This is a genomic window from Bradyrhizobium sp. Kon56 (genome assembly GCF_055807635.1).
The window spans coordinates 115,101-170,977 of sequence record NZ_JBVVOU010000001.1; the positions used below are offsets into that span (position 1 = coordinate 115,101).

Sequence of the window (55,877 nt, forward strand, 5' to 3'; positions counted from 1 at the left end):
TGTCTTGAGATCGAGGTCCCAGGTCCCGACGCCAAATCCTTCGATTCGAACGCGGAAATGTTCGCCCCGGCCGTCATCTTGCGGATGAATCACGCGGGTCGGCGCCAAACGATCACTCCCATTCTGATGCGGGGAACCGCACAGCGTTACCGTTGGCAATGTACCCAAGGAGGGGCCAGAGGCAAGTTCCGATGTCTTATACCATCGGCAGATTTCCGGCCGGCGCGGTGATCCAAGGTTTTGATCTATCTCATCCTGCCCCGGCGGCGGTGGGCTTACGATCGGATCAAAGCTCATTGCCCCGGAGACTCCGATGACATACGCGACCGTGATGGTCAGCCTGGCGCTCGATCAGCCCAACGAGGCGCGGCTTCAGGTCGCGGGCGAGCTTGCCGAACGATTTGAGGCGTCGATCATCGGCGTTGCTGCGGCGCAGTTCGCCCCGCCGCTCTACTACAGCGATGGCGCCGCAGCGCAGGGACTGATCGATGAGGGAGAAGCCTCGGTCAAGCGACGCCTGAGCAGGCTCGAGGCGCAATTCCGCGCCGCGATCAGGAATCGCGGCGGGCATGTGGAATGGCGCAGCGCCATGGATTTCCCGGCGCGCCTTACGTTCGCTCAGGCACGTTGCGCCGACATCGTCGTCGCCGGCGGGCAGAGCCCGGCCTTCTCCGACGCCTTCGCGCTCGCGAGCCCAAAGGATCTGGTGATGCAAGCCGGCCGACCGATCCTGGTCGTGCCTGACGGGGTCAACTGGCTCGATCTGCGCAGCGTCCTGGTGGCGTGGAAGGATACGCCGGAAGCGCGGCGGGCGCTCGCCGATGCGCTGCCATTACTGCGCAAGGCCAGGGATGTCACCGTCCTCGCAATTCCCGAAGGTGACGACGACCGCACTGCCGCGGTCGCTGGCGCGACCGACGTGACGGCGTGGCTTGCCCGCCACGGCGTGACCGCGATCACGCGCGTTTCCGAAGCGGCCCGGAACGAAACCGTCGCCGGGCAACTGGAGAAAATTGCCGGCGACGTCGGCGCCAGCATGATCGTCGCCGGTGCCTACGGTCATTCGCGCTTCCGCGAACTGATCCTCGGCGGCGTCACCCAATATCTGGTCACTCAATCTGCCCGCTGCGTGCTGCTGTCGCACTGACGCTGGAGCGATACAAGACCAATCAAAGAGGACGCGCCGTGTACAGATTCCTTGAACAGACCGTCGAAAGCTACATGACGCAGGACGTCAGGACAGTGAGGCGCGACCTCGACCTGCTCGCGCTGAGCGAGATGTTCGAGCGCGATGATTTCAATTCCTATCCGGTCGAGGACGACGGACAGGTCGTCGGCATCGTCACCAAGTTCGACATCCTGAAGTGCTTCGCCTTCACGCCGAGCCAGATGCTGCCGCGCTACCACGACCTGATGACCCGCAAAATCGGCGACGTCATGACGCCCGACTTTATCTATGTCAGCCCCGACACGCGGCTGACGCGCGTGCTCCAGATCATGGTCGAGCACCGCATCAGGAGCATCATCGTGCTCGACGGCGCGCAGAAGCTGATCGGAATCGTCGCGCGCGAGGACGTCATCGCGGCGCTCAAGGCGACGGCACGCGACTGAGGAGGCGGCTGCAGATTCGCAATTCTCGACTCCGCCATGTCACGCAGGCGGTGGGCTGCCGTTTATGCTCTGCGGTGCCCAAGCGACTGATATCGCTCTGCGATCTACATCGGTCTCACATTAACAGAAATCCACATAGCTTGATTTCAATCAATTCCCCGCGAGGGCGAATGTGGTTTCTGGCCCTGTGTTCTTTCAGAGAGAGTCCGCATGAGCCAGCCCTCCATCTCCAAGTCCATGACGTCAGGTGAAAGCGGCCTGGCTGTCGTGTTCGCGGTCACCGCCTTCCTCTGCGTGATTGCCTCGGCCAAGGCGCTCGATGCGCCCTTCGCCTTCCATGCCGCGCTGAGCGCGGCGGCGAGCCTGGCCGCGGTCTTCTGCATCATCAACCGTTACCTCGACCGACCGGCGGCGCTGCCGCCTGCGGAGATCAACGGCCGGCCCAACTACAACATGGGGCCGATCAAGTTCTCCTCCGTCATGGCGATGTTCTGGGGCATTGCCGGCTTTCTCGTCGGCCTCATCATCGCCTCGCAACTGGCGTGGCCGGCGCTGAACTTCGATCTGCCCTGGACCAGCTTCGGCCGCCTGCGTCCGCTGCACACGTCCGCAGTGATCTTCGCCTTCGGCGGCAACGTCCTGATCGCGACGTCGTTCTACGTCGTCCAGAAGAGCTGCCGCGTGCGCCTTGCAGGCGATCTCGCGCCCTGGTTCGTCGTCGTAGGCTACAATTTCTTCATCCTGATCGCCGGCACCGGCTATCTGCTCGGCGTCACCCAGTCGAAGGAATATGCCGAGCCGGAATGGTACGCCGATCTGTGGCTGACCATCGTCTGGGTCACCTATCTGCTGGTCTTCCTTGCCACGATCATCAAGCGCAAGGAGCCGCACATCTTTGTTGCGAACTGGTTCTATCTCGCCTTCATCGTGACGATCGCGGTCTTGCATCTCGGCAACAACCCGGCGCTGCCGGTCTCGGTGTTCGGCTCGAAATCCTACATCGCCTGGGGCGGCATCCAGGATGCCATGTTCCAGTGGTGGTACGGCCACAACGCGGTCGGCTTCTTCCTGACCGCCGGCTTCCTCGCCATCATGTATTACTTCATTCCGAAGCGGGCCGAGCGGCCGATCTATTCCTACCGTCTCTCGATCATCCACTTCTGGGCGCTGATCTTCCTGTACATCTGGGCCGGCCCACACCATCTGCACTACACGGCGCTGCCGGACTGGACCCAGACGCTCGGCATGACCTTCTCGATCATGCTGTGGATGCCGTCCTGGGGCGGCATGATCAACGGCCTGATGACGCTGTCGGGCGCCTGGGACAAGCTGCGCACCGATCCCGTGCTGCGCATGCTCGTGGTCTCCGTCGCCTTCTACGGCATGTCGACCTTCGAAGGCCCGATGATGTCGATCAAGGTGGTCAACTCGCTCAGCCACTACACCGACTGGACCATCGGCCACGTGCACTCCGGCGCGCTCGGCTGGGTTGGTTTCGTCTCCTTCGGCGCGCTCTACTGCCTCGTGCCCTGGATCTGGAATCGGAAGGGCCTCTACAGCCTCAAGCTCGTCAACTGGCACTTCTGGATCGCGACGCTTGGCATCGTCCTCTACATCTCGGCGATGTGGGTGTCCGGCATCCTCCAGGGCCTGATGTGGCGCGCCTACACCTCGCTCGGCTTCCTCGAATATTCCTTCATCGAGACCGTCGAGGCGATGCATCCCTTCTACATCATCCGCGCCGCCGGCGGCGGGCTGTTCCTGATCGGCGCGCTGATCATGGCCTATAATCTCTGGATGACGGTTCGCGTCGGCGAACAGGAAGTCCAGATGCCCGTCGCTCTTCAGCCGGCGGAATGAGGAGTCTTCCATGTCGTTCTGGACACGCCACCAAATCTTCGAAAAGAACTCGATCATCCTCATCGTCGGCATCCTGCTGGTGATCGCGATCGGCGGTCTCGTCGAGATCACCCCGCTGTTCTACCTCAAGAGCACGATCGAGGCGGTCGACGGGATCAGGCCGTATACGCCGCTGGAGCTCGCCGGGCGCAACGTCTACATCCGCGAGGGCTGCTATCTCTGCCATTCGCAGATGATCCGGCCCTTGCGCGACGAGGTCGAGCGCTACGGACATTTCTCGTTGGCCGCCGAGAGCATGTACGACCATCCGTTCCAGTGGGGCTCGAAGCGCACCGGTCCCGACCTTGCCCGCGTCGGCGCCAAATATTCCGACGACTGGCATGTGACCCATCTGGCCAATCCGCGCGCGATCGTGCCGCAGTCGGTGATGCCAGGCTATCCGTTCCTCAGCCAGACCGAGGTCGATCCGGACACGATCGCCGACCACATGCGCACGCTGCGGACCGTCGGCACGCCCTACACCGACGACCAGATCGCCAATGCGGGCGCCGACATGAAGGCCCAGGCCGATCCTGACAATGCCGGCTCCGACGCTTTCACCAAGCGCTACGCCAAGGCCGTGGTGCGCAACTTCGACGGCAAGGCCGGCACGCCGACCGAGATGGACGCGCTGATCGCCTATCTCCAGATGCTCGGCACGCTGGTCGATTTCAAGATCTACAACGAGAAAGCCAATCTTCGCTGAGAAGGCACCCACGATGAAAGCCATCCTGACACTCGACAATCTCGCGTCCGGTCTCGTGACCACGATCTGGACGCCGGTGTTCGTCGCGATCTTTCTCGCGATCATCGCCTACGCATTATGGCCCCGTAACAAGGCTGCGTTCGACGAAGCAGCACACCTGCCGTTGCGGGAGGAGTGAGAGACCATGACCGATCATCATAGCGACATCGATTCCGTCACCGGCAAGTCCACGACCGGACATGAATGGGACGGCATCAAGGAGCTCAACACGCCGCTGCCGCGCTGGTGGGTGATCAGCTTCTACCTCACCATCGTCTGGTCGATCGGCTACTGGATCGTGTATCCGGCCTGGCCGCTGATCTCCAGCAATACCACGGGCCTGTTCGGCTACTCGACACGCGCCGATGTCGCGGTCGAGCTCGCCAATCTCGAGAAGATCCGCGGAGCCAAGATGGTTGCGCTGGGCGCGGCCTCGCTCGCCGACATCGAGAAGGACCCGGCGCTGCTGGCGCTCGCGCGCGCCAAGGGCAAGACCGTGTTCGGCGACAATTGCGCGCCATGTCACGGCTCAGGCGGCGCGGGTGCCAAGGGCTATCCGAATCTGAACGACGACGACTGGCTGTGGGGCGGTTCGCTCGACCAGATCATGCAGACCATCCAGTTCGGCGCACGTTCCGGCCACGCCAAGACGCATGAAGGCCAGATGCTCGCATTCGGCAAGGACGGCGTGCTGAAGCCGGATGAGATCGTCACGGCCGCCAACTATGTCCGGGCACTGTCGGGCCTTCCGACCCGCAAGGGCTATGACGCGGCCAAGGGCGAGAAGATCTTCGCGGAGAATTGCGTCGCCTGCCATGGCGGCGGCGGCAAGGGCAACCCGGAGATGGGTGCCCCCAACCTGACCGATAAGATCTGGCTCTATGGTTCGGACGAGGCGACGCTGATCGAGACCATCAGCCAGGGCCGCGCGGGCGTGATGCCGGCCTGGGAAGGGCGGCTCGATCCCGCCACCATCAAGGCGATGGCAGTTTACGTCCACTCGCTGGGCGGCGGAAAATAGCCAATCCGGGACACGCGGGGGCGAACAAAAAAGCTCCCGCTTGCGCTGGATCAACTGACGCGGCGGCGTCGGGTCTAGGTTTTATCGCACCTCTCGAAAAGCTGCAGGCGATGAACAGGACCGCGAACCCAAAAGAGCTCCCATTAGACGATGACAACGGGCCGCTCTATGTGGCCCAGAAGAAAGTCTATCCCCAGAGCACCTCCGGCACCTTCCGCCGGATCAAATGGGGCCTGATGGCCTTCTGCCTCGGCGTCTACTACTTCCTGCCGTTCGTGCGCTGGAACCGCGGACTCGGCGCTCCCAGCCAAGCGGTGCTGATCGATCTTCCCAACAGTCGCTTCTATTTCTTCTTCATCGAGCTGTGGCCGCAGGAGGTCTACTACTTCACCGGCCTGCTGATCGTCGCCGCGGTGGCGCTATTCCTGATGAACTCGGTCGGCGGCCGTATCTGGTGCGGCTATCTCTGTCCGCAGACGGTGTGGACCGACCTGTTCTATGCGGTCGAGCGTCTGATCGAGGGTGACCGGCGCGAGCGGATGAAGAAGGACAAATCGTCCGACCCGATGAAGCTGGAGCGGATCTCCGAGATCGTGCTCAAACATTCGATCTGGCTCTTGATCGGGTGGTGGACCGGCGGCGCCTGGGTGCTCTATTTCAACGACGCACCGACGCTGGTCAAGGAACTCGTCACGTTCCAGGCGCCGATGCTCGCCTATGTCTGGATCGGCATTCTCACCGCGACGACCTATCTGCTCGCCGGCTACATGCGCGAGCAGGTCTGCACCTATATGTGCCCGTGGCCGCGCATCCAGGCGGCGCTAACCGATGAATGGGCGCTCAACGTCACCTACCGCTACGACCGCGGCGAGAAGCGTACGTCGGTGAAGAAGGCGGCCGAGCTGCGCGCGCTCGGGCAGCAGGTTGGTGATTGCGTCGATTGCTACCAGTGCGTGGCGGTCTGCCCGACCGGCATCGACATCCGCAACGGACCGCAGATGGAATGCATCCAGTGCGGGCTCTGCATTGATGCCTGCGACAATGTGATGACGAAAATCGGCCGGCCGAAGCGGCTGATCGGCTATGACAACGACGTCAACATCCAGCGCCGCCAGGAAGGCAAGGCGCCGATCTACCGCATCGTCCGGGCCCGCACCGTCTCCTACAGCGCGATCATCGCGGCGGTCGGCGGCATCATGATCTATACGCTGGCGACTCGCAGCCTGCTCGACGTCAACGTGCTGCACGACCGCAACCCGGTCGCGGTCAGGCTCAGCGACGGCTCGATCCGCAATGCCTACACGGTGCGGCTGCTCAACAAGAGCGGTTACGACCGGGTCATCGCGATCGACGCGAGCGGCCCGGTCAATGCGACAATCCATGTCATCGGAATCGATTCTGTGACGCCGGACCGGCCGATGATCGTGGTTCCGCGCGACTCCACCAGCGAGCTGCGGCTGCTCGTGACCGCTTCGGTGGAGGGCAATCCGGAAAAGTCCATCCCGGTTCACTTTCACGTCACCGATATCGGCCTCGGCGAAGTCGCCAGCGCCACCGACAATTTCGTCGCGCCCTAGGATCAGGAGTTCGCCATGGCAACCAAGCCGCTGACCGGAACAAAAGTGTTTCTGATGCTGGTCGCCTTCTTCGGCGTCGTGATCGGCGTCAACGCGACCATGATGAAGCTCGCGATCGCGACGCTGCCAGGGACGGACGTCGACAGCCCCTATGCCGCTGGGCTCGCCTATGACCGCGAGATCTCGGCGGCGCAGGACCAGGCTGCGCGCAAATGGAAGGTCAACGCCCATGTCGAGCGCCGCGCCGATGGCGGCGCCGTGCTTCAGGTCGAGGCGCGCGACGCGAGCGGCCAGCCGATCGCCGGACTGAAATTCGGCGGCCGCCTGGAGCGGCCGACCGACAAGCGCGCCGATCTCGCAATCGAGCTCTCGGAGGCCGGTATCGGCCTCTATCGCGGCGATGCCGCATCGGTCGCGTCGGGCCAGTGGGACTTGGTGATCCAAGGCGAGGCGCGGGGAACGCGCGTGTTCATGTCGCGCAACCGCGTGATCCTGAACTGAAGGATTTTGCCATGCACGTCTCGCGGGACTTTTCGCATTACGTCCGGACTGCGGGCGAGGGCGTCCAGCACATCGATCTCGCGGTCGAGGGCGTGCACTGCGCCGGCTGTATGGCCAAGATCGAGCGCGGGCTGTCCGCGATTCCCGACGTCACGCTGGCGCGCGTGAACCTCACCGACCGGCGCGTTGCGCTGGAATGGAAGGCGGGCACGCTCGATCCTATCAGCTTCATCGATCGCCTCGAAGAGCTCGGCTACAAGGCCTATCCTTACGAAACCGAGAGCGCGGAGGCGACCGAGGTCGCCGAATCGCGCTTCCTGCTGCGTTGCCTCGGCGTCGCCGCGTTCGCCACCATGAACGTGATGATGCTGTCGATCCCGGTGTGGTCCGGCAACGTCTCGGACATGCTGCCGGAGCAGCGCGATTTCTTCCACTGGCTGTCGGCGCTGATCGCGCTGCCGGCGGCGGCCTATGCCGGCCAGCCGTTCTTCCGCTCGGCCTGGCGCGCGCTGTCGGCCAGGACCACCAACATGGACGTGCCGATCTCGATCGGCGTGACGCTGGCGCTCGGCATGTCCGTGGTCGAGACCATCAACCACGCCGAGCACGCCTATTTCGACGCGGCGATCATGCTGCTCACTTTCCTACTGGTCGGTCGCTTCCTCGACCAGAACATGCGGCGGCGGACCCGCGCGGTCGCGGGCAATCTCGCCGCGCTCAAGGCGGAGACCGCGGCCAAGTTCGTCGGGCCCGACGAGATATCCCAAGTGCCGGTGGCCGCGATCTATCCCGGCGACATCGTGCTGCTGCGGCCCGGCGAGCGCTGCGCGGTCGACGGCACTGTGATCGAGGGCCGTTCCGAGATCGACCAGAGCCTGATCACCGGCGAGACGCTCTACGTCACGGCAGGCCAGGGCACGCCGGTCTATGCGGGATCGATGAACATCTCGGGGACCTTGCGGGTGCGGGTCTCGGCCGCCTCCGAGGCGACGCTGCTCGCCGAGATCACGCGGCTGCTCGACAATGCGCTGCAGGCGCGCTCGCGCTACATGCGGCTCGCAGACCGCGCTTCGCGACTCTACGCGCCGGTGGTGCATGGCACCGCGCTCGTCACCATCCTCGGCTGGGTCATCGCGGGCGCCGGCTGGCATGATGCCATCGTGACCGGCGTCGCGGTGCTGATCATCACCTGTCCCTGCGCGCTCGGGCTCGCCATTCCGACGGTACAGACCGTGGCCTCTGGCGCGATGTTCAAGGCTGGTGTCCTGCTGAATTCCGGCGATGCCATCGAGCGTCTCGCGGAAGCCGATCACGTCGTCTTCGACAAGACCGGCACGCTGACGCTGCCCGATCTCGAAGTGATGAATGCGGCCGATATTCCAGCAGACATCTTCGAGCTTGCCGGGCGGCTCGCGCTGTCGAGCCATCATCCGGTCGCCGCCGCGGTCGCGCAGGCCGCCGACGCCAGATCGCCGATCGTTGGCGCGGTCGAGGAGGCCGGCCAGGGCGTGCGCGCTGTGGTCGATGGCATCGAGATTCGCCTCGGCCGTCCGTCTTTCTGCGGCGCCGAGACGCTGGTCTCGGACGTGACACATCTCGACCCCGAAGCCTCCGTCGTGGCTTTCAGCAAGGGCAGCGAAAAATTCATCCTCTCCGTGCGCCAGGGCCTCCGTCCCGATGCGCAGGCTGTGATCGCGGCGCTGAAGGCGCGCAATATCGGCATCGAGATTCTCTCCGGCGACCGTGAACCGGCGGTGATCGCGGCGGCCCACGCGCTGGGCATCTCCGAATGGCGCGCCGGGGTGACCCCGGCCGACAAGATCGCGCGGATCGAGGTCCTGAAGCAGCGGGGCATGAAGGTCCTGATGGTCGGCGACGGCATGAACGATGCGCCCTCGCTGGCGGCGGCCCATGTCTCGATATCGCCGATCTCGGCCGCGCATTTGAGCCAAGCGACCGCCGATCTCGTCTTCCTCGGTCGGCCGCTGGCCCCGGTTGTCGCCGCCATCGATGCTTCGCGCAAGGCGCTGCACCTGATGCGGCAGAATCTCTGGCTGGCGATCGGCTACAATTTCCTCGCGGTGCCGGTCGCGATCAGCGGCGTCGTCACGCCGCTGATCGCGGCTGCCGCCATGAGCGGATCGTCGATCCTGGTGATGCTGAATTCGCTGCGTGCGCGCGGCGCCCCGCGGGAGATCGTGTGATGGAAATCCTGGTCATCCTGGTGCCGCTGGCGCTGATGCTCGGTCTCGCCGGTCTGGCCGCTTTCCTTTGGTCGCTTCGAAGCGGCCAGTACGACGATCTCGACGGCGCCGCCTGGCGCGCCATCGCCGACGACGAGCCGCCGCAGGAGGCGCCGGCCAAGCGCTAGCGCTTCAAGGCGAGCGTCAGCAGGGCCGCGACAGCGAGCGCCAGGCCCACCCCGGCCACGCAGGCATGCCAGCCATACGCGTCGAACAGCCGGCCGAGGACGGCGGTGCCGACGAGCCCACCGCAGAAATAGCAGGCGAGATAGGTGCCGCTGGCGATGCCGCGGTTTACAGCCGCAGCCTGTCCGACGAATCCTGTCGCAGCCGCTTGCGCGGAAAAGGTGCCGGTTCCGACCAGAACCATCCCGGCGAGGACCGCGCCCAGGTGCGGGACCAACATCAGCGGCAAGCCGACCCCGGCGATGGCGAGCGAGCCCCAGATCGTCGGACGCGTTCCGAGGCGCGACGCCACTTTGCCAGCCAGCAACGTGGTGACCACCGACGGCAGGAAGACGAAGTAAACGAAGCCGAGGTCCATCATGCCCAGCGACAGCGGTGGTCGAACCAGAACGAAATTGACGAATGTGAAGGTGCCGATGAATGCGAACAGGATGCAGAAGCCGATGCCGTAGGCGGCACGCAGCCGTGCATCCTGCCACTGCGCGATCGTCGCGGCAAACGCCGATGCCGTCGACGTCGTTGCACGCGTCGGCTGTACGCGCGCAATGGTGAAATAGACCAGGGCGGCACCGGCCAGATTGAGGGCCGCGAAGAAGTAGAAATTCCATGCCAGGCCAAGGCTATCGGCGATCGCGGCCGAGACCAGCCGGCCGACGAGATTGCTGGCGACGTTTCCTGTGATGTAGGCGGCAAAGGCGCCGCCGGAATCCATTGCGCTGCATTGCTCGCCGAGATGAGCCAATGTCAATGCGAAGGCGGACGCCATGCAGAGACCCTGCGCGACCCGCAGGCCGGTGAAGACGGCAAGATTGGGTGCAGTCGCCAGCAGGCTCGTCGGAATCGCGAGCAGGGTCAGGCTGAGCAGGATGCCGGTCCGCCTGTCGATGTGCGGGCTGAGAAGGCCGACGACGAGGCCTGCGACGGCCATGCCGAACGTGCTGGCGTTGACGGCCAGGCTCATCGCGGCCGGCGTGACGCCGTAGCGGCGCGTCAGCGAGGGCAGGATCGCCTGCGTCGCGAAGAGATCGACGACCGTCAGGAACGCAGTGAGGCCGATCACGAGAGAGCGAAGCGCAAGACCTGGTGAATGCGCGTCCATCGCCATCGCGGTTGGTTTGATCGGCGCGGAAAGATCGGTCATGGCAGGCCTCCCTTGTGATGAATGTGGCGCCCGCATGCGGGGCAGCATGGGGATCGCGGGCGCCACATTCCGTCACGCGTGCGCTGGGGTCGCGCACCCGTTACATGTTGTGGTCGTGCGGGTCCTTGCGGACGTCGCCGACATAGAGAATGACCGTTTCCTTGCCGAGGTTCTTCCACCAGTGCGAGGTGCCGGACACCTCCGGGCGGATGTCGCCGGCCTTGTGCACGATCGGATCGACGCAGTTGGAAACGTGTTCGACGATCTCGCCTTGCTGCACGAAGATCAGGGCAGGGCGGTCGTCATGGCTGTGCCAGGGCACGATGCCGCCGGGCTCGATGGTCAGCTTGCGGAAGCGCAGCTCGCGGCCTTCGATATGCGCCGGCTGTTTGCCGAGGTCGATGGCGCCGAGCGTGACGTCGGTGACGCCGACCGGCTTGTAGTCGACCATCTGCTGCGCGTTCGGCTTGATCTTGTCGGCCGGGCATTCGCCGGCGGAGACTGGCTGCGCCGAGAGTGTCAATACGCCGAGGATGGCCAAGCCGGGCCAGACCGCACGCGACAATGTGTGATGCTTGAACATCGGGACGTCTCCTGTGTTGGCCGCAACCGCAATGGTCGCTGGCTATGTTGGGACTTTCGTCGAGAGAGCGCTCGTTCTGAAATGCTCTTTCGCTCTCGCTGCGATAGACCGGCGCTATCGGGCCCGATAGGCGCTCGCTATCGAACCGATTGGGGATTGGCATTTCCGCTTCCCGAGCGACTGGCGTTCGATGGTGGGGCGCCCGGTTGGCGGGCGTTCACGTCACTCCGGAGGAACATCTCATGACGAAATTGTCCAAGACCTTGATTGCCACGGCTGCGTTCGTGGTCATCGCCACATCGGCCTTCGCGGAAGCCACATGGGACTTCAAGGCCGGCATGGCCTATATGTATGGCGGACCCGGCAAGATGTCGGCGATGGCCATGGCCCCGGCGGAGAAGAACCACGAGGCCATGATGAAGAACGCCAAGAAAGTCCCCGACAACACCGTCTTCTTCATGGACAACGGATCGCTGTATTCCACCTCGGGGCGGCTGGACCCGACCGGCAATTTCTACGTGAACTGATCGCGTGCGCATGACGGCCGCCCCTTGCGGGCGGCCGGATCGGGCACCTAATATTCGTCCCCTGAACGCTGGAGCGCAAGATGACCTCTCTCTCGCCGGCCGATGCCGAGCGGCTTAAACACGCCTTCCAGCGCTGCCGTGACATGGATGGCACGCTGAACGAGCAGCTCCGCGCCTATGCCGACGCCAGCCGCGACGTGTTCCCGGCCTATGGCGAGGCAGTCGACAATCTGGTGACCAGATTGAATGGAAACGGCGGCGGCGAGACCGCGCCGCGTCCGGGCGAGTCGATGCCGCCGTTCATGTTGCCGGACGAGAGCGGGCGTCTCGTCGCGCTGTCCTCACTGCTGGAGAGCGGCCCGGTCGCCGTGATGTTTTTCCGCGGCCATTGGTGTCCCTATTGCCGGCTCAATGTCCGCGCGGTGGTCCAGGCGCTGGACCGCGTCGAGTCCATGGGTGCGCGCATAGTCGCGATCATGCCGGAGACGCAGGAATACACCCAGCAGCTCAAGGCGGAAGCTGGTGCCCCATTTCCGATCCTGACCGACCTCGACAACGGCTATGCGTTGTCGCTCAATCTCGCGATCTGGCTCGGTGCCGAGATCCAGCACCTGTTGTCCTATCAGGACATGGCGAAATTCCACGGCAATGATGGCTGGATGCTGCCGATCCCGGCCGTGTTCGTCGTTGGTCGCGACGGTCTCGTGAAAGCCCGCTTCGTCGATCCGGATTTCCGCAAGCGAATCGAGATCGATGATCTGCTTGAAGCGTTGGAAGGCGCGAGCAGGGAGGCCTGAAAGAGTGAGGAGCGAGCGTGGCTGCTACCCCGCAATCTCCCGCCAATCCGCACCGCGCAACATGCGCATAACGGCATTGGCCACCGCCGTGCGCTGCCGGCCGGCCACTCCGTAGAGGCTGACGGTGCGACGGGCGTCCAGCCCGGCGACCGCAGCGCGCGTCAACGTCTCCGGAACGGGCGAGGTGTGCGGCAGCATGGCGACGCCGATGTCGGCCTCGACCAGCTCGATCAAATCGCGCTCGTTCGAGATTTCGTGACCCTGCTCGATCGCGATGCCGTGCTCGCGCAGGCTCGCCGAGATACGGGCGGAATGCTCGCAAAACGTCCGGCTCAGCAGCTGCTCCGCGCGCAAATCGTCCAGTGCGATGCTGCTGCGGCCGGCCAGGCGATGTCCGTCGCTGACCACGAGCTCGAAGCTCTCGGTGAACAGCGGCCAGACATCGAGCCGCTCCCAGGCCTCGTCGATGTCCGCGGCAATCCCTAGCTCGGCCTCGCCCTTCTTCAGGAACTCGGCCACTTCACGACTCGAGCCGCGCAGGAAGCGGAATTCGAGCCGGTTGAACTGCCGCTTGATCTGGTTGAGATGCGGAATGAGGAGCGACAGGTCGATCGCATGCGTCAGCGCGACGCGGAGCGCGCCGATCTCGCCGCTCCGGAACGAGGAGGCCAGCGATCGGGCGCCGGTGGCCGCTTCGAAACACTGCTTCAGCAGCGGATGCATGCGCTGGCCGAGCTCGGTCAATTGCGCCGCGGGCCGTTCGCGGCGAAACAGATCGCCGCCGAGCTCGGCCTCGAGCTGCTTGATCGCGCGCGTCAGCGAAGGCTGCGTCACGTTGCATTCCTCGGCGGCACGCGTGAAGTTCAAGAGTTGCGCCACCGCGAGGAAATAGCGGACCTGGTGCATTTCCATGGATCGGCTCCCGGCAAGATCAGCCGAAAGCTAGCCGATCGGCGCGGAGAATGACATCCCGACCGCAATAGCGCACAGGCATGGTTTCGGAAGCCAACGGGCATTTCCGTCAAACCCGGCGATGCTTCACAGTCGGCTCAGCACAAGTCGTCATGTCAAAGGAGTTTGCCCGTGAATATGTCCGTCAAACCGCAGACGTCCGCCTCCCGGGCGCTCGCGGGCAAGGTTGCGCTGGTCACGGGCTCAACCAGTGGCATCGGCCTCGGTATCGCGCGGGCACTTGCCGCGGCCGGCGCCGACATCGTGCTGAACGGCCTTGGTGTGGCGGCCGAGCTCGACCGGACGCGCGAGCAGATCGCGGCGGAGTTCGGCGTCAAGGCAAGGTTTTCGCCGGCCGACATGACCAGACCGAATTCGATCGCCGAAATGATCGCGGCGACGGTTGCGCAGGCCGGCCGCCTGGATATCCTGATCAACAATGCCGGCATCCAGCACGTTGCGCCGCTGGAGCAGTTTCCGGTCGAGAAATGGGACCAGATCCTCGCGATCAATCTGTCGTCGGCCTTCCACACCACGCGGCTCGCGCTGCCCGCAATGCGACAGAACGGGTTCGGGCGGATCATCAACATCGCCTCCGCGCACGGCCTGGTCGCCTCGCCGTTCAAGGCGGCCTACGTCGCCGCCAAGCACGGCATCGTCGGGCTCACCAAGGTGACCGCGCTGGAGACGGCAGAAGAGGGCATTACCTGCAACGCGATCTGTCCCGGCTATGTCTATACGCCACTGGTCGAGGCGCAGATCGATGGGCAGGCCAAGGCGCATGGAATCTCGCGTGACCAGGTGATCCGTGACGTGCTGCTGGCGCAACAGCCGAACAAGCGCTTCTCGACCGTCGAGGAGCTCGGTGCGCTCAGCGTATTTCTGTCCACCAACGCAGCGGCCACGATCACCGGGATTGCGTTGCCCGTGGACGGAGGCTGGACCGCGCATTGAGGCGAGCGCGTAACATAGGGTCGCTAGGAGCGAACATGGCAAGGGTACGGGCTCTCAGGGAGCAGAATATGAACGATGTGAAGCGCGATACCAGCGTGTCGAAGGATCTGCCCGGCCAGGTGGTGCTGGTGCTTCAGGGCGGCGGTGCACTCGGATCCTATCAGGCCGGGGTGTACCAGGCGCTGCACGAGGCCGGCATCGAGCCGGACTGGATCATCGGCACCTCGATCGGCGCCATCAATGCCTGGCTCATTGCGGGCAACGCGCCTGACCAGCGGCTGCTGCGCCTGAAGCAGTTCTGGAAACGGATGGAGCAGAATCCGGTCTGGAATCTGCGCACCCCGTTTGCCGGCTTCAATGAAAAGCTCGCCTATTGGTCGACCTTGACCCACGGCATTCCCGGCTTCTTCCGTCCCAATCCATTGGCGCATGCGGGCGATTCCTATCCGCTCGGAGCCGATCACGCCGGCTTCTATTCGACGGCGCCGCTGGAGCGGACGCTGCTCGAGCTTGTCGATTTCGGCCGGATCAACCGCTGCGCGCCACGGTTGACGGTCGGCGCCGCTCACGTCCGCAGCAGCCAGATGCGCTATTTCGACAGCCGCGACGGCGAGCTGACGGTGAAGCATGTCATGGCTTCGGGCGCGCTGCCGCCGGCGTTTCCGGCGGTACGCATCGACGGCGAGCTCTATTGGGACGGCGGCATTCTGTCGAACACGCCGACCGAGGCCGTCTTCGACGACAATCCGCGCAAAAATTCGCTGATCCTCGCCGTGCATTTGTGGAATCCCGCCGGCGCCGAGCCGACCACGATGGCGGAGGTGCTGAACCGGCACAAGGATGTGCAATATTCCAGCCGGATCGCGAGCCAGATCACGCGCCAGCAGCAAACCCATCGCCTGCGCCACGTCATTAGCCAGCTCGCCGCGCGACTGCCTGAAAGCGAGCGCAGCAATCCGGCGGTGAGGGAATTGATCGACTACGGCTGCCCGACCAGGATGCATGTCGTGCGCCTGCTTGCGCCGCAGCTCGACCGCGAGAGCCACACCAAGGATATCGACTTCAGTCCGTCCGGCATCATGCGGCGCTGGGATGCCGGCTATTCGCACACAAAGTCAGTGCTTGAGCGAAGGCCGTGGGTTGGCGAGTTCGATCCGCTCGCGAGCGTGGTGCTGCACGAACATATGGACGAGATGCCGATGGCGGCGGAGTAGGGCCGCAAGCGATCGTCCCCTTCATCGAATTGCCACATGCCTTGCGGATTGTCGGTCCTGGTCCGCAATCGAAAGTCCCTGCAGGTGGTGTCCGGGAGCGAACTTGAATCTGCCCTTGATACCGTCCGCGCCAACGCGGCGGGACCGGTCGCCGGCGTGTTCGGCCCTGACACGGTGACCTGGCAAATCGACCGCGAGGCCGTGATCTTTCTCGGCGCCGGCCGGGCGCTGCTCCTTCAACTCGCGCATCCCTGGGTCGCCGCCGCCATCGCCGAGCATTCGAAAACCCTCGCTGATCCGATCGGACGATTTCACCGCACCTTCGACATCGTCTTTGCCATGGTGTTCGGTTCGCTTGACCGCGCGCTGTTGTCGTCGCGGCAATTGCACCGGCGCCACAGCATGATCGTCGGCGAGATGCCCGAGACCGTCGGTCCATTCGCGGCAGGCTCGCGCTACTGTGCCAACGACATCCCGTCGCTGCGCTGGGTTCATGCCACGCTGGTCGAGACCGCGCTGATGGCGCATGATCTGGTCTTGCCGCCGCTCTCGGCGGACGAACGCGAACGCTACTGGGCCGAGAGTCGGTTGTTCGGTGCGTTGTTCGGGTTGACGGCGCACGATCTGCCGGCGGACTGGTCCGGCTTTGCGGCCTACACCGCGGCAATGACGCAGTCGGATACGCTGACCGTCAGCCCGGCCGCGCGTGAGATCGCCGCGCAGATCTTTGGTGGAGCGCGCCCGTGGTTGCGTCCGCCGCGCTGGTATCGCGCGCTCACCGCGAGCCTGCTGCCGGAAAGCTTGCGTGTGGGATTCGGGTTCGAGCTTGACGAGCGTGACACCAGATCCGCCGAGAAGGCGCTGCGATGGATACGGCGGGTCTATCCAAGGTTGCCAGACCGGCTGCGCTATGTCGGTCCCTACCAGGAAGCGCAAGCGCGGCTGCGCGGAGAGCCGCAGCCCGACTGGATGACGCGGTGCCTCAACCGTGCCTGGATCGGACGGTCGCAGATGGATGTGCGCGGGAGGGGGTGAAGTCCTCCGCCGTTGCCACAAACCACCGTCATTGCGAGGAGCTCTTGCGACGAAGCAATCCAGGCTGCTGCCACGGAAAACAGTCTGGATTGCTTCGCTACGCTCGCAATGACGAGGACACGCAGGCCTCACACCGCCGCCAGCTTCCGGTACAGCGCGTTGTAGCTGCCGGCCGGGATGCTCCAGGAGAACGACCGTCCCATCGCACTGCGACGCATGGTGTCGAGCTGGTCCTGCGCCATGAAGGCGGAGAACGCACGGCGGACGCCGCCGAGGAAGGATTCATGCGAAGGTTTTGAGAACAGGAAGCCGGTTTCGCCGTCGGTAATGGTCTCGGCGAGGCCGCCGGTCTGGTGGCCGATCGGCAGCGAGCCGAAGCGCTGGGCGTACATCTGGCTGAGCCCGCAGGGCTCGAAGCGTGACGGCATCAATGTGAAGTCGCTACCGGCGAAGATGCGGCGCGCCTGGGCCTCGTTGAAGCCGATCACGACCCCGATCGCGTCAGGCCGCCGGCGATGCGCGTCGATTAGCGCCTGCTCGAGCGCCGGCTCGCCGGAGCCGGTGACCACGATCTGCCCGCCGGCATCGACGATCTCGTCGGCCGCCGCCAGCACGAGGTCGATGCCCTTCTGGTGCACCAGCCGGGCGACGATGCCGAACATCGGGCCGCGCGACACCGCAAGCCCGAACTGCTTGCGCACGTAATCCGCATTGGCCTTCTTGCCGACCCAGTCGCCGGCGCCGAACTGCTGGGCAAGCTGGGCGCAGGAACGCGGGTCCCAGCTCTCGTCGATGCCGTTGAGGATGCCGGTGAGTTCGGCCGCGTCGGAGCGGACTCGAAGCAGGCCCTCGAGACCGCAGCCGAATTCATCCGTGGTGATCTCCCGCGCATAGGTGCCGCTGACTGTGGTGAGATGCGAGGCGTAGACCAGCCCGGCCTTGAGGAAGGAGAGCTGGTCGTAGAACTCGACGCCGTCGATGTGGAAGGAGCTCTCCGGCGCGCCGATCCGCCGCAGCGAGTCCTTCGGGAAGAGGCCCTGATAGGCGAGGTTGTGAATGGTCAGGATCGACGGCAGCTTGGAGCCGCGCCAGGCGAGGTAGGCCGGCACGAGCGAAGCCTGCCAGTCATTGGCGTGGATCAGGTCTGCTGCCCAATCCTTGTCCAACGTGCCCATCGCCAGCTCAGCGGCGGCCGAGGCAAAGCGCGCGAAACGGATGTCGTTGTCGGGCCAGTCGCGCCCGGACTCGTCACCATAGGGGTTGCCGGGCCGGTCGTAGAGTTGCGAGCACAACAGCACATAGACCGGCAGGCCGTCCTTGGTCGCGGCGCGGCCGAGCGAGCAGGCCGGCATCTCCGCGAACGCCGGACAGCGGCCAACGACCTGGATATGCGTGAGTTGTTCGATGATGTCGCGATAGCCGGGCAACATGACCCGGATGTCGGCGAAAGGACGAAGGGCTCGGGGGAGTGCAGCGGAAACGGCTCCAAGTCCGCCGACGCGGACAAAGTCGTCCATTTCTGTCGTAACGAACAAGACCCTCAAGAACTGCTGCCCTCTGCCGGAGCCCGATTGCTGCTATGCAAGAACGGGTCCAGTTGCCCTGGAATTCCCAAGCCCGCCCGCGAGACGTGTCTGTTCGGTAAAGACTTTCCTACTCAGCGGCCGCCCTCTAGGGTCGGCGCACCAACAACAGAGAACTTCGATAAGTTCCTAAGTGACTCAAGGACGCAAGCAGGCATGCAGCTATCAGATAAGCATGAGGGGACCACGCCAAAGGCCTTCGCCGGCCTTAGGGTCCTGGATTTTTCGACCACCATCGCCGGTCCCCATTGTGCGCGGATGCTCGCCGACATGGGCGCCGAGGTCATCAAGATCGAGACCGACGGCGGCGAGACGATGCGGACCCGGCCGCCGCTGCGCAAGGGCTGCAGCACCGTGTTCGGCCAGCTCAACGTCGGCAAGAAGAGCGTCGTGCTCGACCTCAAGTCCGAGGACGGCAAGGAGGCGGTCCGCCGGCTGGCCGCGACTGCCGACATCCTGGTCGAGAACTTCCGCCCGGGCGTGATGCATCGGCTGCGGCTCGACTATGACAGAATACGCACGGTCAACCCGAAGTTGATCTACTGCTCGATCTCCGGCTACGGCCAGAGCGGCCCGTCGGCCGAGCTGCCGGCCTATGCGCCGGTGATCCATGCAGCCTCGGGCTACGACATGGCGCATCTCGCCTATCAGCCCGGCCGCAGCCGCCCGGATTATTGCGGCATCTACCATGCCGACGTCGTCACCGGCACCTACGGGTTCGGCGCGATCGCGTCGGCGCTCTACCAGCGCACCCTGACTGGGCTCGGCCAGCATATCGACGTTTCCATGCTGGAATCGATGCTGACGCTGACATTGATCGAGTTGCAGAACTCGCAGTTCACCGTGAAGCCGCCGCCGCGCCCGATGTTCGGGCCGACCGAGACGGCGAGCGGTTATGTCATGATCACGGTTGCCAGCGAGAAGACGTTTCAGGGACTGATGGGAGTGATCGGCCGCCCCGAATGGATCTCCGATCCGCGCTTCTCCACCTACGCCGCGCGTCGCGATCATTGGGCCGACTTGATGGACGGTGTCGAGGCCTGGTCGCGGCAGCTCTCGACCGATGTCTGTCTTGTCGCGTTAGGTGCGGCCGGCGTGCCGGCCTCGGCCTACCGCACTGTGTCCGAAGCACTGGCCGATCCGCAGCTCGCGCACCGAGAGGCGCTCTCGTCTGTCGAGGATGAAGGCGGCTCGTTCCAGGTCCTCAATCTGCCGTTCCGGATGACCGGTGCTGATACAACACCGGGCAAGACGATGGCCGTTCTTGGCGAGCACACGGACGGACTGCGCGCGGAGATCGGGCTCACCGACAATGCGCCAATTCCGTCAGGCAAAACAGCCGTGCAAGGCTGAGGGCAAGGCTGACGGCAAGTCTCACGGGAAGTCTGACGGATACCACGCTGTGGCAAGCAATGCGGCGTTGCGCGTGGCCGGCTTGCCATCATCCGTCAGCCTAAATTAGACAGGTCCGAGTTTGTCTCGTCCCGCCGCCCATGCCATGGTGGCGACGACAAGAAAAATATCCGGGAGGACGCCAATGAAAAGTTTCAAGGTCGCCGATTTCAAGGCGCCGCTGCAGGAGTTCGACGAGGCCACGCCGCAACCGTCCGGCACGCAGGTGCTGATCAAGGTGAAGGCGGCCGGCGTCTGCCATAGCGACCTTCACATTTGGGAAGGTGGCTACGATCTCGGCCACGGCCGCAAGCCGCTCTCGCTGAAGGATCGCGGCATCAACCTGCCGCTGACCATGGGGCACGAGACGGTCGGCGAGGTGCTCGCCTTCGGCCCGGACGTGAAGTCGTCGGACCAGGGCGACGTGAAGATCGGCGATGTCGGGCTGGTCTATCCCTGGATCGGTTGCGGCAAATGCGCGACCTGTCTCGCCGGTGACGAGAACATGTGCCTGACGCCGCGCTCGCTCGGCGTCTATTGCGACGGCGGCTATTCCGACCACATGCTGGTGCCGCATCCGCGCTATTTGCTCAACCTCAAAGGCCTCGATCCCGCGTCAGCTGCACCCTACGCCTGCTCGGGCGTCACGACCTACAGCGCGCTGAAGAAGCTCGAGCAGCACTTCGACACGCCGATCGTGATGTTCGGCGCCGGCGGACTTGGCCTGATGGCACTGTCGCTGCTGAAGGCGATGGGCGGCAAGGGCGCGATCATGGTCGACATCGACGCGAAGAAACGCGAAGCGGCGGAGCAAGCCGGCGCGCTCGCGACCGTCGATCCCAAGGCGGCCGACGCGCTGGAGCAGCTTGCCAAGAAAGCCGGTGGTCCCATCCGCGCCGTGCTCGATCTCGTCGGAAACGCCGCCACCACGCAACTCGGCTTCGACTGCCTGACCAAGGGCGGCAAGCTCGTCCTCGTCGGCCTGTTCGGCGGCGGTGCGACCTGGGCGCTGCCGCTGATTCCGATCAAGGCGGTGACGATCCAGGGCAGCTATGTCGGCAATTTGCGCGAGACGCAGGAGCTGCTCGACCTGGTGCGAGCGAAGAACATAGCGCCGATCCCCGTGACGCGGCAGCCGCTCGCCAAGGCCAACGACGCGCTGGTGCAGCTGCAGCAGGGCGCGGTGGTTGGCCGCACGGTGCTGACGCCGTAACCAACGCTCCATCCTCCGTCATTGCGAGGAGCGAAGCGACGAAGCAATCCAGAGTGTTTCCGCAGATGCAGTTCTGGATTGCTTCGCTTCGCTCGCAATGACGATTAGCTCGCTCCTCCTGAGGCTTCCCATGTCCGCAAATAATGCCTTCCACATTGCCGTGCTTGCCGGTGACGGCATCGGTCCCGAAGTCATGGCGCCGGCCATCGAAGTCCTGCGCAAGATCGAGACGAAATCCGGCCTGAGCTTTCGCTTCACCGAGGGGCCGGCGGGCGCCAATCATTATCTCGCCGCCGGCAAGTCGATGCCGGACACCACCATCAAGCTGTGCGAGGAGGCGGACGCGATCCTGCTCGGCGCCTGCGGCCTGCCGTCGGTGCGCTATCCTGACAACACCGAGATCGCGCCGCAGATCGAGCTGCGCTTCATCTTCGATCTCTATGCCGGTGTGCGCCCGGCGCGGCTCATTCCGGGCGTGCCGAGCCCGATCGTCGGCGCCGACCAGCGCGGCATCGATCTCGTCGTGATCAGGGAGTCCACCGAAGGCCTGTTCGCCTCGATGGGCAAGGGCGTCGTCACCCACGAGGAGGCGCGCGAAACCATGGTGATCACGCGCAAGACGTCCGAGCGCCTGTTCGAGTTCTCGTTTCGCCTCGCCGAGCGGCGCAAGGCGCGCGGCAAGCCCGGCGCGCTGGCCTGCGTCGACAAGGCGAACGTGTTCAAGGCCTTTGCGTTCTTCCGCGGCATCTTCGACGAGATCGCCAAGCGTCATCCGGAGGTGAAGACCGACCGGCTCTATGTCGATGCCTGCTCGGCGATGCTGGTGAAGCGTCCCTGGGATTTCGACGTGATGGTGATGGAGAACATGTTCGGAGACATCGTCTCCGACATCACCGCGAGCCTGATCGGCGGCCTCGGCATGGCGCCCTCGGCCGACATCGGCGACAAATACGCAGTGTTCCAGCCGTGCCACGGCACCGCGCCCGACATCATGGGGCAGGGCAAAGCCAATCCCACCGGGATGATCTTGTCGGCTGCAATGATGCTGGACTGGCTCGCCGACAAGCACGGCGTCGAAGGAGCGGCCGAGGCCGGCGAGACCATCGAGCGTGCGGTGGACAAGGTCTATGCCGACGGTCTCAAGCCGATGGAATTTGGTGGCCGCAACGGAACCGCCGACATCACGAAGGCGGTGCTTGCGGCGCTGTAGTCAAGGAAGAGGGGCCTCGCGGCCCCTCGCAATTCACCAGCGACGCCAGTGGCGGTGGCCGCCCCAGCCCCACGGACGGCCGCCGTAGAAGCGTCGCGGGCCGCCGTAAAAACCGTAGGCGCCGTAATAATTCGGACGCCAGAAGCAGCGACCCCAGGGGTTGCAGACCCAGCGCACCTGATCGACGTCGGCTGCCGGGCCGCTCGCGATACGGTCGGCCTGCGGAATGCCGTTCGGCATCGCTGCGAGTGCCTGTCCTGATGCGAGAGCGGCGCCGCCCAGGGCAGCCAGACCAACAACAGCAAATTTCAGTTTCATCGCAATCTCCCTCGTTTGATGGCGAGAGAACTTCCAGCAAATCAGCTGGTTGCTATGGTGTTGCGGGGCCGTGGGAATTTAATCTTCCTGAATGCATGTTCACGTTGCCTGCCGTCGTTGCTGCGCTTCGTGGCAATGACGGAATCACCGTCCCTGGAACTGTGGCTTGCGCTTCTCCATGAACGCCTGTCGGCCTTCGCGAAAATCCGCGCTGTCCATACAAGCCGTGCCGACGGCCCTAATTGCCTCCATGTCGCGCGCGCTTTCGTCCTTCAGCACCTGCGCGATGGTGAGCTTGGCGGCCTTGATCGCGAGTGGTGCATTTTGCGAGATCGTCTCGGCGATGCCCATGGTCTCGCCCCAGAGCTGATCCTCCGGAACCACGCGCTCGACCAACCCGATGCGCAGCGCTTCCGACGCATCGATGCGCATGCCCGTATACATCAGGAGCCGTGCCCAGGACGGGCCAACCAGTGACACCAGGTGCCGCAAGCCGTCATAGCCATAGGCGATGCCGAGCTTCGCCGCGGGAATGCCGAACTGGCTGCCATGGGAGGCGATGCGGATGTCGGCGAGCATCGCCAATTGCATGCCGCCGCCGAGACAAAAACCCTGGATGCAGGCAATCGTTGGCTTGGGATAGTCGGCGAGCAGCGCGCGCTGGGCCGCGCTGCGTTTTGCGTATTCCTCGGAAGCGGCGGCGTTATGGCGCGTCTTCTCGAACTGGCTGATGTCGGCGCCCGACACGAATGCCTTGCCACCGCCGCCGCGCAGGATCACGACGCGCACGGCAGCGTCATCGCGTAAGGCGGTCAGCACCTCGCCAAATCCCTCCCACATCTCCAGCGACATCGCGTTGCGCTTGTCGGGATTGTTGAACGTGATCACGCCGACGCCACTGGCTGTGTGCTTGAGGATCTTGCCGTCGGCGTAGGGAATTTCGGTCGTGCTGGACATGTCGGACATCGCGGGCGCTTTCGTTGGCGAAGCGCAATGTTCGGCCGGGGCGAGGCCAGGGTCAACCGCGGCAATGGACCTGGCTTTGCAGCCGCCTGTGCCGCGATTGCATGGCGCGATCTATCGCGTCATGTGCGCGGTCAGCGGATGGCTGCTGGCATTGCTGAAGAAGGCCGCCTCCTCGGCAGTCGCCTCCAGCAGCTGCTCGTCCTGGTTATAGACGTCGTTGCGGAACTGGACGGTCTGGTCCTTGGTCATCCACGCCGTGAGGTAGATCCAGGCCACCGGCACCTTCTTCGCCATGGCGACGTCGAGATGCTGGCCGCTGGCGATCTCCGCGTCGATCGCGGCGCGGCTCCATTTCGGCTGGTCCTTCAGTAGCCAGGCGGCGAGATCGCGCACATTGTCGACGCGCGAGCAGCCGTGGGAATCGAAGCGGTAATCATCGCTGAACAGATTGCGCTGGTTGGTGTCGTGCATGTAGACCGAATAGGAATTCGGCATGTCGATCTTGACCGCGCCGAGCGCGTTGAACGTGCCGTTGTGCTGGCGCACGGTGAAATTCGGCGTATGCGTGCCCGACCAGTCAACCGAATTCGGGTCGATCGGATTGTCGTGGGCGTCGAGCACCTCCATGTGCATGCGCGACAGATAGGTGGGATCCTTGCGCATATGCGCGGAGATCTCGGTCTTGGCGATCGAGGAGGGCACCGTCCAGGTGGGATTGAGGACGACGCTGCTGATCTGGGCGGTGAGCGTTGGCGAGGGCTTTTCGGTCTTGCCGACGATCACGCGATAGCGCCTTACCACGACGTCGTTCTCGACCGCTTCGGCAAAGGCGGCGGGGATGTTGACCACGACATAGCGCTGGCCGAAGCCGAAATTCATGTTCTCGAGCCGCTGCAGCGAAGCCTCGAGCTGCCGGATGCGCTTCTGCACCGGCACGTTCATCGCCGCGATCGTGCGCGGCGTCATCGTTCCGGTCGGCGCGAGGCCGTGGCGGGCCTGGAAGCGTTTCACGGCGTCGGCGAGATCCTGGTCGAAGGCGCCGCTCGCCTTGTCGGCGGAAAAATCGCCGGAGACGATCAGCCGCTTGCGCAGGAGATCGTCATTGGCGCCCTGGGCGCCGGGCGCGAATTTGGCGTCCGCCGGGATCGTCGGCCAGCCGCCGCGCACGGCCAGATCGGAATAGCTCAGCGCCGCATCCTTGATGCGCTGGGCGGAGCCTTCGTCATAGGTCGGCTCATGCGTCAGCGCGAGCGCTGCGGCCGAACGGCTCTCCGCCGTAGATGCGGCCGCCGGCGCGGCGGTTTTCGGTGCGGCTGCGTGGGCCGGATTGGCGATGGCCGGCACCGTGCCAGCCGCAGTCGCCGGCTTAGGCCCGGCCTGTCCAATGGTCTCGGTCTGAGCAAGCGCAGAGGCGCTCGCAAGCATGCCGACGGCAATGATTATCGCATGGCGCTTCGACATGTGTCCCATCGTCCCTATGAGAGCGAGGCCCGGACGGGCGCTCGCATCGGCAATTCCCGGTTCGTCGGGCTGATTCGAGAAATCGGCGGGAGGCTAGCGCCTCCCGGTTGCGGCTCCCTTAAGCACGGCGCATCGCGAGCCCCATGCGCAAGGCACGCGGTCTCTGGATTGGGTCGCGACAGGGCCGGAATGGGTTCGCGCAAACCGCGGGCGACGGCGGGAAAAATGGTCAACAAAAAGGGCGATCATGCCGCCCCGAGAAGTCCGCGCAAGCGCGGGCCGGATATATCTCGTCCGGGTCTCGTTCAATCCAGCCGCGCCCCGTGACGCGGCGGATTGAACATCGGGCAGACAGGCACGAATGCCGATCGGCTCAGGCTTCGTTCGCCGCGATCGATTCCATCAGCGAGACGAGCTGACGCTGCACCGTCTGGTCCTTGATCTTGCTGTAGGCGCGCAGCAGGCGGAGGCTGAAGGCCGAGTCCAGGAAGAGCAGGCTCTCGACTTCGCGCGCCTTGTTGTCGCCGTCATAGAAGAAGGTCACGGGCACATCGAGGGCGGTGGCGATCTGCTGAAGCCGGGCCGCGCCGACGCGATTGACGCCCTTCTCGTACTTCTGGACCTGCTGGAAACTGACGCCGAGCTTCTCGCCGAGCTCGGCCTGCGAGACCTTCATCTCGACGCGCCGTAGACGGATTCGCTTGCCCAGCTCAATGTCCGGCTTGCCGGCACTGCGCTGCTTCATTCTCTTCGCCGCTGTCTTCATCTTTTTTCTCATCGGTCTTCGGTTGAAAACCCCCCGAAGAGCTGGGTCAGGGGTTCGCCCATATACTCGTCCTTGAATTCATGCGGGTGCACGAACTCTTCCTTAAACCACGGGAAACGCGCCGGATTGAAGGCTTCGATCAGCCAGTCAATCATGTGTCGTACGCGCGGAATCCGGCCGCTACCGGGATGGTAGGACAACCAGATATCCAGCGGTCTGTTCAGCTCGACCTCCAGTGGAATCAACTTCCCGCCAAGCGCAATGGCGTAGCTCGGGAACACGCCGATTCCGGCGCCATTCGCGACCGCCCAGTAGTTGGCGCTTGAGACGTTGGTCTTCATGACCAGAAGGTCACGTTCCGGAACGCCGGGGAAGAAGCTCTCGAAAGTTTGCTTGGCAGCAAGCTGGTCCGCGAACTGCAGCACCAGGCGGTGCTTGATCAACTCCGCCGCCGAGCGCGGCGCGCCATGTTTTGAAATGTATTTCTCGGAGGCCCAGAACATCAGATGCATGCGGCCGAGCCGCACCAGCTTGACGTCGAGCGCCGAAGGCCGCGACAGGTGAATGGCGACGTCGGCCTCATGGCGGGAGACGTCGGCCGAACGCATCGCGCAATGCAGATCGACCAGGATCTTCGGATAGGTCTGCTGGAATTCGACCAGTCGCGGGGCGAGCCAGAATGTGCCAAGTCCCTCGGTGACGGCGACGCGGACCTCGCCGGACAGGGCGTTCGCCGTCGAATCGCTGGTGCGCAGCACGTCGAAGGCAGCCGCCTCCATTTGCTCGACGGCGGAGACCACCAGCGCGCCTTCGTCGGTCAGACGGGTGCCGTGGACGTCGCGGGTGAACAACGTGGTGCCGGTCTGGCGTTCGAAATCATCGATCCGGCGGCGAACGGCGTTGATCGACAGCGACAGGCGCTCGGCCGCCGAGCGGAAACTTCCGCATCGGACAACTTCCAGGAAAATGCGCGCCGCATCCCAGTCCGAGAGGCCGCTGACGTTTGTCTTTGGGCGTTCCTCCAGAGGAACGCCCCTTTCCGCCAAGGAGTGCATACAAGTCCCTTCGGGTCGCTAAACTGGCAGAATCTCGGGCAAACCACAACCACGGCGGGTTGGGGAACGACGAGTTTTGAACGTCATCCTTACTACGCCGCAGGTGGTATTCGGGTGCTGCCAAGCCTAGGAACAAGGGCTAGGAATCGGGCAAACCATCGCCCGTATGAGGGGGTGTGGCGTGAGTTCCGTTGTGAGCCGTGACTTGCCTGCGGGATTGTCGGCATTGTCCGCAATGAACGTCCTTGCGCGAGAGCAGGTGCCTTCCACGATGGATCAATTGCAGCACGCCAGGCGTTTTACGAGCGAGCGTTTTACGATCGAGCGCTTTACGACTGAGCGTTTCGACGGCCGGCGGCGCGACGCGATACGCGCCGGAACCGCGGTTTCAAGGCAGAAACACACTGAAATCATGTTCGGGGGCGTAGCGGCCTCGTGTTATCCTCGACGCTCCATGGGGGCCAAAGGGGTCGTCACAACCACGTCTCACAGGCCGAATTAGCGGAAAGAACGCCGTGTCGCATTCAGACGAACAGTTGCAGTCGGTGCTGGAAACGCTCGAAGAGTGCCGCAGGGTGCTCAACGAGAGCAATAGCCGTGAGTCGGCCGAGCTGCTGTCCATTGTCATCCTGGACGTGCGGATGAAGCTCAAAGGAATTGACAGTGCCGATCTCAAGGCACTGTGCGACGAAATGCTGCGGACGGCCACGAGCGAACCGCAGCCCCCTTCCAAGCAGACGCAGGACCAGCCCCGGCGTCCGCTGCTCCGCGTGGTGAAGTAGCCGCGCCGCCGAGTTTCGCTTTTTGGCGAGATTTGTGCGTGTCCCGGTGCCGCATCTGTGATCACAGACGGCATCGGGAGGAGCCCTGGTTTTGTGCGCCTCTGTTGCGCATTCGCTGGCATCGGCTACACCAGAGCCGGTTCGGCTCCGGGCCGCGCGCATTCCCCGCGCGCCGCATCGGCGCCAGAGATGGTTCCGACTGCATCATGCAAAATGTTTCGATCCCGGCGGCGCTGATTGCCGGCCTCGTCAGCTTCCTCTCCCCGTGCGTCCTGCCGCTGGTCCCGCCCTACCTGATCTATCTGACGGGCGCGACGATCGAGCATGTCGAAAGCGAAGAGCCCGCATCGGCCTCCAAACGCGCCATCATGATGTCGGCACTCCTGTTCGTGCTCGGCTTCTCCACGGTGTTCGTGGCGCTCGGCGCCAGCGCCTCGCTGATCGGGGCGCTGATCCGGGCCTGGTCGGCCGAACTCTCGATCCTCGCCGGCATCGTCATCATCGTCATGGGCCTGCACTTCCTCGGCCTGACGCGCATCGGCCTGTTGATGCGCGAGGGACGCTTGACCGCGCCCAAGCCCGTCGGCCTCTGGGGCGCTTATGTGATGGGGCTGGCCTTTGCCTTTGGCTGGACACCTTGTATCGGCCCGATCCTCGCCGCGATCCTCTCGGTCGCCGCCGCCGAAGCGACAGTGACGAGAGGCGCCGGCCTGCTCGCGGTCTATTCGGCCGGGCTCGGCATTCCCTTCCTGATCGCTGCCCTGATGATCGAGCAGTTTTCCACCCTGTTCGCGCGCATGAAGGGCCATCTCGTCAATGTCGAGCGTGCCATGGGCGTCCTGATGGTGATCACCGGTATTGGATTCCTCACCGGCGCGGTCTCGAACGTGAGCATCTGGCTGCTGGAGACGTTTCCGACGTTGCAGACGATCGGTTAGGCCTCCGCATCAAAGCGCGCTAGCGCGGCGCGGTCGATCTCGATACCGAGGCCCGGCCCCTCGGGCACCCGCACGACGCCGCTCGCATGCTCGATCGGGTCCTGCAAAATCGCCTGCCGGATCGGATGTTCAGTGCGGTCGAATTCCAGCATCGGCTCGAGCGGTGACAGCGAAGTCGGCGTTTGCGAGGGCAGCACCGCGAGGAGCTGGAGCGAGGCGGCGATCGCAATCCCGGTGCCCCAGACGTGCGGATTGTAGCGGATGCCGAACGCCTCACTCATGTCGGCGATCTTCTTGCATTCACTCAAACCACCCGCCGCGCAGGTGTCGGGCTGGGCGATGTCGAGCGCGTGCGAGACGAACAGCTCGCGGAAGCCGAAGCGCGTGAATTCGCACTCGCCGCCGGCGACCGGAATCGTGAGCGCGGATTTCACCGCGCGATAGCCCGCGACATCCTCCGGCGGCACCGGCTCCTCAAACCATCCGATGTCATGGCGCTCGATCAGGCGGCCGAGCCGGATCGCCGCGACCGCGTCATAGGCGTGGTTCGCATCGACCATCAGCGCGACATCGGGGCCGATCGCCTCGCGCACCGCGCGGGTGATTGCGGCATCTTCGGCGATGCCGAAACCGACCTTCAACTTCACGGCACGGAATCCCTCGGCGGCATAACCCGCCGCTTCCTCCGACAGATAGGTCAGCGGATCGCCTGACTTGCGCCGGTAGAGACCGGTTGCGTAGGCGGCAACCTGCTTGCGCGCGGCGCCGCCGAGAAGCTGATGCACGGGTACGCCAAAATGCTTGCCCTTGATGTCCCATAGCGCGATGTCGATGCCGCTCATTCCCTGGATCACGACGCCCTTCTGGCCGTGATCGCGCAAGCGCGCGTAGACCATCTGCCATAGCACGTCGGTGCCCAACGGATCCTCGCCGATCAGCCATGGTTCGATGCTGCGAACTACCGCCGCCGTCATGCGTGCCGGACCGTAGCATTCGCCCCATCCGATAAGACCATTGTCGGTCTCGATCTCGACCAGCATTGCGGTGCGCGTGTCGTACCAGGCGCGCGAATAGGCAAAGGGCTGCGACAGCTTTGCTTCGAGAATGTGCGTGCGAACCCTAGTGATCTTCATTGCCGGCCTCCGTTCATCGCGCCTCGTCCAGCGCGCAAATCACCGTGCAGACCACGCCGCGGGGCAGGAAGTCGACCGTTGCCTCGCCGCCGAGCTGGTCGCGCGCGCTGCGCTCGATCAGGCGCGAGCCGAAGCCGCGTTGCACCGGCGCCGTCACCGGCGGTCCGCCGATCTCGGTCCAGATCAGGCGCAGCCGCGGCTTCGGCGCATCGGCGACGACCTGCCACTCCAGCGTCACCCGGCCGGTCTCGTTGGATAGCGCGCCGTATTTCGCCGCGTTGGTGGCGATCTCGTGCACGATCATCGACAGCACCACGGCGAGCCGCGGCGACAGCGGCACCGCGGGTCCGGCCATGCGGATGCGCTCCGGATTATTCAGCAGGAACGGCTGGAGCGCGCGGGCGATCACGTCCCGCAGCTCGGAGCCCGCCCATTTCTCCTGGCTGAGCAAATTATGCGCCTCGGCCAGCGCGCCGAGCCGGCCCTCGAATTTTACCCGCTCGTCCCGGCTGGCGCTGCGGAAGGTCTGCACCGCGATCGCCTGCATCAACGCGAGCGTGTTCTTGACGCGATGGTTGAGCTCGTCGATCAGGAGATCGTGCAGCATCTCGCCGCGCGCGATCGTGGTCGCCATCCGGACCGCGAAGGTCAGGCCGGTCAGCAGCAGGACGCCGCCGATAAAACTGGTGATCGCGATGTTGCGCCAGAGCGGAGCGATTAGCGAGGTCTCGGCGACGCCGGCCACGATGGTCCAGCCGGTCAGCCGCGACCTCGTATAGACGGTGGACAACGCGACGCCGTCGAGCGAAACCGTCGAGAGTGCGGCTTCCGGCGTGCGCAACATACTCTCGTACAGTGCGCCGGTAGCCCGTTTGCCAAAGATCTCCGTAGGGTTCGGCGTGCGCGCGAACACGATAGCCTTGGTGTCGAGCAGGGAGACCGTCCAATCCCGGTCGGGCCGTTGCTTTTCCACCAGGTCCTGAAAGGTGCTGACCGGCGGGCTGAAGCAGAGGTCGTAGATCACTTCGCCGTCGCGGAGCACCGGAACCTCGACCGTAAGCACCTGCCGGCCGTTGATCGCGCCGGTGAACAGGTCGGAATATTGCGGCGACCTGGTCGCAAACACCTTCTCGATGATCTCAAGATGACCGCGTGGCGGCAGGCTTGCGGTGTCCTCGGTCGCGGAGGAAAACAACAGCCGGCCCTTGCGATCGGAGATCAGCACGAGGCCGCCTTTGCCGTACTGGTCGACGAAGCCGAGCGCGATGCGGCGGAAGCTCTGGAAGTCGTCGTTGCGCAGCGAATTCGTCAGTGCAAGCACCTGCAGGCCGCCGGTCATCCGCTGCACCTCGGAGTCCAGCACGAGGCGCATGCTGCGCACATTCTCCAGCACGCGGCGGGTCGCGTCGTTGCGGTCCTGTTTGTAATTGTAGACGGCAATGCCGACCGCGAAGACGATCAGCGGCAACATCGTTCCCGTCACCAGAAGAGCGAGCCGGACCGGCAAAGTGAGCTTTGACAAACGCGGGCGTCCCGGTTCCAGCGCAGGGGAGCGCCGGATTTATGATTTTGGGAGACCATAGGGGCGGGATTTGCGCTACGCCAATAATTTTTGCGTTCGGACGCGCCGCCCAGGAAGAAGATTTTGCAGCGCGGTCCGCGGCTGCGCCTCAGCTCATGCTGATTGCGGTCAGTAGGAGACACATGGCGTACACGGCCGCCAGGCTGAGCCCGGCGATCCGGGCCTCTCGATGCGATTTCATAATGTCAGCTCCCAGAGAGGGAGGCCGCCTCAAGGCGGCCCCCTTACACCTGGATCAATCAATTTCCTGAACGACCGTGCGCGTACCGGGATCGACGAGCATCACGCGATCGCCGGAGTAGACGTAGCGATACTTCGTCAGCGACGGACCCCAGTCTGCGGGAACGGCCTCAAGCTCGACGTCGCTCGGCACCGCCGCACCGACAACGATCTTTTCCTTCGTGGTCACCGGGCGAATGCGATGCTCGGTGACGTAGGATTTGATCTTGGTTCGGTACTGCGGCTCGATCTGGACGGCCGCCGCGTGGCCCGTCCCGGTCGTCGTCACGACGGTCGATTGCGCGAAAGCACCGGTCGACATCAGGACCGCCGCGGCGGAAAGCAGGAACAACTTCTTCATCTCGTTCTCCTCGTTTGAACATGCGCCGCAACAACCCCTCATTGCGGACAGCGTTCCCGGCTCAGGGAACTAATTGCCGCTTTTTCCCGTTTGTAGATGACCGGGCTGACGGCTCGGGCTCTGGAGGAGGACTACAAATGAAGTTGAAGATAGTAACTGCAGCATTGATGCTTTCCGCAATATCCCTGCCGGCGTTCGCGGCCGACGAGTTCTATGTCGTGCAGGACGTCAAGACGAAGAAGTGCACAATCGTCGACAAGAAGCCGACGGACACGTCCATGACCGTCGTCAGCCCATCGGGCGCGATCTACAAATCGCGCACCGAAGCTGAAGCCGGCATGAAGACCGTCAAGGTCTGCACGTCCAACTGAGGAGGATGACAAATGCCAGTTCTGATTCTCTGGGCCGTGCCGGCCGTGCTGGTGATCGGCGGCGGCATCTATCTGATCGGCCACATGCACTAAGCGGCAGTGGAAGGCGGGTCTGTGCGTGCAGCGCACGGGCCCGCACGCCGTCTGTCTGCTAAGAGAGGCTGCTCCCCTCGGCCTGCCACGCACCGGCAGGAGCGCAAGTTGCAGTGCAGCAGTTCGCGAAAGGGGTGGCCCTGCGACGAAGAGGGCCTCCCGCGCGCGTGAAATGACTTCCGTCCCGCCGAGGTTTTCCATACGCTTCCCACTCGCAAGCCGCATACCGGCTGCGCTCACGGCCCGGCGACAGGGCCGGAGCATCAAAAGGAGGGGAGACGATGAAGCGAAGATCATTTCTCGCTGGGCTCGGCGCGACCACTGCGGCGGCTGCGATGGGCATGCCGTCAATCGTCAGGGCACAGTCGCCGATCACATTGAACGGCGCGGTCCAGTTCAACGACGACCACGCCTTCAACCGGGCCCTGCTCCGGTTCGAAGAGCTGGTCAAGAAGTACTACGGCAAGCCCGTCAACTTCACACTGCACAGGAATTCCTCGCTTGGCCTCGAAAAGCAATATTTCGAGTACATGTCGCAGGGCAAAGCCGTCGATTACGGCATCGTCTCGCCGGCTCACATGTCGACCTTCGCCAAGGCGGCCCCGTTCATCGACGCGCCCTTCGTGTTCAAGGGCATCGACCACATGAACAAGGTCGTCGAAGCCAATATCCTGGCGCCGATCGCCGACGAAGTCGCGTCCAAGGCCGAGGTCGTTCTGATCGGCTATTCCGGCGGTGGCATCCGCAATATCTTCGCCAACAAGCCGCTCAAGACTCTCGCCGACCTTAGGGGACTCAAGGTGCGCGTACAGGGCGCGCCGATCTGGTCGAAGACCTTTGCGGCCGTGGGCATGAGCCCGACGGTGATCGCCTACAACGAAATCTACAACGCGATCCAGAACGGCGTGATTGCGGCCGGCGAGAACGAGGCGGCCGGCGTCGAGGCGATGAAGTTCTACGAAGTGGCTCCGCATCTCAACCTGACCCAACACGCCGTGTCGATCCGGCCGATCTGCTTCTCGGTGAAGACGCTAAAGACCTTGCCGAAGGAGTTGCAGGACGCGATCATGAAGGCCGGCAAGGAGGCCGGCGACTACGGCCGACAACTGGAGTCGAGTGAAGAAGTCGTCAAGCTCGACACGCTGGAGAAGGCCGGGAAGCTCAAGCGCGTTCCCTTCGAAGAACGGGACGCCATGAAGAAGCTCGCCGATCCCGTGATGGCCACCTACGCCAAGGAAATTGGCGCGGAAGGCATTTTCGAGAAGATCAACGTCGTCTGAAAACTGTCGCCGCCCACGCGACAGGACGTCGGGGCAAGCCAGACGGCTTGCCCCATTGCGTGATTGTGATCCCCCGGAGTCGTGATGACTGAAATATCGATGCCACCGAACCCGTCGCCATGGCGCCGAGCAACGGCGGCCTATGCAAAACTGCTGGAAATCCTGCTCGCCGCCTCCGTCGGTATGCTGGTCATTCCGGTCACGTTGCAGATCATCTCGCGCTACACGCCTTTGATTCCGTCCTACATCTGGACCGAGGAGATGGCGCGGTTCATGTTCATCTGGACGATCATGATTGGCGCCATGGTCGGCATCAGAGAGTCGCAGCATTTTGAAGTCGACGTCTGGCCTGACCTGTCACGCCGAAGCGAAGCCATGGTCCGGATTCTCGCGCGGCTCGGCGTGCTGGCGCTGGCACTGGTGTTCGTAACCGCCGGAATCGAGTTCACCCGCTTTGCCTGGAACAGAACTTCGGAGCTGGCCGATCTGCCGCTTTGGCTGATCCACGTCGCCTGGCCGATTTCCGGCGTGACCTGGATCGTGTTCGCCGGTGAACAGATCGTCGACGAGATGCGGATTTTGTTTGGGGCAAATCAATGAGCGGCAATGTTCTTTCTGCCGGGCAGGCCGCAATGGTCCTGTTCGGTACTTTCGTTGGCCTGCTCATCATCCGCGTCCCGGTCGCCTTCGCGCTTGGCCTTGCCTGCGTGCCGATCCTGCTGATCGAGCCGCATCTGTCGCTGATGACGCTCGCGCAGGAAACCTTCAACGCCTACAATTCATTCATCCTGCTAGCGGTCCCGTTCTTCCTGCTCACCGCCAATCTGATGAGCATCGGCGGCATCACCGACCGGCTGGTCGCGCTGTCCCGCTCGATGGTCGGGCACTGGCCGGGGTCGCTGGCGCAGATCAACGTGGTGCTGTCGGTGTTCTTTGCCGGCATCTCCGGATCCTCCACCGCGGACGCGGCGAGCCAGTCCAAGATATTCATCGATGCCCAGACCAAGGAGGGCTACGACCTCTCGTTCTCGATCGCCATCACCGCGGTCTCGGCCGTGCTCGCCGTCATCATCCCACCCTCGATCCTGATGATCGTGTGGGGCGGACTGATCTCGACCTCGATCGCCGCGATGTACCTCGCAGGCATCGTGCCGGGATTGCTAATCGCGGGCGCGCAGATGGCAACAGTGCATATCTATGCCGTGCGCCGGGGCTATCCGACCTATCCGAAGGACACCTGGAGGGAGATGTGCTGCGCCATCTGGCGCTCGATACCGGCGCTTATGACGCCGTTCATCATTGTCGGCGGCATCCTGCTGGGGTGGTTCACCGCGACCGAATCCGCCTGCGTCGCAGTGCTCTATTCCGTGGCGCTGTCGACGTTCTTCTACCGTGAAACCGGCGCGCGCGAACTCTACAAGGCGCTGCTCGATACCGGGCGCCTTGCCGGCGTGGCGCTGTTCTGCGTCGGTACCGCGAGCGCGTTCGGCTGGCTGCTGGCCTATTACAGGATTCCGCAGGAACTGCTGGCTAACGTCTCGACCTGGGGCATGGGCGCGATCGGGGCCGGCTTCTTCATCGCGTTCTGCTTTCTGGTGGTGGGCTGCTTCCTCGACGCCATTCCGGCGATCATCATCGTCGGCACCGTTCTCGAACCGCTGGCGAAATCGGTCGACCTTCATCCGGTGCAGTTTGCGATCATCTCGATCGTCTCGCTCGCCTTCGGATTGGTGACGCCGCCTTATGGCCTCTGCTTGATGATCGCCTGCTCGATCGCCGGGGTACGGCTGCGCTATGCGCTTAAGGACACGGTGATCATGCTGATCCCCATGCTGCTCGTGCTGGCGGCGCTCATTATTTGGCCCAGCGTTTCCCTGTTCCTGCCGCGCCTGATCGTGCCGGAGATGTTGAAATGAGCGGGGCTTGATCCCGCGGCTCTGATGCCGCGGAATCGGTGCATTTTTCTCAGAGATTGCTCTCGGTGATCGCAGCGTAGACCATGCTGCGCAGCTCGCGCCGGAGCGGGTAGGCGCTCGACGGCAGCACCTGCGTCATGAAGATGGTGATCAATTCTTCGGCCGGGTCGATCCAGAACGAAGTCGTGGCCGCGCCGCCCCAATTGTATTCACCGGGGCTGCCGGCGACCAGCGTCTCGGCCGGGCGCATCGTCACGGCGAAGCCGAGGCCGAAGCCGATGCCGTTGTAGGCGGCTTCCGCGAACAGCGAGCGCGACACTTCCGGCAGCGAGCGTCCACCCGGAATGTGGTTGGTCGTCATAAGCGCCAGCGTCTTCGGCCCGATCAACCTGACGCCGCCGAGTTCGCCGCCATTGAGCAGCGCACGGCAGAAGGTGAGATAGTCGGCCGTCGTCGAGCACAGCCCGCCGCCGCCCGAAATCAGGGACGGCGGTGAGAGGAACGAACTCTTGGTTGGATCATCCTGCAACGTCAGGCCCTCGCGGCGCTGGCCGGCATGGAAGGTCATGCCGCCACCCGGGTCGGCCGAGTAACAGGCAGCGAACCGGTGGGCCTTGGAAGCCGGCACGTGGAAATCAGTGTCGGTCATGCCGAGTGGATCGAGAATGCGCTGTTTCAGGAACTGCTCGAAGGGTATGCCGGAGATCTTGCCAATGAGGTAGCCGAGCACGTCGGTCGAAACCGAGTAATTCCAGGCCTCGCCCGGCGAGAACTCCAGCGGGATTTTTGCAAGGCTCTCGATCATGGTCTGGAGCGTGCCGGATTTCTCGACCTCGCCGATCTTTTCGGCGCGGTAGGCGGCATCGACGTTCGAGCGCTGCTGGAAGCCGTAGGTGAGGCCGGAGGTGTGGCGCAGGAGGTCGACGATCAGCATCGGCCGCGACGGCGGCCGGGTCAGGAAGGAAGGCGCAGTGCCGGCGACGAACACGCCGAGATCCTTCCATTCCGGAATGTACTTGGCGACCGGCTCATCGATCGCGACGAGGCCTTGCTCGACCAGCATCATGAAGGCGACGCTGGTGAGCGGCTTGGTCATGGAATAGATGCGATAGATCGTGTCGTCCTTGACGGGCAGCTTGCGCTCGACGTCGGCAAAACCCTGCACCGTACTGTGGGCGATCTTGCCACGGCGATAGACCAGGAGATGCGTGCCCGGGAAGCGACCGGCATCGATGTACCGGCTCTTCAGATGCGCATCGACGCGGTCGAGCGCGGCCTTGGACATGCCCACGGATTCGGGCGAGGCGGGGGTGGGGGCGAGCATCAGTTCCTCCGGGCAGTTTTGTCCGACGTTGATAGCCGATATGGCGGTCTCATTCCAACCCGGTCGCGCTTAACGCCGGCCGGCTGTTTGGTGTAGGCTTCACGTTGGAACGCCTCCAAGCAGCCCAAAAGATCCCCGACGGGCCAATGAGAAAACGCAGGCAAACGCACCATGACCCAGTTCAACGAGACCGAACTCACCGAAGCCGTCGTCCGGAGCTTTGACCGGACACCCGACCCCCGCGCGAAATTCCTGCTCCAGGAATTGGTGAAGTCGCTGCACGATTACGTGACCAAGACCGGCCTCACCTTCGAGGAGTGGGAATACGCCATCGATTTCCTGACCCGCACCGGCCAGAAATGCACGGACACCCGGCAGGAATTCATCCTCCTGTCCGACGTCCTCGGCGTCTCCATGCTGGTCGATGCGGTCAACCACCGCGAGCGCGAGGGCGCCACCCAGACTACCGTGCTCGGGCCGTTCTATGTCGGCGAGCACAAGGTGACGGCGCACGGCACCGACATCTCTCCGAACAATCAAACCGGCGAACGGATGTTCGTGCAGAGCCGTGTCACCGATCTCAAGGGCAAGCCGCTCGCGAATGTCCCCGTCGACGTCTGGCATGCCGACGATGACGGCTTCTACGACTCGCAGAAGCCGAACTATGACGAGGTCGGCGCCTCGGCGCGGGCGCGCTTCATCACCGACAGCGACGGCCGCTTCTTCTTCCGCACCATCTTGCCGTGCAGCTACCCGATCCCGACCGACGGGCCGGTCGGCGAGATGATCGTGCAGACCAACCGCCACCCGATGCGCCCGGCGCATGTGCACTTCCTGGTCAATGCCAAGGGCTACGAGCCGCTGATCACCCACGTCTTCATGGACGGCGACAAATATCTGGATTCCGACGTGGTGTTCGGCGTGAAGGACGACCTCGTCGCCAAGGTCGAGCCGCGCAACGATGCGGCGATGCCCGACGGCAGCAAGGCGAACGGGCAGTGGCACCTGATGAGCTACGAATTCCACCTCAAGCCGGGCGGCGGCATGGCGCCGAGGCCGCTGGGGACGAAGGCGGAGGAGCACGCCTGACCGTCAGGCGCGAGCAGCGCGCGCCACCCGCTCATCTCCCGATAAACGCCGCCAGCTCGTCAGGCGTCCCCATCGGAAAGGCTTCTTTCATGAAGTCGAGGAAGGCGGAGACGCGCGCGCTCAACAGCCGGCGCGATGGATAGAGCGTCCACAACGCGATCTCTGGTCCGTCCATGTCGCCCCAATGCACCAGCGTGCCGGCAGTCAGGTCGTGACTGACCAGTGACACCGGAAGGCGCGCGGCGCCGACGCCGGCCCGGACCGCGTCGCGGACCATGACGAGCGATGACAGGCGAAGGACCGGATCAATCGCGATCCGCGACCTTCCACTGGGCATCGTGACTTCCCAGCTTGTCAGCTGGTCGCCCGCTCCGCGCATGACAGCCGGCACAGCGATGCCCTCCCTCGGTCGTTTCAGGTCCGGGCTTGCCACGACCACCAGCCGATCGCGCAGAAAGATTCGTCCGACAAGGCTGTCATCCGGATCGGGATTGACCCGAATGACGAGGTCATACCCTTCCTCCACCATGTCGACGGAGCGATCTTCCGTCGTGACCTCAAGACGGATCTCCGGATATCTGAGCGCGAACCCGGCCGCGAGGTTTCCCATTGCAGTCTGCGAGAACAGCAAGGGCGCGCTGATCCGCAAGCGCCCCCGCGGCCTGTCCCCACCTGAGGCGATCGCTGTCGCCGTCTCATCGAGCTCGGTGAGCAAGGCCCCCGTCCGCTCGTAAAGGGCGCGTCCTTCCTGTGTGAGTTTCAGGGTGCGCGCCCCGCGCTCGAACAGGCGCAGGTCGAGGGCAGCTTCCAGCTCGGCGACCCGCCGGGACAGGGTGGCTTTCGGGCGTCCGGTGGCGCGTGCGGCCCGTCCGAAGCCGCCGTGCCGGGCGACGAGATTGAAGTCGGTCAGTGCGAGCAGGTACATCGTTCCACCAGTGAGACAGTCCGTCCAAATATAGCGGCTATCGGTTCGTTTGTGGATCGCTAATTTCCGGGTGTCTTCTGACCAACCCGGAGTGATCTCCATGACCATCCTCGTTACCGGTGCAACCGGCACCGTCGGCCGCCACGTCGTCGAACAGCTCGCCAAACGCGGCGCCGATGTCCGTGCTCTCGCCCGCGATCCAGCCAAGGCAAACCTCCCGGCAGGCGTCACCGTCGTGCAGGGCGACCTGCTCGACGTCGACTCGATCCGCAGCGCATTCAAGGGCGTCTCGACCCTGTTCCTGCTCAACGCAGTGGTGCCGGATGAATTCACGCAAGCGCTGATCGCGCTCAACGTCGCCCGCGAGGCTGGTGTCGAGCGGGTCGTATACCTCTCGGTGATCCACAGCGATCGTTACGTGAACGTCCCGCACTTTGCCGGCAAGTTCGGCGTCGAGCGGATGATCGAGCAGATGGGCTTCAACGCCACCATCCTGCGCCCGGCGTACTTCATGAACAACGACGTCACGATCAAGGACGTGGTGACCGGATACGGCATCTATCCGATGCCGATCGGGAGCAAGGGGCTCGCGATGATCGATGCGCGCGACATCGGCGAGATCGCGGCCCTCGAGCTCATCCGTCGTGAGCGCGCCGCATCACCGCTTCCGCTCACGCGCATCAATCTCGTCGGTCCTGATACGCTGACCGGCGCGAAAGCCGCCGCGGTCTGGTCGGAGGTGCTGGGCCGCACGGTCGCCTATCCCGGTGACGATACCGCCGGCTTCGAGAAGAATCTCCGGCAGTTCATGCCGAGCTGGATGGCCTACGACATGCGGCTGATGAGCGAGCGTTTCCTCACCGAGGGAATGGTCCCCGAAGCCGGCGACGTCGAGCGTCTGACCGCGTTGTTGGGCCGCCCCCTGCGCTCCTATCGCGACTTCGTCTCCGAAATCGCGGCCTCTGCCTGACGGCATGGGCACGTCCCCATCACGACAACGAGGACTCCTATCATGACCTCTTCAATCGCCACTGTTCCGGCGGATCCGCAAGGTGCGACGAAGATATTGGTGCTTGGAGCGACCGGTGCCACCGGTCGCCTGATCGTCAACCAGGCGGTGGCGCGAGGCTACGACGTCACCGTGCTGGTGCGTTCCGCCGAGAAGGCACGTGACATCACGGGGGCGAAGCTCATCGTCGGAGACGCCCGCGATGAAACAGCCCTGCGCGCAGCCCTCAAAGGCCGTGAGGCCGTGGTCAGTGCGCTGGGTACACCGGTAAGCCCGTTCCGCGAGGTGACGCTTCTCTCGACCGCGACGCGCGCACTCGTGAGCGCGATGAAGGCCGAGCAGGTCTCGCGGCTGGTTTGCATCACCGGAATGGGCGCCGGCGACAGTGCCGGGCACGGCGGCTTTGTCGCCGACAATGTGATCTTTCCGCTTCTCCTGAAGAAGGTGTACACCGACAAGGACCGGCAGGAAGCAATCGTCAAAGACAGCGGGCTGGACTGGGTCCTGGTTCGCCCCTCGATCCTGAACAACAAGCCCGGCCGCGGCTCGGTCCGGGCCCTGACGGATCTTTCGGGCTTCCATGGCGGTAGCATCGCGCGCGAAGACGTTGCGACATTCGTGCTGGATCAAGTGCGCGCCGATACCTGGCTGCATCGGTCTCCGCTGATCACGTGGTGATGCTTTGCGTGGCGACACCCGGATCAGCGCGCGTGCAACATCGCAAGCAGGACCACGACGACGCAGGCGAGCGCCGCCGTGGTCAATTTCCAGAACATCAGCGGGCTGCGCTCCAAGAGCGGCGTGATCCGCGTGTCGAGGTAGGCCGGATTGGGTGTGCGAAGCTCGAAGACGAATTCGGACAGATCCTCGTGCCGCTTGTAGGGATCCGGATGCAGCGCACGTCTGAGCGCGCCGTCGACCCAGGCGGGCACGTTGCTGTCGTCATCGGCCGGGCGGTATTTGAGCCTCCGCACGTCCGCCTTGCGCCGGATCCTGGCGATTTGGGTGCCATAGGGAAGCTTTCCCGTCAGCATCTGGTAACAGATCACGGCGAGCGAAAACATGTCGGAGCGCGGCGAGCCGCCTTGCCCAAGAAAATATTCCGGCGCCGTGTACTGGACCGTTCCCAGAATTTCGTCGGTCTCGTCCTGTGGCGCGGCCTCCGCGACGCCTGCCACCTTGACCGATCCGAAGTCGATGATCTTCGCGGTGCCGGTCTTGTCGATCAGGATGTTGTCGGGCCTGAGGTCCTGATGCAGCATCTCCATGCGGTGGAAGGCGCGCAGGCCCGCGGCGATTTGCTCGACCAGTCCGCGCACGGTTTCGAGATCGGGGCGCGGATTGTCCGTCATCCATTGCCGCAAGGTCTGACCTTCGACGAATTCGGTCGCGACGTAGAGGTAACCGCGCCGTTTCGACTGTGACAGCGGCTTCAGCACGTGCGGGCTGTCGATCCGGCGCGCGATCCACTCCTCCATCAGGAAGCGCTTCAGGTAGGCGGCATTGTCGCGCAAATCGATCGACGGCAGCTTGAGCGCGACCGGCTCCTCGGTCACCGCGTCGACGGCAAGGTAGATATGGCTGCGGCTGCTGGCGTGGATTTCGCGGACGATCTTGTAGCCGTCGAAGACGGCCCGCGGCTCCGGCAGCGGGGGAAGCGGCAGCTGGGAGGTCTGGTTGAAGATGCCGGCCGGCTCGCGCTGCGGCACCGCATCGATGCGGAGGATCTGGACTGTGATGTTGTCGTCGCTGCCGCGCCGGTAGGCTTCCTCGACGATCGCCTTCGCCGCTCCGTCGAGCTCGGCTGCATGGTCGCTGAGCGCACTCGTGACAAAACGCGCGTCGACGAATTCATAGGCGCCGTCGGTCGCCAGCAGGAACGTGTCGCCAGTCTCGATCTCGAAACTCTGGTAGTCGATCTCGAGCTGCGGATTGATCCCGAGCGCACGGCCGAGATAGGTCTGCTCCGAGGACACGATGATCCGGTGATCGTCGGTCAGCTGTTCGAGCGCCTTGCCGGCCACGCGGTAGACGCGACAGTCGCCGACGTGGAAGATGTGCGCGGTGGTCGCCTTGATGACCATGGCGCTCAGCGTGCAGACATAACCCTTGTCACGGTCATAGGCATATTGGCTCTTGCGCGTCTGCGCGTGGAGCCAGGAATTGGTCGCGTCCAGCACGCGGCGGGCGGAGGTCTTCACCGTCCAGGATTCCGACGTGCAATAATAGTCCATCAGGAAGCTCTTGACCGCCGACTCGCTGGCGATCTGGCTCACCGTGCTGCTGGAGATGCCGTCGGCGAGGACGGCTGCAATGCCCTTCAGGCTGAGCATCGGCTCGTCCGGAACGAGGACGCCGTGAAAATCCTGGTTGATGGGCTTGCGACCCTTGTCGGAATGCTGGCCGACCGAGATCTGAAGTCCGCGGGTCATCGTCATCACCGGCAAAGGGGAGCCTCACCCTGATCGGGCGAGGCTCTCCTGTCGAGACGTATCAGGCCGCGACGCGGGGCGACGTGGCCTTGCCGGCCTGGCGCTTCGGCTTGGTCATGACGTGCGTGGCGTAGAGGGTCATGCCGGTGAAGGCGAGGCCGCCGACGAGGTTGCCGAGCACCGTCGGGATCTCGTTCCAGATCAGGTAGTCCATGATCGAGAATTTTGCGTGCAGCATCAGGCCCGACGGGAACAGGAACATGTTCACGACGGAATGCTCGAACACCATGTAGAAGAACACCAGGATCGGCATCCACATCGCGATGACCTTGCCGGGGACCGAGGTCGAGATCATGGCGCCGACCACGCCGGTCGAGACCATCCAGTTGCAAAGCATGCCGCGCAGGAACAGCGTCGCCATGCCGGCCGCGCCATGCGCAGCGTAGCCCAGCGTTCGGCCTTCGCCGATATTGCCGATCGCGGTGCCGATCTTATCGGGGTCCTGCGTGAAGCCGAAGGTCGTGACGAAAGCCATCATGAAGGCCACGGTGAAGGCGCCGGCGAAGTTGCCGACGAAGACGAGGCCCCAGTTGCGCAAGACGCCACCGATGGTGACGCCGGGGCGCTTGTCGATCAGCGCGAGCGGGGAGAGCACGAACACGCCGGTCAGGAGGTCGAAGCCCAGCAGATACAGCATGACGAAGCCGACCGGGAACAGCAGCGCGCCGATCAGCGGCTGCCCCGTGTTCACGTTGATCGTGACGGCGAACCATGCCGCGAGCGCCAGGATGGCGCCGGCCATGTAGGCGCGGATGATGGTATCCCGGGTGGACATGAAGACTTTGGACTCGCCCGCATCCACCATCTTGGTGACGAATTCCGAAGGCGCGAGATACGACATCGATGGTTCCTTTTGCTTCCTAAGAAAGAGATCTCGCCCTCCTGCGAGAGCGATTGAACGTCACTGCCCGTGCGGGCTGACCTGCCGCGCACGAGGCGATGGAGAGTTGGAAGCCTTTGGGATTGCGTCACGACGACCGAGCCGAGGAGGGCCGCGAAGCAGTTGAGCTTCCGGGATGCAGCCGCCAGCGCCTGCATCAATGCGGCAAAGCCGCAGTCTTCATTGACGTAAATGGAGAAGCAAGTTGCGTGCCGCGTGCTGGGCTCATAAAAAGCAAGCAACATCAATCTGGTAGAGCTTTGGCTGCCCCGGCTTTTGCGCTTGATGCGGCCTTTTGCTTGAGCTGCTGCACAACTGTTGTGCGCCGCACAATTATTGGGCAAGCCGCAAATTTCGCGAGCGGAACGGGCCTGCGACAGACTGGCGCGCTGCCTGTAGCATACTGATCTTTCGAGATTTTCTACGTTGCGGCGCTTGGCACGAAGCTTGAATAGTTCCAGGCCGACGCCATTGAAGCCGTCCCGCGAGACTTCTCATCCGAATTGCCGACGCCACCAGACGGGGGTCCCCCCGTCGCGCGTTCGCATGCGCTGCTTCAGGCGTCGCCGGACGGACGGGCTGCTCGTGTGCACTGACGCCATCATTCTGCAACGACGCAAAGGACGATACCGCCTATGACCAAGCGCACCCGCCGGCCGTCGGACACTGGCCTCAGCCGCCGTCAATTGTTGAAGGCCGCCGGCTCGACCGCCGCACTCCTGGCCGCCGTAAAACTGAATTTCCCCGCTGGCGCCTTCGCGCAGGACGCCGGCCCCGAGGTCAAGGGTGCCAAGCTCGGCTTCATCGCGCTGAGCGATGCCGGCCCCTTGTTCGTGGCCAAGGACAAGGGCCTGTTCGCCAAATACGGCATGCCCGACACCGACGTGCAGAAGCAAGCCTCCTGGGGCACCACGCGGGACAATCTCGTGCTCGGCTCCGAAGGCAACGGCATCGACGGGGCGCATATCCTGACCCCGATGCCGTATCTGATCTCGGCCGGCAAGGTGACGCAGAACAATCAGCCAACGCCGATGTACATCCTGGCGCGGCTCAATCTCGACAGCCAGTGCATCTCCGTCGCCAACGAATATGCCGACCTGAAGCTCGGCGTCGACGCCACGCCCTTCAAGGCGGCGCTGGAGAAGAAGAGGGCCTCGGGCAAGGCCGTGAAGGCCGCAATGACCTTCCCCGGCGGCACGCATGACCTCTGGATCCGTTACTGGCTCGCCGCCGGCGGGATCGATCCCGACAAGGACATCGAGACCATCGTGGTGCCGCCGCCGCAGATGGTGGCCAACATGAAGGTCGGCACCATGGATTGCTTCTGCGTCGGCGAGCCCTGGAATCTGCAATTGATCCATCAGAACATCGGCTACACCGCCATCAACACCGGCGAACTCTGGAACAAGCATCCGGAAAAATCCTTCGGCATGCGCGCCGCCTTCGTCGATAAATATCCAAAGGCCTCGAAGGCGCTGCTGATGGCGGTGATGGAAGCGCAGCAATGGTCGGACAAGGCCGAGAACAAGGCCGAGCTTGCCGCCATCATGGGCAAGCGGCAGTGGATGAACTGCCCCGTCGAAGACGTGCTCGACCGCACCGCTGGCAAGTTCGACTACGGCATCCCGGGCAAGGTGGTCGAGAACTCCCCGCACATCATGAAGTATTGGCGCGACTTCGCCTCCTATCCGTTCCAGAGCCACGACCTCTGGTTCCTCACGGAGGACATCCGCTGGGGCAAGTACGAGGCGAATTTCGACACCAAGGCGCTGATCGCCAAGGTCAACCGCGAGGACATGTGGCGCGATGCGGCCAAGACGCTCGGCGTCGCAAGTGCGGAGATCCCGGCCTCTACGTCGCGCGGCAAGGAGACCTTCTTCGACGGCAAGGTGTTCGATCCGGAAAATCCCGCTGCCTATCTGAAGTCGCTCGCGATCAAGCGCGTCGAAGTCTGATGGAGCCAGCGGCCGCCTCCGGGCGGCCGCATCGTCTTTTGCAGCCGGAGAGATATTGCGATGAACATGCCCGCCACGAAGATCGAGGTTGAGACCGCGAAGCCCGCGAGCGCTGCCGCACCGGTCGTCGCGATGACACCGAAGCGGCCGCCGCGCTCGGAGACTTACGCGCGGATGGCGCGGGAGACCGCCGTGCGCGTCATCCCGCCGCTCGTCGTGGTCGCGTTGCTCATGCTGATATGGGAGCTGGTCTGCCGTCGCGCCGGCTCGGCGCTGCCGCCGCCGTCAAAAGTCTTCAAGGACACCAAGGAGCTGATCCTCGATCCGTTCTTCGACCATGGCGGCATCGACAAGGGTCTGTTCTGGCATCTCTCCGCCAGTCTCCAGCGCGTCGCGCTCGGCTATTCGCTCTCCGCCATCGCCGGCATCGCGCTCGGCGTCCTGGTCGGCCAGTCGGTCTGGGCCATGCGCGGGCTCGATCCGCTGTTCCAGGTCTTGCGCACGATCCCACCGCTGGCCTGGCTGCCGCTTTCGCTCGCGGCCTTCCGTGACGGCCAGCCGTCGGCGATCTTCGTCATCTTCATTACCTCGGTCTGGCCGATCATCATCAACACCGCGGTCGGCATCCGCAACATTCCGCAGGACTATCGCAACGTCGCCGCAGTGGTGCAGCTCAACCCGCTCGAGTTCTTTGCCAAGATCATGATCCCTGCCGCCGCGCCCTACATCTTCACGGGACTTCGCATCGGAATCGGCCTGTCATGGCTCGCGATCGTCGCCGCGGAAATGCTGATCGGCGGCGTCGGCATCGGCTTCTTCATCTGGGACGCCTGGAACTCCTCGCATATCAGCGAAATCATCCTGGCGCTGTTCTATGTCGGCATCATCGGCTTCGTGCTCGACCGCCTGATCGCGGGCGCCGGCAAGATCGTCACCCGCGGCACCGCGCTGAACTAAATGGGGAAGCACATGACCGCTTATCTGAAGCTCGACCATATCGACAAGATTTTCACCCGCGGCGCAGCCTCCACGGAGGTGCTGAAGGATATCAATCTCACCATCGACAAGGGCGAATACGTCTCGATCATCGGCCATTCCGGTTGCGGCAAGTCGACCCTGCTCAACATCATCGCAGGCCTGACCAACGCCACCATGGGCGGCGTGCTGCTCGAGAACCGCGAGGTGAACTCGCCGGGACCGGATCGCGCGGTGGTGTTCCAGAACCACAGCCTGTTGCCATGGCTGACCGTGTACGAGAACGTCCGGCTCGGCGTCGACAAGGTCTTCGCCAAGACCAAGAAACGCGCCGAACGCGACGCCTGGGTCATGCACAATCTCAACCTCGTGCAGATGGCCCATGCCAAGGACAAGCGGCCCTCGGAAATCTCCGGCGGCATGAAGCAACGCGTCGGCATTGCCCGCGCGCTTGCCATGGAGCCGAAAGTATTGCTGCTCGACGAGCCTTTCGGCGCGCTCGACGCACTGACCCGCGCGCATTTGCAGGATTCGGTGATGGCGCTGCATCAGAAGCTCGGCAACACCATTCTGATGATCACCCACAACGTCGACGAGGCGGTGCTGCTGTCCGATCGCATCGTCATGATGACGAATGGGCCGAGCGCGCGCATCGGCGAGGTGCTGGAGGTGCCGCTGGCGCGGCCGCGCAAGCGGCTCGAACTCGCGACCAACGTCACTTACCTGAAGTGCCGGCAGCGCGTGCTCGAATTCCTCTATGAGCGTCATCGCTTCGTCGAAGCCGCGTAGGCGCGTCACCAACAGGTGCTCACGCAACGCCTAATTTTGAATCATCAAGCTCAATCCTTGTGCGGCGCACAGGGATTGAGCGAATCGCAAAATTTGCGTGCGAAATAGTGCTGCAAGAATTTGGGGCACGACGAACAAGCTCCTGAATTTCCTGCGTTTCCGGAATGCGCGCAGTTGGCACGGAAATTGAAACACCGACCGCGACGCCAACGACGACGTCCCTCAACATCATCAATCAGCATCGTGAACTCGCCACCGGGGCTTGGCCTCGGCGCGCGCCTCCGTGGCCGGAGGCTGAGCCTGCAACGACGCAGCGGTGAGGCAAGAAGGGATACTCAATGACGAAGAATCCAACCTGGATTTCAGACTGGCGCCCCGAAGATGAGGCGTTCTGGAATGCGACTGGCAAGACTATCGCGCGACGCAACCTGATCTGGTCGATCGTGGCCGAACATATCGGCTTCTCGGTCTGGCTGATCTGGAGCATCGTCACCACCAAGCTGCCGCAGGCGGGCTTCCACTACACCACCGACCAGCTGTTCCAGCTCGTCGCGGTGCCCGGGCTGATCGGCGCGTTGATGCGCTTTCCCTACACCTTCGCGGTGACGACCTTCGGCGGGCGCAACTGGACCATCTTCAGCGCGGCGATCCTGCTCATTCCGACGCTTTCGCTGGCCTATTTCGTCGGCCAGCCCGACACGCCGTTCTGGCTGATGCTGCTGATTGCCTCGACCGCCGGTCTCGGCGGCGGCAATTTTGCCTCCAGCATGACGAACATCTCGTTCTTCTTCCCCGACCGGATGAAGGGGTGGGCGCTCGGACTGAATGCGGCCGGCGGCAATATCGGCGTCTCCAGCGTGCAGCTCCTGACCCCGATCCTGATGACGCTCGCCGTCATCAACCTGTTCCAGGCATCGCCCGTCGACGGCGTCTTCCTCCAGAACGCCGGCCTGATGTGGGTGCTGCCGATCGCGATCGCGGTGTTCGGCGCAGTGTTCTTCATGAACAACCTGACCACGGCCAAGTCGTCGATCAAGAACCAGCTCGCCGTGGTCAGGCGCAAGCACACCTGGATCATGGCGTATCTCTATATCGGCACGTTCGGCTCCTTCATCGGCTACTCGGCTGCATTTCCGCTGTTGATCAAGACCCAGTTCCCGCAAGTCACCATTGCGATCGCGTTCCTGGGGCCGCTGGTCGGCTCGCTGTCGCGGCCGCTCGGCGGCTGGCTTGCCGACAGGATCGGCGGCTCGGTGATCACGTTCTGGAATTTCATCGTGATGGCAGGCGCGACGATCGGCGTGCTCTACTTCGTCGGGCACAAGGATTTCATCGGCTTTCTGTCGATGTTCCTGGTCCTGTTCGTGACGACGGGCATCGGCAACGGCTCGACCTACCGCATGATCCCCTCGATCTTCCGCGAGCAGAATTTGTTCAGGGTGCGCGGCAAGGGCGATGCGGAGCGCGCGGTCGCCTTGAAGACGGCGAGCATCGAGAGCGGTGCTGCGGTCGGCTTCATCGGCGCGGTCGGCGCCGTTGGCGGCTATCTGATCCCGACCGGGTTCGGCAAGTCGATCGCGCTGACCGGCGGGCCGCAGCTCGCGCTCGCGATCTATCTCGGCTTCTACGCCTCCTGCCTCGCGCTGACCTGGTGGTTCTATCTGCGTCGCAGCCCGCAGGGCGAAGGCGCGTCAAGCCTCGCCGGCGCGCGTGTCTAATACTTGGTACGAATCTCGCTTCTCCCCATACGCGGGGAGAAGCATTGCCCGACAGTTTGACAATGAACCTGGTTCGCAATGGCGCGCACCAAGGCAAACCCAACAGGCAGGAGAACATCATGACGCCGGAACAGATCACCCTCGTGCAGCAGAGCTTTGCCAAGGTCGCGCCGATTTCCGCGCAGGCCGCGGTGCTGTTCTACGATCGCCTGTTCGAGGTGGCGCCATCCGTGCGCGCGATGTTCCCCGAGGACATGACCGAGCAGCGCAAGAAGCTGATGGGCATGCTCGCCGCCGTCGTCGGCGGTCTGTCGAATCTGGACTCGATTCTTCCGGCGGCCTCCGCGCTTGCGAAGCGTCACGTCGGCTACGGCGCCAAGGCCGAGCACTACCCCGTGGTCGGCGCGACCTTGCTGTGGACCCTGGAGAAGGGCCTTGGCGAGGCCTGGACGCCCGAACTCGCTACCGCCTGGACCGACGCCTACGGCGTGTTGTCCGGCTACATGATGTCCGAGGCCTACGGCGCACAGTCGCAGGCCGCTGAATAGGAGATGCGTTGTGAGTGAACCGCTGGTCATTGTCGGAAACGGTATGGCGGCCGCGCGTCTGGTCGACGAGCTCGCCAAGACCGCACTCGGCCGCTACGCGGTCGCCGTCATCGGCGAAGAGCCGCGGCTCGCTTACAACCGTGTTCTGCTCTCCTCCGTGCTGGCCGGCGAGACCGGCTCGCACGAGATCGAGCTCCGACCCGCCGACTGGTGGCGCCATCGCGGTGTCACGGTGCGCTACGGCTATCGGGTCACCGAGATCGACACCGGCCGACGCGAGCTCAAGATCGAAGGCGAAGAGAGCATGGAATATTCCAAGCTCGTGCTCGCCGTCGGCTCGACGCCGCTACGGCTCAACGTGCCCGGCGCCGATCTCGCCGGCGTGCACACCTTTCGCGATACCCGCGACGTCGACCTGCTGCTGACGCTCGCGGCCGCCAGGAAGCGCGTCGTCGTGGTCGGCGGTGGTCTGCTCGGACTCGAAGCGGCCTACGGCCTCGCCAAGGCCGGAGCGCCGGTGACGCTGCTGCACCTGATGGACCGGCTGATGGAGCGCCAGCTCGATGCCTCCGCCGCGGACCTGCTCAAGACACTGGTCGAGCGCAAGGGCATTCGTATCCTGCTCAATGCATCCACAGCGCGCATCCACGGCGAAGGTCATGTCCAAGCGGTCGAGCTTGCCGACGGCAGCCGCATCGAGGCCGATGCGGTGATCTTCGCCGCCGGCATCAGGCCCAACATTGCGCTCGCAAAGGACGCCGGCATCGCAGTCAACCGCGGCATCGTCGTCAACGACGAGATGCAGACGGCGTCACCCGATATCTACGCGCTTGGCGAATGCGCCGAGCATCGCGGCACCTGCTACGGCCTCGTCGAGCCTGCCTACGAGCAGGCGCGCGTGCTGGCGCGGCATCTCGCGGGCCGTCCCGCGGCCTATCAGGGCAGCGTGGTCTCGACCAATCTGAAGGTGTCGGGCGTCAGCGTATTCTCCGCGGGCGACTTCATGGGCGGGGAGGGCAGCGAGAGCCTCGTGCTGTCAGACCGCAGGCGCGGCACCTACAAGAAGCTCGTCATCTCCGACGGCCGGCTCACCGGCGCGGTGCTGATCGGCGATACCGTCGATGCGCTCTGGTATCTCGAGCTGATCCGCAATCGTGACAAGGTGGCGGCGATCCGCACCGACATGATGTTCGGCCGCGCGCTCGCGCGTCCCTCCAAAGCGGCTTGATTGAGGCGGCTCGATATGACGGCGATCGATCCCACGCTCCGCGCTACCAAAACGACCTGTCCGTATTGCGGCGTCGGCTGCGGCGTGCTGGCGACGCCAGACGGCAAGGGCGGCGCGGCGATCGCGGGCGATCCCGATCATCCTGCCAATTTCGGCCGGCTGTGCTCCAAGGGCTCGGCGCTCGGCGAGACGGTCGGGCTCGAAAGCCGGCTGCTCTATCCGATGATCCGCTGCAAGGGCGTGCTCGAACGCGTCGCCTGGAGCGATGCGCTCGATCACGTCGCCCACCGCATGCAGCACATCGTCGCGCGCGACGGCGCCGACGCGGTCGCATTCTATCTCTCGGGCCAGCTGCTGACCGAGGACTATTACGTCGCCAACAAGCTGATGAAGGGCTTTGTCGGCACTGCGAACGTCGACACCAATTCGCGGCTCTGCATGTCGTCATCGGTCGCCGGTCACCGGCGCGCCTTCGGCGCCGACACCGTGCCCGGCTGCTACGAGGATCTCGACCAGGCCGATCTTCTGGTGTTCGTCGGCTCGAATGCCGCCTGGTGCCATCCCGTGCTGTTCCAGCGCATGCTGAAGAACCGGCAGGAGCGCGGCGCGCGCATGATCGTGATCGATCCGCGCCGCACCGACACCGCGACCGACGTCGATCTGTTCCTCGGCCTCAAGCCCGGCACCGACACGGCGTTGTTCTCCGGCCTGTTCGTTCACCTCGCCGACAATGGGGCCCTGGATCAGGACTACATCGGGCAAAACACGTCGGGCTTTGACGACGCGCTGGCGCGCGCACGCAGCATCGCCGGCAGCATCACGGCGACCGCACTGGCGACCGGCCTCTCCGAGCAGGACGTTGCCACCTTCTTCAAGATGTTCCGTGACACGCCCCGCGTCGTCACGCTGTACTCGCAGGGTGTCAATCAGTCGGCGCAGGGCACCGACAAGGTCAACGCGATCCTGAACTGCCATCTCGCCACGGGGCGCATCGGCAAGCCCGGTGCCTCGCCGTTCTCGCTCACCGGCCAGCCCAACGCGATGGGCGGCCGCGAGGTCGGCGGCCTCGCCAACCAGCTCGCCGCACACATGAACTTCACGCCGCCGGACATCGATCGCGTGCGGCGGTTCTGGAAGGCGCCGCGCATCGCCACCCATGAAGGGTTGAAGGCGGTGCAGCTGTTCGAAGCCATCAACCGCGGCGAGGTCAAGGCGCTGTGGGTGATGGGCACCAACCCCGCGGTGTCGCTGCCCGACGCGGACTTCGTGCGCGAGGCGCTGAAGAAGCTCGAGCTGTTCGTGGTCTCCGAGAACGTGCTCTCCAACGACACGGTCGATGCTGGCCCGCACGTGCTGCTGCCCGCGCTCGCCTGGGGCGAGAAGTCGGGCACCGTGACCAATTCCGAGCGCCGGATCTCGCGCCAGCGTTCGTTCCTGCCGGCGCCCGGCGAGGCGCGGCCGGACTGGTGGATCCTGAGCGAAACCGCAAAACGCCTCGGCTTCGGCGACAGTTTTAATTACAAATCCGCAGCCGACATCTTTCGCGAGCACGCCGCGCTCTCGGCGTTCGAGAACGATGGCAGCCGCGACTTCGACATCGGCGCGCTGACCTCGCTGTCCGACGAGGGCTTCGACGCGTTGAAGCCCGTGCAGTGGCCCGCGCGCGAAGGCCAGGCGCCCGGCGAGCGCTTCTTCGCGGCCGGCGGGTTCTTCACCAATGACGGCAAGGGCCGCTTCGTCGCGCCGGAGGTGCCGGCGCTGCGCGGCGAGACCGGGCCGTCGCGGCCGCTGCGGCTCAACACCGGGCGCATCCGCGACCAGTGGCACACCATGACGCGCACGGGCCTCAGCCCGCGGCTCGGCGCGCATCTGCCCGAGCCGTTCGTCGAGATTCATCCCGATGACGCCGGCAGATACAACGTCGTCCATGACGGCTATGCCCGCATCACCACCGACTACGGCCAGTGCACCCTCAAGGTCGTCGTCAGCGACCACCAGCAGCGCGGCACGCTGTTCGCGCCGATCCACTGGAGTGCGATGAACGCCTCGCACGGTCGCGTCGGGGCGCTGGTCGCACCGTTCACCGATCCGTTCTCGGGGCAGCCGGAGTCGAAGGCGACACCGGCGGCGATTTCGCCTTATGAATACGTCTTCCGCGGCTTTGCGTTGTCGCGCAAGCAGCTGGAGCTGCCACCGAACCTGATGTGGACCCGCGTCACTGTTACCGGCGGCTTCGGCTACCTCTTCGCCGACAATGCGGACCTGTCGCGCTGGCCGGCCTGGCTCGGTGGCGTTGCCGGCGAGGACGTCGCCGACTATCGCGACCTCGGCGGCGGCGTTTATCGCGCGGCCTCGTTTGCCGGCGACCGCATCGAAACCTGCCTGTTCGTCGGCCCCGCGCATGATGCCGGGGACTGGGAGGTGGTGAAGAGCCTGTTCGTGGCCGACCACGTCACCGATGAGCAGCGGCGCATGCTGCTGTCCGGCAAGTCGAGCGAGGGCGCGGCTTCGACCGGTCCTGTCGTCTGTGCCTGCTTCGGCGTCGGCCGCGGCACCATCTGCGACACCATCGCCGCAGGCGCGCGCACAGCCGCCGAGATCGGCGCAAAGCTCAAGGCCGGCACCAATTGCGGCTCCTGCATCCCCGAGCTGAAGCGCCTGATCGCGACGACCGAAATTGCGCCGGCGAAGCATGCCAAGCACGCGGGCGCGGCGGGGTAGGGGCGACTTTCTCGGTCGTCGCGCATACTCCGCCGTCATCGCCCGGCTTGACCGGGCGATCCAGTACGCCGAGACGCCTGTGATCAAGCGCTAAGGCCACTGCGTACTGGATTCCCTGCTTTCGCGGGGAATGACAGCGAGGGCGGGGCGCTATGCTTCGGCCCAATCGACGCACGCCTCATTGTGCCCTATGGTGCCGCGCTCTCGCCCTCAACACGCAAAAACAACAATGATGTACCTGGAAACGCCGCCGCGCCTGATCGAGACCAGGCTCTTTTCCGCCATGCCCGACAAATTCCGCCGCAAGGGCGAGCGCACCGATTGGGCCGATGCCAACCGGCCCGGTGTGCCGACGGATTCCTTCATCGAAGGGCCGTCGTTCGACAAGGATGCCAATCTCTACATCGTCGACATTCCCTTCGGCCGCATCTTCCGCATTGCGCCTGACGGCGAGTGGTCGCTGGCGATTGAATATGAGGGCTGGCCGAACGGGCTGAAGATCGCGGCCGACGGCCGCATCCTGGTCGCCGACTACAGGCACGGCATCATGGAGTTCGACGCCAGGGCAGGGCGCATTGCGCCGGTGCTGACCTCGCGCAACTCGGAGTCTTTCCGGGGCTGCAACGATCTGCATCTCGCGTCCAACGGCGACATCTATTTCACCGACCAGGGACAGACCGGCCTGCATGACCCCAGCGGCCGCGTCTATCGCCTGACGCAAAGCGGCCGGCTCGATTGCCTGATCGACACTGGTATCAGCCCGAATGGCCTGGTGCTCGATCCAACCGAGACCGTGCTGTTCGTCGCGATGACGCGCGACAACGCGGTGTGGCGGCTGCCGTTCATGAAGGACGGCAGCGTGTCGAAGGTTGGCCGCTTCTGCTCGCTGTTCGGCACCAGCGGCCCTGATGGCATGACAATGGATGCCAAGGGCCGCCTGTTCGTCGGTCACGCCTCACTCGGCCATGTCTTCGTGTTCGCGCCCAACGGCGAATTGATTGCGCGGGTCAAGTCGTGTGCAGGTCCGAATTGCACCAATGTCGCCATTGGTGGCGCGAAGAAGGATCGGCTCTACATCACGGAGTCCGCAACCGGTAGCGTATTGGTCGCTGACATCGGCGTATTGAACTCTTGAGCGCGACGGCGGTTGCCTCAGCGAACGAGTGGTATCGGAGCAAATATGAACACGAAACCCTTCGGCAAAACGGGTGCCAGCGTCTCCGTCATCGGGCAGGGCACATGGTATCTCGACCATGGCGATCGCAAGCGCGCGATCGCGGCGCTTCAGCGCGGGCTCGACCTCGGCATGACCCACATCGATACCGCCGAGATGTATGGCGATGCCGAACTCGTCATTGGGGATGCGATCGCGGGCCGACGCGACGAGGTTTTCTTGGTGTCAAAGGTGCTGCCGAGCAACGCCTCGCGCCGCGGAACCATCACCGCCTGTGAGCGCTCGCTGAAGCGGCTGAAAACCGATCGGCTCGACTGCTATCTGCTGCATTGGCGCGGCTCGTATCCGCTGGAGGACACCGTCGCCGCATTCGAGGAACTGGTGAAGGCCGGCAAGATCAAATCCTGGGGCGTCTCCAATTTCGATGCCGATGATCTCGACGAGATCCTCGACGCCGCCGGCGAACACCGCATCGCCTGCAATCAGGTGCTCTATCATCTGAAGGAACGCGCGATCGAGCACGCGGTGATCCCGTGGTGCGAACGGCATGGTGTCGCCGTGGTCGCCTATTCGCCATTCGGCCACGATGATTTCCCTGCGAGCAACAGCAAGGGCGGCGCGGTGCTGGCGCGCATCGCGGAGGCGCGTCGCGCGACGCCGCGCCAGGTCGCACTGAGCTTCCTCACCCGTGCAACTACGGTGTTCGCGATCCCGAAGGCGTCGTCCGCGGAACATGCCGGCGACAATGCTGCGGCCGGCGATCTGGTGCTGACGAAAGACGAGATCGCGGCGCTCGATGCGGCGTTTCCGCGCGGTCCGAAGCCGCGCGGCCTGCCCATGCTGTAGTGCACAAACGCCCGTTATTAATGGAGTCTTGACGTGCGCGGACGTGAGCGCATATCGGCATCCTGTTTTCGGAAGTTGTGAAAGCGGCGCAATTATCGTTTTTTACGATCATTCCCGATTCGCATTCCTAGGTTCCAGCCGTGACCCCGCCGCCCGCCGCAGCCGCAAGGCTCGACAGTATTCCCATGCCCATGCCGGAAAAGAAGCCGCAGGCGCGACGGGCGCCGGCGCGCGTCGATCACCCGTTCAAAGGCATCGCGCTGGTGCTGCTGTCGACGATCTTTCTCGGCTGCTCCGATGTTACCGCGAAATATCTGTCGTCGAGCCTGCCGTCGATCGAGATCACCTGGATCCGCTTCGTGACGTTTGCGCTGATGTTCACGCCGGTGATGCTGCCGGGCTCGCCGCTCCATGCGATGCGCACCGAGCGCCTCGGCCTGCAGTTGATGCGCGGCGCGGCATTGCTCGGTTCTTCGCTGTTCTTCATCACCGGCCTGAGCTTCCTGCCGATCGCAGAAGCGTCCGCGACCGGCTTCGTCTCGCCGCTGTTCGTCACCGCGCTCTCGATCGTCTTCCTGAG

General features: G+C 64.1%; 54 protein-coding genes (2 of these 54 cut by a window edge). 37 read left to right on the top strand and 17 right to left on the bottom strand.

Annotated elements, in window-relative coordinates:
* Positions 1-108, bottom strand: partial view of a sensor protein FixL gene (fixL, locus tag AC0L3B_RS00505; RefSeq protein WP_085362240.1) — the 5' end (the start) only. It extends 1,410 nt beyond the left edge of the window; the window shows 108 of its 1,518 coding nt (coding positions 1-108); the start codon lies at positions 106-108; the stop codon falls past the left edge of the window.
* A 205-nt stretch (positions 109-313) separates the two neighbouring features.
* On the opposite strand from fixL, the gene AC0L3B_RS00510 reads away from it, so the two are divergent.
* The 10 genes from AC0L3B_RS00510 to ccoS all read left to right on the top strand — a co-directional run bounded on the left by AC0L3B_RS00510 (position 314) and on the right by ccoS (position 9,725).
* The gene (locus AC0L3B_RS00510) at positions 314-1,147 is read left to right on the top strand and encodes a universal stress protein (RefSeq protein WP_204510564.1); all 834 of its coding nucleotides are present in this window, start codon (positions 314-316) and stop codon (positions 1,145-1,147) included.
* Between the two features lie 38 nt (positions 1,148-1,185).
* On the top strand, positions 1,186-1,611 hold the full coding sequence (locus AC0L3B_RS00515; RefSeq protein ID WP_085362242.1) for a CBS domain-containing protein: 426 nt from the start codon (positions 1,186-1,188) through the stop codon (positions 1,609-1,611).
* A 210-nt stretch (positions 1,612-1,821) separates the two neighbouring features.
* Positions 1,822-3,471: a cytochrome-c oxidase, cbb3-type subunit I gene (gene ccoN / locus AC0L3B_RS00520; protein ID WP_007607681.1), complete on the top strand. Its 1,650-nt coding sequence runs from the start codon at positions 1,822-1,824 to the stop codon at positions 3,469-3,471.
* Positions 3,472-3,481: 10 nt separating this feature from the next.
* Positions 3,482-4,216 carry a cytochrome-c oxidase, cbb3-type subunit II gene (gene ccoO / locus AC0L3B_RS00525; protein WP_247300297.1) on the top strand — a complete coding sequence of 245 codons (735 nt, stop codon included), beginning with the start codon at positions 3,482-3,484 and terminating at the stop codon, positions 4,214-4,216.
* 13 nt (positions 4,217-4,229) lie between these two features.
* Complete coding sequence (locus AC0L3B_RS00530) at positions 4,230-4,394, top strand: CcoQ/FixQ family Cbb3-type cytochrome c oxidase assembly chaperone (protein ID WP_018457132.1); 165 nt, start codon at positions 4,230-4,232, stop codon at positions 4,392-4,394.
* 6 nt (positions 4,395-4,400) lie between these two features.
* Entirely contained in the window at positions 4,401-5,276 is an 876-nt protein-coding gene (gene ccoP / locus AC0L3B_RS00535) for a cytochrome-c oxidase, cbb3-type subunit III (protein WP_247300295.1), read from the top strand.
* A gap of 110 nt (positions 5,277-5,386) precedes the next feature.
* Positions 5,387-6,853 carry a cytochrome c oxidase accessory protein CcoG gene (gene ccoG, locus AC0L3B_RS00540; RefSeq protein ID WP_204510567.1) on the top strand — a complete coding sequence of 489 codons (1,467 nt, stop codon included), beginning with the start codon at positions 5,387-5,389 and terminating at the stop codon, positions 6,851-6,853.
* A 15-nt stretch (positions 6,854-6,868) separates the two neighbouring features.
* Complete coding sequence (locus AC0L3B_RS00545; protein WP_085352098.1) at positions 6,869-7,354, top strand: FixH family protein; 486 nt, start codon at positions 6,869-6,871, stop codon at positions 7,352-7,354.
* Between the two features lie 11 nt (positions 7,355-7,365).
* A complete protein-coding gene (locus tag AC0L3B_RS00550) occupies positions 7,366-9,558 on the top strand; it encodes a cation-translocating P-type ATPase (protein WP_473379894.1) in 2,193 nt (730 codons plus the stop codon).
* Entirely contained in the window at positions 9,558-9,725 is a 168-nt protein-coding gene (gene ccoS, locus AC0L3B_RS00555) for a cbb3-type cytochrome oxidase assembly protein CcoS (RefSeq protein WP_007594007.1), read from the top strand. The genes AC0L3B_RS00550 and ccoS overlap by 1 nt, the downstream gene beginning before the upstream one ends.
* On the opposite strand, the gene AC0L3B_RS00560 is transcribed toward ccoS, so the two are convergent.
* Positions 9,722-10,924, bottom strand: a complete 1,203-nt coding sequence (locus AC0L3B_RS00560) for an MFS transporter (protein ID WP_204510569.1) — start codon at positions 10,922-10,924, stop codon at positions 9,722-9,724. The genes ccoS and AC0L3B_RS00560 overlap by 4 nt on opposite strands.
* A gap of 100 nt (positions 10,925-11,024) precedes the next feature.
* Positions 11,025-11,507, bottom strand: coding sequence for a cupin domain-containing protein (locus AC0L3B_RS00565; protein WP_204510570.1), 483 nt, complete (start codon positions 11,505-11,507; stop codon positions 11,025-11,027).
* Between the two features lie 242 nt (positions 11,508-11,749).
* Here AC0L3B_RS00565 and AC0L3B_RS00570 point away from each other — a divergent pair, with 242 nt between their 5' ends.
* Entirely contained in the window at positions 11,750-12,034 is a 285-nt protein-coding gene (locus tag AC0L3B_RS00570) for a hypothetical protein (protein ID WP_204510571.1), read from the top strand.
* A gap of 80 nt (positions 12,035-12,114) precedes the next feature.
* Positions 12,115-12,831 carry a peroxiredoxin-like family protein gene (locus tag AC0L3B_RS00575; protein ID WP_085362251.1) on the top strand — a complete coding sequence of 239 codons (717 nt, stop codon included), beginning with the start codon at positions 12,115-12,117 and terminating at the stop codon, positions 12,829-12,831.
* A gap of 24 nt (positions 12,832-12,855) precedes the next feature.
* Here the strand turns inward: AC0L3B_RS00575 and AC0L3B_RS00580 are convergent, their stop codons facing one another.
* Positions 12,856-13,743: a LysR family transcriptional regulator gene (locus AC0L3B_RS00580; RefSeq protein ID WP_018457123.1), complete on the bottom strand. Its 888-nt coding sequence runs from the start codon at positions 13,741-13,743 to the stop codon at positions 12,856-12,858.
* A gap of 177 nt (positions 13,744-13,920) precedes the next feature.
* Between AC0L3B_RS00580 and AC0L3B_RS00585 the strand changes: the two genes are divergently transcribed.
* The 3 genes from AC0L3B_RS00585 to AC0L3B_RS00595 all read left to right on the top strand — a co-directional run bounded on the left by AC0L3B_RS00585 (position 13,921) and on the right by AC0L3B_RS00595 (position 16,985).
* Positions 13,921-14,736, top strand: coding sequence for a 3-hydroxybutyrate dehydrogenase (locus tag AC0L3B_RS00585; RefSeq protein WP_094183368.1), 816 nt, complete (start codon positions 13,921-13,923; stop codon positions 14,734-14,736).
* 68 nt (positions 14,737-14,804) lie between these two features.
* On the top strand, positions 14,805-15,950 hold the full coding sequence (locus tag AC0L3B_RS00590; protein ID WP_018457121.1) for a patatin-like phospholipase family protein: 1,146 nt from the start codon (positions 14,805-14,807) through the stop codon (positions 15,948-15,950).
* A gap of 36 nt (positions 15,951-15,986) precedes the next feature.
* A complete protein-coding gene (locus tag AC0L3B_RS00595) occupies positions 15,987-16,985 on the top strand; it encodes an oxygenase MpaB family protein (RefSeq protein ID WP_210350865.1) in 999 nt (332 codons plus the stop codon).
* A 128-nt stretch (positions 16,986-17,113) separates the two neighbouring features.
* Here the strand turns inward: AC0L3B_RS00595 and glgA are convergent, their stop codons facing one another.
* Positions 17,114-18,529, bottom strand: a complete 1,416-nt coding sequence (gene glgA / locus AC0L3B_RS00600; RefSeq protein ID WP_039799962.1) for a glycogen synthase GlgA — start codon at positions 18,527-18,529, stop codon at positions 17,114-17,116.
* Between the two features lie 195 nt (positions 18,530-18,724).
* On the opposite strand from glgA, the gene AC0L3B_RS00605 reads away from it, so the two are divergent.
* From AC0L3B_RS00605 to AC0L3B_RS00615, 3 genes are all read left to right on the top strand, one after another.
* Entirely contained in the window at positions 18,725-19,921 is a 1,197-nt protein-coding gene (locus AC0L3B_RS00605; protein ID WP_204510572.1) for a CaiB/BaiF CoA transferase family protein, read from the top strand.
* Between the two features lie 184 nt (positions 19,922-20,105).
* A complete protein-coding gene (locus tag AC0L3B_RS00610; RefSeq protein ID WP_085352109.1) occupies positions 20,106-21,173 on the top strand; it encodes an alcohol dehydrogenase in 1,068 nt (355 codons plus the stop codon).
* Between the two features lie 130 nt (positions 21,174-21,303).
* Positions 21,304-22,383 (top strand): isocitrate/isopropylmalate dehydrogenase family protein, encoded by a 1,080-nt coding sequence (locus AC0L3B_RS00615; RefSeq protein WP_085352110.1) that lies wholly within the window; start codon positions 21,304-21,306, stop codon positions 22,381-22,383.
* Between the two features lie 33 nt (positions 22,384-22,416).
* On the opposite strand, the gene AC0L3B_RS00620 is transcribed toward AC0L3B_RS00615, so the two are convergent.
* From AC0L3B_RS00620 to AC0L3B_RS00640, 5 genes are all read right to left on the bottom strand, one after another.
* A complete protein-coding gene (locus AC0L3B_RS00620) occupies positions 22,417-22,701 on the bottom strand; it encodes a hypothetical protein (RefSeq protein WP_085352111.1) in 285 nt (94 codons plus the stop codon).
* 144 nt (positions 22,702-22,845) lie between these two features.
* The gene (locus tag AC0L3B_RS00625; protein WP_473379895.1) at positions 22,846-23,667 is read right to left on the bottom strand and encodes an enoyl-CoA hydratase; all 822 of its coding nucleotides are present in this window, start codon (positions 23,665-23,667) and stop codon (positions 22,846-22,848) included.
* A gap of 111 nt (positions 23,668-23,778) precedes the next feature.
* A complete protein-coding gene (locus AC0L3B_RS00630) occupies positions 23,779-25,128 on the bottom strand; it encodes a L,D-transpeptidase family protein (RefSeq protein WP_473379896.1) in 1,350 nt (449 codons plus the stop codon).
* A 373-nt stretch (positions 25,129-25,501) separates the two neighbouring features.
* A complete protein-coding gene (locus tag AC0L3B_RS00635; protein ID WP_026233304.1) occupies positions 25,502-25,873 on the bottom strand; it encodes a helix-turn-helix domain-containing protein in 372 nt (123 codons plus the stop codon).
* 29 nt (positions 25,874-25,902) lie between these two features.
* Complete coding sequence (locus tag AC0L3B_RS00640) at positions 25,903-26,949, bottom strand: LysR family transcriptional regulator (RefSeq protein WP_018457111.1); 1,047 nt, start codon at positions 26,947-26,949, stop codon at positions 25,903-25,905.
* A 515-nt stretch (positions 26,950-27,464) separates the two neighbouring features.
* Between AC0L3B_RS00640 and AC0L3B_RS00645 the strand changes: the two genes are divergently transcribed.
* Positions 27,465-27,731 carry a hypothetical protein gene (locus AC0L3B_RS00645; protein WP_018457109.1) on the top strand — a complete coding sequence of 89 codons (267 nt, stop codon included), beginning with the start codon at positions 27,465-27,467 and terminating at the stop codon, positions 27,729-27,731.
* 206 nt (positions 27,732-27,937) lie between these two features.
* Positions 27,938-28,669 (top strand): cytochrome c biogenesis CcdA family protein, encoded by a 732-nt coding sequence (locus AC0L3B_RS00650; RefSeq protein WP_204510575.1) that lies wholly within the window; start codon positions 27,938-27,940, stop codon positions 28,667-28,669.
* Here AC0L3B_RS00650 and AC0L3B_RS00655 read toward each other — a convergent pair.
* The 3 genes from AC0L3B_RS00655 to AC0L3B_RS00665 form a co-directional block, all read right to left on the bottom strand.
* Positions 28,666-29,802, bottom strand: a complete 1,137-nt coding sequence (locus AC0L3B_RS00655; protein ID WP_247300288.1) for a mandelate racemase/muconate lactonizing enzyme family protein — start codon at positions 29,800-29,802, stop codon at positions 28,666-28,668. The genes AC0L3B_RS00650 and AC0L3B_RS00655 overlap by 4 nt on opposite strands.
* Positions 29,803-29,815: 13 nt before the next feature.
* Positions 29,816-31,273, bottom strand: coding sequence for a sensor histidine kinase (locus tag AC0L3B_RS00660; protein WP_247300326.1), 1,458 nt, complete (start codon positions 31,271-31,273; stop codon positions 29,816-29,818).
* Between the two features lie 346 nt (positions 31,274-31,619).
* Positions 31,620-31,964: a DUF1236 domain-containing protein gene (locus AC0L3B_RS00665; RefSeq protein WP_018457104.1), complete on the bottom strand. Its 345-nt coding sequence runs from the start codon at positions 31,962-31,964 to the stop codon at positions 31,620-31,622.
* Between the two features lie 137 nt (positions 31,965-32,101).
* Between AC0L3B_RS00665 and AC0L3B_RS00670 the strand changes: the two genes are divergently transcribed.
* The 4 genes from AC0L3B_RS00670 to AC0L3B_RS00685 all read left to right on the top strand — a co-directional run bounded on the left by AC0L3B_RS00670 (position 32,102) and on the right by AC0L3B_RS00685 (position 35,624).
* Complete coding sequence (locus tag AC0L3B_RS00670) at positions 32,102-32,335, top strand: hypothetical protein (protein ID WP_026233301.1); 234 nt, start codon at positions 32,102-32,104, stop codon at positions 32,333-32,335.
* Positions 32,336-32,709: 374 nt separating this feature from the next.
* Positions 32,710-33,708: a TRAP transporter substrate-binding protein gene (locus AC0L3B_RS00675; RefSeq protein WP_018457102.1), complete on the top strand. Its 999-nt coding sequence runs from the start codon at positions 32,710-32,712 to the stop codon at positions 33,706-33,708.
* A gap of 84 nt (positions 33,709-33,792) precedes the next feature.
* Complete coding sequence (locus AC0L3B_RS00680; RefSeq protein ID WP_026233300.1) at positions 33,793-34,308, top strand: TRAP transporter small permease; 516 nt, start codon at positions 33,793-33,795, stop codon at positions 34,306-34,308.
* Positions 34,305-35,624, top strand: a complete 1,320-nt coding sequence (locus AC0L3B_RS00685) for a TRAP transporter large permease (protein ID WP_018457100.1) — start codon at positions 34,305-34,307, stop codon at positions 35,622-35,624. Before AC0L3B_RS00680 ends, AC0L3B_RS00685 begins: the two co-directional genes overlap by 4 nt.
* A 49-nt stretch (positions 35,625-35,673) precedes the next feature.
* Here AC0L3B_RS00685 and AC0L3B_RS00690 read toward each other — a convergent pair whose 3' ends face one another.
* Positions 35,674-36,948, bottom strand: coding sequence for a serine hydrolase domain-containing protein (locus AC0L3B_RS00690; protein WP_085352118.1), 1,275 nt, complete (start codon positions 36,946-36,948; stop codon positions 35,674-35,676).
* A 171-nt stretch (positions 36,949-37,119) separates the two neighbouring features.
* Here AC0L3B_RS00690 and AC0L3B_RS00695 point away from each other — a divergent pair, with 171 nt between their 5' ends.
* Positions 37,120-38,037 (top strand): intradiol ring-cleavage dioxygenase, encoded by a 918-nt coding sequence (locus AC0L3B_RS00695; protein WP_473379897.1) that lies wholly within the window; start codon positions 37,120-37,122, stop codon positions 38,035-38,037.
* A 31-nt stretch (positions 38,038-38,068) separates the two neighbouring features.
* Here the strand turns inward: AC0L3B_RS00695 and AC0L3B_RS00700 are convergent, their stop codons facing one another.
* The gene (locus AC0L3B_RS00700) at positions 38,069-38,962 is read right to left on the bottom strand and encodes a LysR family transcriptional regulator (protein ID WP_473379974.1); all 894 of its coding nucleotides are present in this window, start codon (positions 38,960-38,962) and stop codon (positions 38,069-38,071) included.
* Between the two features lie 100 nt (positions 38,963-39,062).
* Here AC0L3B_RS00700 and AC0L3B_RS00705 point away from each other — a divergent pair, with 100 nt between their 5' ends.
* Together AC0L3B_RS00705 and AC0L3B_RS00710 are read left to right on the top strand one after the other, a co-directional pair.
* On the top strand, positions 39,063-39,932 hold the full coding sequence (locus AC0L3B_RS00705; RefSeq protein ID WP_473379898.1) for an SDR family oxidoreductase: 870 nt from the start codon (positions 39,063-39,065) through the stop codon (positions 39,930-39,932).
* Positions 39,933-39,974: 42 nt separating this feature from the next.
* Positions 39,975-40,649: an NAD(P)-dependent oxidoreductase gene (locus AC0L3B_RS00710; protein ID WP_247300278.1), complete on the top strand. Its 675-nt coding sequence runs from the start codon at positions 39,975-39,977 to the stop codon at positions 40,647-40,649.
* 23 nt (positions 40,650-40,672) lie between these two features.
* On the opposite strand, the gene AC0L3B_RS00715 is transcribed toward AC0L3B_RS00710, so the two are convergent.
* Together AC0L3B_RS00715 and AC0L3B_RS00720 are read right to left on the bottom strand one after the other, a co-directional pair.
* Complete coding sequence (locus AC0L3B_RS00715; RefSeq protein ID WP_247363493.1) at positions 40,673-42,409, bottom strand: bifunctional protein-serine/threonine kinase/phosphatase; 1,737 nt, start codon at positions 42,407-42,409, stop codon at positions 40,673-40,675.
* 55 nt (positions 42,410-42,464) lie between these two features.
* On the bottom strand, positions 42,465-43,304 hold the full coding sequence (locus tag AC0L3B_RS00720; protein WP_018457093.1) for a formate/nitrite transporter family protein: 840 nt from the start codon (positions 43,302-43,304) through the stop codon (positions 42,465-42,467).
* A gap of 674 nt (positions 43,305-43,978) precedes the next feature.
* Here AC0L3B_RS00720 and AC0L3B_RS00725 point away from each other — a divergent pair.
* The 10 genes from AC0L3B_RS00725 to AC0L3B_RS00770 all read left to right on the top strand — a co-directional run.
* Positions 43,979-45,298: a CmpA/NrtA family ABC transporter substrate-binding protein gene (locus AC0L3B_RS00725; RefSeq protein ID WP_085362268.1), complete on the top strand. Its 1,320-nt coding sequence runs from the start codon at positions 43,979-43,981 to the stop codon at positions 45,296-45,298.
* Positions 45,299-45,358: 60 nt separating this feature from the next.
* Entirely contained in the window at positions 45,359-46,255 is an 897-nt protein-coding gene (gene ntrB, locus AC0L3B_RS00730) for a nitrate ABC transporter permease (protein WP_085352122.1), read from the top strand.
* Between the two features lie 12 nt (positions 46,256-46,267).
* Complete coding sequence (locus tag AC0L3B_RS00735; protein ID WP_473379899.1) at positions 46,268-47,062, top strand: ABC transporter ATP-binding protein; 795 nt, start codon at positions 46,268-46,270, stop codon at positions 47,060-47,062.
* Between the two features lie 338 nt (positions 47,063-47,400).
* A complete protein-coding gene (locus AC0L3B_RS00740; protein ID WP_018457089.1) occupies positions 47,401-48,780 on the top strand; it encodes an MFS transporter in 1,380 nt (459 codons plus the stop codon).
* Between the two features lie 119 nt (positions 48,781-48,899).
* The gene (locus AC0L3B_RS00745; RefSeq protein ID WP_026233298.1) at positions 48,900-49,328 is read left to right on the top strand and encodes a globin family protein; all 429 of its coding nucleotides are present in this window, start codon (positions 48,900-48,902) and stop codon (positions 49,326-49,328) included.
* A 10-nt stretch (positions 49,329-49,338) separates the two neighbouring features.
* A complete protein-coding gene (locus AC0L3B_RS00750) occupies positions 49,339-50,556 on the top strand; it encodes an NAD(P)/FAD-dependent oxidoreductase (protein ID WP_085385885.1) in 1,218 nt (405 codons plus the stop codon).
* Positions 50,557-50,571: 15 nt separating this feature from the next.
* Complete coding sequence (locus tag AC0L3B_RS00755; protein ID WP_085362270.1) at positions 50,572-53,277, top strand: nitrate reductase; 2,706 nt, start codon at positions 50,572-50,574, stop codon at positions 53,275-53,277.
* A 232-nt stretch (positions 53,278-53,509) separates the two neighbouring features.
* A complete protein-coding gene (locus tag AC0L3B_RS00760; RefSeq protein ID WP_247300320.1) occupies positions 53,510-54,412 on the top strand; it encodes an SMP-30/gluconolactonase/LRE family protein in 903 nt (300 codons plus the stop codon).
* 45 nt (positions 54,413-54,457) lie between these two features.
* Positions 54,458-55,297: an aldo/keto reductase gene (locus tag AC0L3B_RS00765; RefSeq protein WP_247300276.1), complete on the top strand. Its 840-nt coding sequence runs from the start codon at positions 54,458-54,460 to the stop codon at positions 55,295-55,297.
* A 185-nt stretch (positions 55,298-55,482) separates the two neighbouring features.
* Positions 55,483-55,877: the 5' end (the start) of a DMT family transporter gene (locus AC0L3B_RS00770; RefSeq protein WP_018457082.1), read on the top strand. The gene runs 547 nt beyond the window's last position; 395 of the gene's 942 nt are visible here — the first part of the coding sequence; it begins with the start codon at positions 55,483-55,485; its stop codon lies beyond the right edge, outside the window.

Bases quoted from the DNA above. Each gene is read 5' to 3' on its own strand.
- AC0L3B_RS00740 (WP_018457089.1), top strand. From the start codon at position 47,401: ATGACGAAGAATCCAACCTGGATTTCAGACTGGCGCCCCGAAGATGAG.
- AC0L3B_RS00735 (WP_473379899.1), top strand. From the start codon at position 46,268: ATGACCGCTTATCTGAAGCTCGACCATATCGACAAGATTTTCACCCGC.
- AC0L3B_RS00725 (WP_085362268.1), top strand. From the start codon at position 43,979: ATGACCAAGCGCACCCGCCGGCCGTCGGACACTGGCCTCAGCCGCCGT.
- AC0L3B_RS00560 (WP_204510569.1), bottom strand. From the start codon at position 10,924: ATGACCGATCTTTCCGCGCCGATCAAACCAACCGCGATGGCGATGGAC.
- AC0L3B_RS00630 (WP_473379896.1), bottom strand. From the start codon at position 25,128: ATGTCGAAGCGCCATGCGATAATCATTGCCGTCGGCATGCTTGCGAGC.
- AC0L3B_RS00665 (WP_018457104.1), bottom strand. From the start codon at position 31,964: ATGAAGAAGTTGTTCCTGCTTTCCGCCGCGGCGGTCCTGATGTCGACC.
- AC0L3B_RS00710 (WP_247300278.1), top strand. From the start codon at position 39,975: ATGACCTCTTCAATCGCCACTGTTCCGGCGGATCCGCAAGGTGCGACG.
- AC0L3B_RS00695 (WP_473379897.1), top strand. From the start codon at position 37,120: ATGACCCAGTTCAACGAGACCGAACTCACCGAAGCCGTCGTCCGGAGC.
- AC0L3B_RS00685 (WP_018457100.1), top strand. From the start codon at position 34,305: ATGAGCGGCAATGTTCTTTCTGCCGGGCAGGCCGCAATGGTCCTGTTC.
- AC0L3B_RS00660 (WP_247300326.1), bottom strand. From the start codon at position 31,273: ATGTTGCCGCTGATCGTCTTCGCGGTCGGCATTGCCGTCTACAATTAC.
- AC0L3B_RS00640 (WP_018457111.1), bottom strand. From the start codon at position 26,949: ATGCACTCCTTGGCGGAAAGGGGCGTTCCTCTGGAGGAACGCCCAAAG.
- AC0L3B_RS00760 (WP_247300320.1), top strand. From the start codon at position 53,510: ATGTACCTGGAAACGCCGCCGCGCCTGATCGAGACCAGGCTCTTTTCC.
- AC0L3B_RS00675 (WP_018457102.1), top strand. From the start codon at position 32,710: ATGAAGCGAAGATCATTTCTCGCTGGGCTCGGCGCGACCACTGCGGCG.
- AC0L3B_RS00530 (WP_018457132.1), top strand. From the start codon at position 4,230: ATGAAAGCCATCCTGACACTCGACAATCTCGCGTCCGGTCTCGTGACC.
- ccoO (WP_247300297.1), top strand. From the start codon at position 3,482: ATGTCGTTCTGGACACGCCACCAAATCTTCGAAAAGAACTCGATCATC.
- AC0L3B_RS00545 (WP_085352098.1), top strand. From the start codon at position 6,869: ATGGCAACCAAGCCGCTGACCGGAACAAAAGTGTTTCTGATGCTGGTC.
- AC0L3B_RS00595 (WP_210350865.1), top strand. From the start codon at position 15,987: ATGCCTTGCGGATTGTCGGTCCTGGTCCGCAATCGAAAGTCCCTGCAG.
- ccoG (WP_204510567.1), top strand. From the start codon at position 5,387: ATGAACAGGACCGCGAACCCAAAAGAGCTCCCATTAGACGATGACAAC.
- AC0L3B_RS00700 (WP_473379974.1), bottom strand. From the start codon at position 38,962: ATGTACCTGCTCGCACTGACCGACTTCAATCTCGTCGCCCGGCACGGC.
- AC0L3B_RS00605 (WP_204510572.1), top strand. From the start codon at position 18,725: ATGCAGCTATCAGATAAGCATGAGGGGACCACGCCAAAGGCCTTCGCC.
- ccoP (WP_247300295.1), top strand. From the start codon at position 4,401: ATGACCGATCATCATAGCGACATCGATTCCGTCACCGGCAAGTCCACG.
- AC0L3B_RS00565 (WP_204510570.1), bottom strand. From the start codon at position 11,507: ATGTTCAAGCATCACACATTGTCGCGTGCGGTCTGGCCCGGCTTGGCC.
- AC0L3B_RS00570 (WP_204510571.1), top strand. From the start codon at position 11,750: ATGACGAAATTGTCCAAGACCTTGATTGCCACGGCTGCGTTCGTGGTC.
- AC0L3B_RS00715 (WP_247363493.1), bottom strand. From the start codon at position 42,409: ATGACGATGACCCGCGGACTTCAGATCTCGGTCGGCCAGCATTCCGAC.
- AC0L3B_RS00650 (WP_204510575.1), top strand. From the start codon at position 27,938: ATGCAAAATGTTTCGATCCCGGCGGCGCTGATTGCCGGCCTCGTCAGC.
- AC0L3B_RS00670 (WP_026233301.1), top strand. From the start codon at position 32,102: ATGAAGTTGAAGATAGTAACTGCAGCATTGATGCTTTCCGCAATATCC.
- AC0L3B_RS00655 (WP_247300288.1), bottom strand. From the start codon at position 29,802: ATGAAGATCACTAGGGTTCGCACGCACATTCTCGAAGCAAAGCTGTCG.
- AC0L3B_RS00615 (WP_085352110.1), top strand. From the start codon at position 21,304: ATGTCCGCAAATAATGCCTTCCACATTGCCGTGCTTGCCGGTGACGGC.
- AC0L3B_RS00705 (WP_473379898.1), top strand. From the start codon at position 39,063: ATGACCATCCTCGTTACCGGTGCAACCGGCACCGTCGGCCGCCACGTC.
- AC0L3B_RS00550 (WP_473379894.1), top strand. From the start codon at position 7,366: ATGCACGTCTCGCGGGACTTTTCGCATTACGTCCGGACTGCGGGCGAG.
- AC0L3B_RS00510 (WP_204510564.1), top strand. From the start codon at position 314: ATGACATACGCGACCGTGATGGTCAGCCTGGCGCTCGATCAGCCCAAC.
- AC0L3B_RS00680 (WP_026233300.1), top strand. From the start codon at position 33,793: ATGACTGAAATATCGATGCCACCGAACCCGTCGCCATGGCGCCGAGCA.
- AC0L3B_RS00590 (WP_018457121.1), top strand. From the start codon at position 14,805: ATGAACGATGTGAAGCGCGATACCAGCGTGTCGAAGGATCTGCCCGGC.
- ccoS (WP_007594007.1), top strand. From the start codon at position 9,558: ATGGAAATCCTGGTCATCCTGGTGCCGCTGGCGCTGATGCTCGGTCTC.
- AC0L3B_RS00765 (WP_247300276.1), top strand. From the start codon at position 54,458: ATGAACACGAAACCCTTCGGCAAAACGGGTGCCAGCGTCTCCGTCATC.
- AC0L3B_RS00755 (WP_085362270.1), top strand. From the start codon at position 50,572: ATGACGGCGATCGATCCCACGCTCCGCGCTACCAAAACGACCTGTCCG.
- AC0L3B_RS00580 (WP_018457123.1), bottom strand. From the start codon at position 13,743: ATGGAAATGCACCAGGTCCGCTATTTCCTCGCGGTGGCGCAACTCTTG.
- AC0L3B_RS00575 (WP_085362251.1), top strand. From the start codon at position 12,115: ATGACCTCTCTCTCGCCGGCCGATGCCGAGCGGCTTAAACACGCCTTC.
- AC0L3B_RS00690 (WP_085352118.1), bottom strand. From the start codon at position 36,948: ATGCTCGCCCCCACCCCCGCCTCGCCCGAATCCGTGGGCATGTCCAAG.
- AC0L3B_RS00610 (WP_085352109.1), top strand. From the start codon at position 20,106: ATGAAAAGTTTCAAGGTCGCCGATTTCAAGGCGCCGCTGCAGGAGTTC.
- AC0L3B_RS00625 (WP_473379895.1), bottom strand. From the start codon at position 23,667: ATGTCCGACATGTCCAGCACGACCGAAATTCCCTACGCCGACGGCAAG.
- AC0L3B_RS00635 (WP_026233304.1), bottom strand. From the start codon at position 25,873: ATGAAGCAGCGCAGTGCCGGCAAGCCGGACATTGAGCTGGGCAAGCGA.
- AC0L3B_RS00720 (WP_018457093.1), bottom strand. From the start codon at position 43,304: ATGTCGTATCTCGCGCCTTCGGAATTCGTCACCAAGATGGTGGATGCG.
- AC0L3B_RS00745 (WP_026233298.1), top strand. From the start codon at position 48,900: ATGACGCCGGAACAGATCACCCTCGTGCAGCAGAGCTTTGCCAAGGTC.
- AC0L3B_RS00620 (WP_085352111.1), bottom strand. From the start codon at position 22,701: ATGAAACTGAAATTTGCTGTTGTTGGTCTGGCTGCCCTGGGCGGCGCC.
- ccoN (WP_007607681.1), top strand. From the start codon at position 1,822: ATGAGCCAGCCCTCCATCTCCAAGTCCATGACGTCAGGTGAAAGCGGC.
- AC0L3B_RS00585 (WP_094183368.1), top strand. From the start codon at position 13,921: ATGTCCGTCAAACCGCAGACGTCCGCCTCCCGGGCGCTCGCGGGCAAG.
- ntrB (WP_085352122.1), top strand. From the start codon at position 45,359: ATGAACATGCCCGCCACGAAGATCGAGGTTGAGACCGCGAAGCCCGCG.